The sequence below is a fragment of the Azospira sp. MPR-LB4 genome (assembly GCF_058809525.1).
Genome location: NZ_CM179521.1, coordinates 1,181,346 through 1,236,687, shown reverse-complemented (window position 1 = coordinate 1,236,687; position 55,342 = coordinate 1,181,346). Strand labels below are relative to the sequence as shown.

Annotated in this window: 53 protein-coding genes, 1 tRNA gene and 1 pseudogene (1 of these 55 running past the window's edge); 42 read left to right on the top strand and 13 right to left on the bottom strand. The window is 65.5% G+C overall.

Annotation, left to right across the window (positions count from 1 at the left end; all coding sequences use genetic code 11):
• Positions 1-5 precede the first annotated feature (5 nt).
• Both AC3QLZ_RS05635 and AC3QLZ_RS05630 read left to right on the top strand, forming a co-directional pair.
• Positions 6-323 carry a DUF2322 family protein gene (locus tag AC3QLZ_RS05635; RefSeq protein WP_014238339.1) on the top strand — a complete coding sequence of 106 codons (318 nt, stop codon included), beginning with the start codon at positions 6-8 and terminating at the stop codon, positions 321-323.
• A 242-nt stretch (positions 324-565) separates the two neighbouring features.
• Positions 566-1,035, top strand: a pseudogene (locus tag AC3QLZ_RS05630) (c-type cytochrome).
• Positions 1,036-1,137: 102 nt separating this feature from the next.
• Here AC3QLZ_RS05630 and AC3QLZ_RS05625 read toward each other — a convergent pair.
• The 6 genes from AC3QLZ_RS05625 to queA all read right to left on the bottom strand — a co-directional run bounded on the left by AC3QLZ_RS05625 (position 1,138) and on the right by queA (position 7,594).
• Complete coding sequence (locus AC3QLZ_RS05625; protein ID WP_014238337.1) at positions 1,138-1,854, bottom strand: cytochrome b/b6 domain-containing protein; 717 nt, start codon at positions 1,852-1,854, stop codon at positions 1,138-1,140.
• Positions 1,855-1,977: 123 nt separating this feature from the next.
• Complete coding sequence (gene secF, locus AC3QLZ_RS05620; protein WP_014238336.1) at positions 1,978-2,925, bottom strand: protein translocase subunit SecF; 948 nt, start codon at positions 2,923-2,925, stop codon at positions 1,978-1,980.
• A gap of 23 nt (positions 2,926-2,948) precedes the next feature.
• A complete protein-coding gene (gene secD / locus AC3QLZ_RS05615; protein WP_014238335.1) occupies positions 2,949-4,817 on the bottom strand; it encodes a protein translocase subunit SecD in 1,869 nt (622 codons plus the stop codon).
• Positions 4,818-4,878: 61 nt separating this feature from the next.
• Complete coding sequence (gene yajC / locus AC3QLZ_RS05610) at positions 4,879-5,208, bottom strand: preprotein translocase subunit YajC (protein ID WP_014238334.1); 330 nt, start codon at positions 5,206-5,208, stop codon at positions 4,879-4,881.
• A gap of 92 nt (positions 5,209-5,300) precedes the next feature.
• Positions 5,301-6,425: a tRNA guanosine(34) transglycosylase Tgt gene (tgt, locus tag AC3QLZ_RS05605; protein WP_014238333.1), complete on the bottom strand. Its 1,125-nt coding sequence runs from the start codon at positions 6,423-6,425 to the stop codon at positions 5,301-5,303.
• A gap of 134 nt (positions 6,426-6,559) precedes the next feature.
• Positions 6,560-7,594, bottom strand: coding sequence for a tRNA preQ1(34) S-adenosylmethionine ribosyltransferase-isomerase QueA (gene queA / locus AC3QLZ_RS05600; protein ID WP_152089588.1), 1,035 nt, complete (start codon positions 7,592-7,594; stop codon positions 6,560-6,562).
• A 132-nt stretch (positions 7,595-7,726) separates the two neighbouring features.
• Between queA and AC3QLZ_RS05595 the strand changes: the two genes are divergently transcribed.
• Positions 7,727-7,813, top strand: a tRNA-Leu gene (locus AC3QLZ_RS05595).
• A gap of 153 nt (positions 7,814-7,966) precedes the next feature.
• The gene (locus tag AC3QLZ_RS05590) at positions 7,967-8,887 is read left to right on the top strand and encodes a 1,4-dihydroxy-2-naphthoate polyprenyltransferase (RefSeq protein WP_014238331.1); all 921 of its coding nucleotides are present in this window, start codon (positions 7,967-7,969) and stop codon (positions 8,885-8,887) included.
• A 6-nt stretch (positions 8,888-8,893) separates the two neighbouring features.
• Here the strand turns inward: AC3QLZ_RS05590 and cobA are convergent, their stop codons facing one another.
• Positions 8,894-9,691 (bottom strand): uroporphyrinogen-III C-methyltransferase, encoded by a 798-nt coding sequence (gene cobA, locus AC3QLZ_RS05585; protein WP_152089587.1) that lies wholly within the window; start codon positions 9,689-9,691, stop codon positions 8,894-8,896.
• A gap of 274 nt (positions 9,692-9,965) precedes the next feature.
• On the opposite strand from cobA, the gene AC3QLZ_RS05580 reads away from it, so the two are divergent.
• From AC3QLZ_RS05580 to AC3QLZ_RS05555, 6 genes are all read left to right on the top strand, one after another.
• Positions 9,966-11,558, top strand: coding sequence for a nitrite reductase (locus AC3QLZ_RS05580; protein WP_235832414.1), 1,593 nt, complete (start codon positions 9,966-9,968; stop codon positions 11,556-11,558).
• A gap of 88 nt (positions 11,559-11,646) precedes the next feature.
• Positions 11,647-11,985 (top strand): c-type cytochrome, encoded by a 339-nt coding sequence (locus tag AC3QLZ_RS05575; protein ID WP_014238328.1) that lies wholly within the window; start codon positions 11,647-11,649, stop codon positions 11,983-11,985.
• Positions 11,986-12,195: 210 nt separating this feature from the next.
• Positions 12,196-12,864 (top strand): energy transducer TonB, encoded by a 669-nt coding sequence (locus tag AC3QLZ_RS05570; RefSeq protein ID WP_152089586.1) that lies wholly within the window; start codon positions 12,196-12,198, stop codon positions 12,862-12,864.
• 18 nt (positions 12,865-12,882) lie between these two features.
• Positions 12,883-13,602, top strand: coding sequence for a MotA/TolQ/ExbB proton channel family protein (locus AC3QLZ_RS05565; protein WP_130458928.1), 720 nt, complete (start codon positions 12,883-12,885; stop codon positions 13,600-13,602).
• Between the two features lie 10 nt (positions 13,603-13,612).
• Positions 13,613-14,029, top strand: a complete 417-nt coding sequence (locus AC3QLZ_RS05560; RefSeq protein ID WP_014238325.1) for an ExbD/TolR family protein — start codon at positions 13,613-13,615, stop codon at positions 14,027-14,029.
• A gap of 107 nt (positions 14,030-14,136) precedes the next feature.
• Positions 14,137-14,532, top strand: a complete 396-nt coding sequence (locus AC3QLZ_RS05555) for a hypothetical protein (protein ID WP_014238324.1) — start codon at positions 14,137-14,139, stop codon at positions 14,530-14,532.
• 63 nt (positions 14,533-14,595) lie between these two features.
• On the opposite strand, the gene AC3QLZ_RS05550 is transcribed toward AC3QLZ_RS05555, so the two are convergent.
• The 3 genes from AC3QLZ_RS05550 to AC3QLZ_RS05540 are packed head-to-tail and all read right to left on the bottom strand — an operon-like array spanning position 14,596 to position 16,200.
• Positions 14,596-15,093 (bottom strand): copper chaperone PCu(A)C, encoded by a 498-nt coding sequence (locus AC3QLZ_RS05550; RefSeq protein WP_130458926.1) that lies wholly within the window; start codon positions 15,091-15,093, stop codon positions 14,596-14,598.
• Positions 15,094-15,118: 25 nt separating this feature from the next.
• Positions 15,119-15,715, bottom strand: coding sequence for an SCO family protein (locus AC3QLZ_RS05545; RefSeq protein ID WP_152089585.1), 597 nt, complete (start codon positions 15,713-15,715; stop codon positions 15,119-15,121).
• An 8-nt stretch (positions 15,716-15,723) separates the two neighbouring features.
• Entirely contained in the window at positions 15,724-16,200 is a 477-nt protein-coding gene (locus tag AC3QLZ_RS05540) for a hypothetical protein (protein ID WP_014238321.1), read from the bottom strand.
• Between the two features lie 327 nt (positions 16,201-16,527).
• Between AC3QLZ_RS05540 and nosZ the strand changes: the two genes are divergently transcribed.
• From nosZ to nfsB, 13 genes are all read left to right on the top strand, one after another.
• A complete protein-coding gene (nosZ, locus tag AC3QLZ_RS05535; RefSeq protein ID WP_014238320.1) occupies positions 16,528-18,825 on the top strand; it encodes a Sec-dependent nitrous-oxide reductase in 2,298 nt (765 codons plus the stop codon).
• Positions 18,826-18,908: 83 nt separating this feature from the next.
• Entirely contained in the window at positions 18,909-19,220 is a 312-nt protein-coding gene (locus AC3QLZ_RS05530; protein ID WP_014238319.1) for a c-type cytochrome, read from the top strand.
• 139 nt (positions 19,221-19,359) lie between these two features.
• On the top strand, positions 19,360-20,091 hold the full coding sequence (locus AC3QLZ_RS05525) for a c-type cytochrome (RefSeq protein ID WP_152089584.1): 732 nt from the start codon (positions 19,360-19,362) through the stop codon (positions 20,089-20,091).
• Positions 20,092-20,280: 189 nt separating this feature from the next.
• Positions 20,281-21,264 (top strand): hypothetical protein, encoded by a 984-nt coding sequence (locus tag AC3QLZ_RS05520; protein ID WP_014238317.1) that lies wholly within the window; start codon positions 20,281-20,283, stop codon positions 21,262-21,264.
• Positions 21,261-22,652: a nitrous oxide reductase family maturation protein NosD gene (nosD, locus tag AC3QLZ_RS05515; protein WP_492783462.1), complete on the top strand. Its 1,392-nt coding sequence runs from the start codon at positions 21,261-21,263 to the stop codon at positions 22,650-22,652. The genes AC3QLZ_RS05520 and nosD overlap by 4 nt, the downstream gene beginning before the upstream one ends.
• A complete protein-coding gene (locus AC3QLZ_RS05510; RefSeq protein WP_205231381.1) occupies positions 22,649-23,521 on the top strand; it encodes a 4Fe-4S dicluster domain-containing protein in 873 nt (290 codons plus the stop codon). The genes nosD and AC3QLZ_RS05510 overlap by 4 nt, the downstream gene beginning before the upstream one ends.
• Before the next feature lies 1 nt (position 23,522).
• Entirely contained in the window at positions 23,523-24,488 is a 966-nt protein-coding gene (locus AC3QLZ_RS05505; RefSeq protein ID WP_014238314.1) for a NapH/MauN family ferredoxin-type protein, read from the top strand.
• 102 nt (positions 24,489-24,590) lie between these two features.
• Positions 24,591-25,460 (top strand): ABC transporter ATP-binding protein, encoded by an 870-nt coding sequence (locus AC3QLZ_RS05500; RefSeq protein WP_014238313.1) that lies wholly within the window; start codon positions 24,591-24,593, stop codon positions 25,458-25,460.
• A complete protein-coding gene (locus tag AC3QLZ_RS05495) occupies positions 25,457-25,891 on the top strand; it encodes a protein NosL (RefSeq protein WP_130458920.1) in 435 nt (144 codons plus the stop codon). Before AC3QLZ_RS05500 ends, AC3QLZ_RS05495 begins: the two co-directional genes overlap by 4 nt.
• Before the next feature lie 24 nt (positions 25,892-25,915).
• Positions 25,916-26,743 carry an ABC transporter permease gene (locus AC3QLZ_RS05490; protein WP_014238311.1) on the top strand — a complete coding sequence of 276 codons (828 nt, stop codon included), beginning with the start codon at positions 25,916-25,918 and terminating at the stop codon, positions 26,741-26,743.
• Positions 26,743-27,261 (top strand): TlpA family protein disulfide reductase, encoded by a 519-nt coding sequence (locus tag AC3QLZ_RS05485; RefSeq protein ID WP_014238310.1) that lies wholly within the window; start codon positions 26,743-26,745, stop codon positions 27,259-27,261. Before AC3QLZ_RS05490 ends, AC3QLZ_RS05485 begins: the two co-directional genes overlap by 1 nt.
• A gap of 248 nt (positions 27,262-27,509) precedes the next feature.
• The gene (locus AC3QLZ_RS05480) at positions 27,510-29,210 is read left to right on the top strand and encodes a cation:proton antiporter domain-containing protein (RefSeq protein WP_130458919.1); all 1,701 of its coding nucleotides are present in this window, start codon (positions 27,510-27,512) and stop codon (positions 29,208-29,210) included.
• A gap of 122 nt (positions 29,211-29,332) precedes the next feature.
• The gene (gene nfsB, locus AC3QLZ_RS05475; RefSeq protein ID WP_014238308.1) at positions 29,333-29,986 is read left to right on the top strand and encodes an oxygen-insensitive NAD(P)H nitroreductase; all 654 of its coding nucleotides are present in this window, start codon (positions 29,333-29,335) and stop codon (positions 29,984-29,986) included.
• An 84-nt stretch (positions 29,987-30,070) separates the two neighbouring features.
• Here the strand turns inward: nfsB and icd are convergent, their stop codons facing one another.
• Positions 30,071-31,297, bottom strand: coding sequence for an NADP-dependent isocitrate dehydrogenase (icd, locus tag AC3QLZ_RS05470; protein WP_152089579.1), 1,227 nt, complete (start codon positions 31,295-31,297; stop codon positions 30,071-30,073).
• Positions 31,298-31,668: 371 nt separating this feature from the next.
• The gene (locus AC3QLZ_RS05465; protein ID WP_014238306.1) at positions 31,669-33,909 is read right to left on the bottom strand and encodes an NADP-dependent isocitrate dehydrogenase; all 2,241 of its coding nucleotides are present in this window, start codon (positions 33,907-33,909) and stop codon (positions 31,669-31,671) included.
• Between the two features lie 225 nt (positions 33,910-34,134).
• Between AC3QLZ_RS05465 and aceK the strand changes: the two genes are divergently transcribed.
• The 11 genes from aceK (at position 34,135) to AC3QLZ_RS05410 (ending at position 45,148) form a co-directional block, all read left to right on the top strand.
• A complete protein-coding gene (gene aceK / locus AC3QLZ_RS05460; RefSeq protein WP_492783461.1) occupies positions 34,135-35,895 on the top strand; it encodes a bifunctional isocitrate dehydrogenase kinase/phosphatase in 1,761 nt (586 codons plus the stop codon).
• A gap of 1 nt (position 35,896) precedes the next feature.
• Positions 35,897-36,562, top strand: coding sequence for a pseudouridine synthase (locus tag AC3QLZ_RS05455; protein WP_130458914.1), 666 nt, complete (start codon positions 35,897-35,899; stop codon positions 36,560-36,562).
• Positions 36,501-36,659 carry a hypothetical protein gene (locus AC3QLZ_RS05450; RefSeq protein WP_416244040.1) on the top strand — a complete coding sequence of 53 codons (159 nt, stop codon included), beginning with the start codon at positions 36,501-36,503 and terminating at the stop codon, positions 36,657-36,659. The genes AC3QLZ_RS05455 and AC3QLZ_RS05450 overlap by 62 nt, the downstream gene beginning before the upstream one ends.
• A 93-nt stretch (positions 36,660-36,752) precedes the next feature.
• Positions 36,753-37,211 carry a DUF192 domain-containing protein gene (locus AC3QLZ_RS05445; protein ID WP_152089576.1) on the top strand — a complete coding sequence of 153 codons (459 nt, stop codon included), beginning with the start codon at positions 36,753-36,755 and terminating at the stop codon, positions 37,209-37,211.
• The gene (locus AC3QLZ_RS05440) at positions 37,208-37,753 is read left to right on the top strand and encodes a chorismate--pyruvate lyase family protein (RefSeq protein WP_130458912.1); all 546 of its coding nucleotides are present in this window, start codon (positions 37,208-37,210) and stop codon (positions 37,751-37,753) included. The genes AC3QLZ_RS05445 and AC3QLZ_RS05440 overlap by 4 nt, the downstream gene beginning before the upstream one ends.
• A gap of 57 nt (positions 37,754-37,810) precedes the next feature.
• Positions 37,811-38,389 (top strand): SRPBCC family protein, encoded by a 579-nt coding sequence (locus AC3QLZ_RS05435; protein ID WP_492783460.1) that lies wholly within the window; start codon positions 37,811-37,813, stop codon positions 38,387-38,389.
• Between the two features lie 165 nt (positions 38,390-38,554).
• Positions 38,555-38,866, top strand: coding sequence for an STAS domain-containing protein (locus AC3QLZ_RS05430; RefSeq protein ID WP_492783459.1), 312 nt, complete (start codon positions 38,555-38,557; stop codon positions 38,864-38,866).
• A gap of 64 nt (positions 38,867-38,930) precedes the next feature.
• Positions 38,931-40,115, top strand: coding sequence for a SpoIIE family protein phosphatase (locus tag AC3QLZ_RS05425; protein ID WP_492783458.1), 1,185 nt, complete (start codon positions 38,931-38,933; stop codon positions 40,113-40,115).
• Between the two features lie 64 nt (positions 40,116-40,179).
• Positions 40,180-41,565 (top strand): sigma-54-dependent transcriptional regulator, encoded by a 1,386-nt coding sequence (locus AC3QLZ_RS05420; RefSeq protein ID WP_416244287.1) that lies wholly within the window; start codon positions 40,180-40,182, stop codon positions 41,563-41,565.
• A complete protein-coding gene (locus AC3QLZ_RS05415) occupies positions 41,562-43,691 on the top strand; it encodes a cache domain-containing protein (protein ID WP_492783457.1) in 2,130 nt (709 codons plus the stop codon). Before AC3QLZ_RS05420 ends, AC3QLZ_RS05415 begins: the two co-directional genes overlap by 4 nt.
• 392 nt (positions 43,692-44,083) lie before the next feature.
• Entirely contained in the window at positions 44,084-45,148 is a 1,065-nt protein-coding gene (locus tag AC3QLZ_RS05410; RefSeq protein ID WP_287873822.1) for a hypothetical protein, read from the top strand.
• Between the two features lie 491 nt (positions 45,149-45,639).
• On the opposite strand, the gene fdhE is transcribed toward AC3QLZ_RS05410, so the two are convergent.
• Positions 45,640-46,512, bottom strand: coding sequence for a formate dehydrogenase accessory protein FdhE (gene fdhE, locus AC3QLZ_RS05405; protein ID WP_492783456.1), 873 nt, complete (start codon positions 46,510-46,512; stop codon positions 45,640-45,642).
• A gap of 446 nt (positions 46,513-46,958) precedes the next feature.
• Here fdhE and fdnG point away from each other — a divergent pair, with 446 nt between their 5' ends.
• The 8 genes from fdnG to AC3QLZ_RS05365 all read left to right on the top strand — a co-directional run.
• Complete coding sequence (gene fdnG / locus AC3QLZ_RS05400; RefSeq protein WP_492783455.1) at positions 46,959-50,012, top strand: formate dehydrogenase-N subunit alpha; 3,054 nt, start codon at positions 46,959-46,961, stop codon at positions 50,010-50,012.
• A 13-nt stretch (positions 50,013-50,025) separates the two neighbouring features.
• Positions 50,026-50,919, top strand: a complete 894-nt coding sequence (gene fdxH / locus AC3QLZ_RS05395; RefSeq protein WP_130458898.1) for a formate dehydrogenase subunit beta — start codon at positions 50,026-50,028, stop codon at positions 50,917-50,919.
• Complete coding sequence (locus AC3QLZ_RS05390) at positions 50,916-51,536, top strand: formate dehydrogenase subunit gamma (protein ID WP_130458897.1); 621 nt, start codon at positions 50,916-50,918, stop codon at positions 51,534-51,536. Before fdxH ends, AC3QLZ_RS05390 begins: the two co-directional genes overlap by 4 nt.
• 89 nt (positions 51,537-51,625) lie before the next feature.
• A complete protein-coding gene (gene fdhD, locus AC3QLZ_RS05385) occupies positions 51,626-52,579 on the top strand; it encodes a formate dehydrogenase accessory sulfurtransferase FdhD (protein WP_130458896.1) in 954 nt (317 codons plus the stop codon).
• Between the two features lie 13 nt (positions 52,580-52,592).
• Positions 52,593-53,627, top strand: a complete 1,035-nt coding sequence (gene moaA / locus AC3QLZ_RS05380) for a GTP 3',8-cyclase MoaA (protein WP_287873819.1) — start codon at positions 52,593-52,595, stop codon at positions 53,625-53,627.
• 305 nt (positions 53,628-53,932) lie between these two features.
• Positions 53,933-54,307: a hypothetical protein gene (locus AC3QLZ_RS05375; protein WP_492783454.1), complete on the top strand. Its 375-nt coding sequence runs from the start codon at positions 53,933-53,935 to the stop codon at positions 54,305-54,307.
• A gap of 60 nt (positions 54,308-54,367) precedes the next feature.
• Positions 54,368-54,856 carry a hypothetical protein gene (locus AC3QLZ_RS05370; RefSeq protein WP_287873818.1) on the top strand — a complete coding sequence of 163 codons (489 nt, stop codon included), beginning with the start codon at positions 54,368-54,370 and terminating at the stop codon, positions 54,854-54,856.
• A 202-nt stretch (positions 54,857-55,058) separates the two neighbouring features.
• Positions 55,059-55,342, top strand: the 5' end (the start) of a protein-coding gene (locus AC3QLZ_RS05365) for a dihydrodipicolinate reductase C-terminal domain-containing protein (protein WP_287873817.1). It continues 388 nt past the right edge of the window; 284 of the gene's 672 nt are visible here — the first part of the coding sequence; it begins with the start codon at positions 55,059-55,061; the stop codon falls past the right edge of the window.

Sequence of the window (55,342 nt, the reverse complement as noted above, 5' to 3'; positions counted from 1 at the left end):
TCCCCATGAGCTTTGCTGAAAATCTGAAGAAGCTGCCGGGCATTTCCCACCTGGCCGCCATCAACCTGCTCGATGCCGAAGGCAATACCGTCGCCACCATCGAGAACAAGCCGGGCAGCGCCGGTTCCGTCGCCGTCTACAACCACCTGGCCCAGACCTACGGCGCCATCACGCCCCAGGCCGCGCTGAAGGGCATCGAGATCTATGCCGAGCACAGCGAGGATGCCAAGCTGCATCCGGGCAAGCATCCCAATATCGACCGCCTGATCCAGCTGGCGGCCGAGGGCAAGACCCTGCGCGCCAAGCACGTCTTTGCCGTGTAAAAGTTGTAAAAATCCGGTGGAAAAGGGCGGCTGCGGCCGCCTTTTTTCTTGCTCCCAGCCCGGCTGGCAGCCGCATCTGCGGCCGTTTCCAGGCTGTTGCTCCGGTCTTGTCCGGTGGGTGCCGTACATTGACGCCGGCTGATATGCCATTGCCTTGAGTCGTATAATTGCCCGTCGTTGCGCCGCGCCTTGCGGTGCCACCGTCAGCCTTTCCATTCAAACCACAACACGAGAGAAATGCCATGAAGAAACTGCCCAAGCTCCTGCTCGCCCTTTCCGCCCTGGCCGTGGCCGCCGGCGCTTCCGCCCAGGTCAAGCCTGAAGACGCCATCAAGTACCGCAAGGCCGGCTACTCCTACATGTCCTGGAACATGGGCAAGATCAAGGAGCAGACCATCGACAACCCGGCTGCCTACAACAAGGACCAGGTCCTGGCCGCTGCCCGCACCATCGCCGCCATCGCCACTCCGGCATGGGCGCCCTCTACGTGCCCGGCTCCGACAAGGACGCCGGCGGCCAGAAGACCCGGGTCAAGCCCGAGTTCTTCCAGCAGCAGGAGGAAGTGGGCAAGATCGCCCGCGCCTTCAATGCCGAAGCCAACAAGCTGGCCGAAGTGGCTGCCGGCGGCGACGTGAACGCCATCAAGGCCCAGTTCGGCAAGACCGGCGAGACCTGCAAGTCCTGCCACGACAAGTTCCGCATGAAGGACTGAGGTCCTTGCGCCCGGCAGGCGACCCTGGCGTCGTCCTGTCCGGAGCGTGCAGGCAAAGAAAAGGCCGCCCGTGGGCGGCCTTTTCTTTGGGGGACTCGACGCTTACCAGCTGGGCGTGGCCGGTGCCGATGCCGGCGGCGGGGGCGGCGGTGCGATCCAGACGCCGGAAGCGCCCCAGACGGCCAGGGCCGCCAGGGCCAGGGCGACGATGAAGGCCACCAGGCCGCCGCCCTGGGCATGGGCGGTGGCGGGCACGGCGGGCTGTGCTGCCGGCAGCTCCTTCCAGCCGGTGAGCATGGGCTTGACCAGGTTGTCCTTCTTCACCCGGGCGTAGAAGACGATGGCGCCCACGTGCACCAGCACCAGGGCCAGGATCAGGGGAAAGGCGCCCTTGTGCAGGCCGGAGAGGGTGTCGGAGAGATCCTTGCCCACCAGGTCCATGAGGGGGCCGCGGAAGGCGATGTCGTCGTTGGCGAAGAGGCCGGATACCACCTGGAACAGCAGCAGGGCCAGCAGGGCCAGGACGGAGAGGGCGCCCAGGGGATTGTGGCCCAGGCCCTGCCAGCGGCCCTGCAGATAGGCCTTGATGGCGCCGGGGCCGGGCACGAACTGGCTGAAGCGGGCGTAGGTGGAACCGGCTACGCCCCACACCAGACGGAACACCAGCAGGCCGACGATGGCCAGGCCCAGCTTGCCGTGAACGAAGATGGCGTTGCCGCCGACCTGGCCGGTGACCACGGCGCCCAGCACCAGGGCGGCCAGCAGCCAGTGGAAGAGGCGGGTGGGCAGGTCCCACACCTTGATTTTCTGCGTGCTCACGAGTGTTTCTCCCTCATGCAAGTAAAACGGGCCGCCCGCGGTGGCAGGCGACCCGTCGAATTGTAGCCCCTGCCGCAGGGGCGGGGCTGTGGCCGAATGTAACCGGCCGTTGCTGATCCAGACTCAGACGCAGGCGCCGTCGTCGCTGACGTTGGGGTCCTTGGCCTTGGGGGCCTTGATGAACTGCTCCCGGGACACCCCCAGCCACATCACCAGGGGGCTGGCCACCAGCACCGAGGAGTAGATGCCGAAGAGGATGCCGATGGTCAGGGCCATGGCGAAGTAGTGCAGGGTCTCGCCGCCGAACACCAGCATGGACAGCACCATCATCTGGGTGGAGCCGTGGGTGATGATGGTGCGGGAGATGGTGCTGGTGATGGCGTGGTCCAGCACCTGGGGCGTGGTCATGCCGCGGGCCTTGCGGAAGGTTTCCCGCACCCGGTCGAAGACCACCACGGATTCGTTCACCGAGTAGCCCAGCACCGCCAGCACCGCCGCCAGCACCGAGAGGGAGAATTCCCACTGGAAGAAGGCGAAGAAGCCCAGGATGATGATGACGTCGTGCAGGTTGGCGATGATGGCCGACACCGAGAAGCGCCATTCGAAGCGGAAGGCCAGGTAGATGACGATGCCGATGATCACCACCAGCAGGGCCATGGCGCCGTTCTCGGCCAGTTCCTTGCCCACCTGGGGGCCGACGAACTCGACCCGGCGCAGGGAGGCGGAAGCGTCCTCGGCGGAGAGGGCGGCCATGACGGACTCGCCCAGCTTGGCCGTGTTCTGCTCGGACTTCAGGGGCAGGCGGATCAGCACGTCCTGGGAGGAGCCGAAGTTCTGCACCGAGTAGTCGGAGAAGCCGGACTTGCCCAGGGCGCCGCGGATTTTCTCCAGGTCGGCGGCCTGGCTGTAGCTGACCTCGATCAGGGTGCCGCCGGTGAATTCCACCGACAGGTGCAGGCCCCGGGTGGCGAGGAAGAACACGGCCAGGAGGAAGGTGACCAACGAAATGACGTTGAACACCAGCGCATGGCGCATGAAGGGGATGTCCTTGCGGATCTTGAAAAATTCCATGTTGAGTATCCCTTGCTAGGCGCTTACTTGGCGCTGTCCAGGCCGGGCTTCCAGACCTGGCCGATGGAGACCTTGTCCAGCTTCTTGCGGCGACCGTAGATGAGGTTGACCAGGGCCCGGGAGACCACCACGGAACTGAACATGGAGGTCAGGATGCCCAGGCAGTGCACCACGGCGAAGCCCCGGATGGGGCCGGAGCCGAAGGCCAGCAGGGCAACGCCGGCGATCAGGGTGGTGACGTTGGAGTCCAGGATGGTGCCGAAGGCCCGCTCGTAACCGGCAGAGATGGCCGCCTGGGGACTGGCGCCGTTGCGCAGTTCTTCCCGCACCCGTTCGTTGATCAGCACGTTGGAGTCGATGGCCATACCCAGGGTCAGGGCGATGGCGGCGATGCCCGGCAGGGTCAGGGTGGCCTGCATGAGGGACAGCAGGGCCACCAGGAACATCAGGTTGGCTGCCAGGGCCAGGGTGGAGATGAGGCCGAACATGAGGTAGTAGCACATCATGAAGGCGGCAATGGCGAGGAAGCCCCACAGGGTGGAGTGGAAGCCCTTGCTGATGTTGTCGGCGCCGAGGGAGGGGCCGATGGTGCGCTCTTCGACGATGTCCATGGGCGCCGCCAGGGAACCGGCCCGCAGCAGCAGGGCGGTGTCGTTGGCTTCCATGGTGCTCATCTTGCCGCTGATCTGGACCCGGCCGCCGCCGATTTCGGTGCGGATCACCGGGGCGGTGACCACTTCGCCCTTGCCCTTTTCAATGAGCAGGATGGCCATGCGCTTGCCCACGTTCTCCCGGGTGATGTCCTTGAAGATGCGGGCGCCGGCGGAATCCAGGGTCAGGTGCACCGCCGGTTCGTGGGTCTGGCCGTCGAAGCCGGGCTGGGCGTCGGTGAGGCGGTCGCCGGTCAGCACCACCTGCTTCTTCACCAGCAGGGGCGAGCCGCCCCGTTCGCTGTAAAGCTCGGTGCCGAAGGGTGCCTGGCCGGCCATGGCCGCTTCCAGGGCGCCCGGGGTGTCGTCCACCATGCGGATTTCCAGGGTGGCGGTGCGGCCCAGGATGTCCTTGGCCTTGGCCGTGTCCTGCACGCCGGGCAGCTGCACCACGATGCGGTCGGCGCCCTGCTGCTGGATCACCGGCTCGGCCACGCCCAGCTCGTTGATCCGGTTGTGCAGGGTGGTGATGTTCTGCTTCAGGGCGAAGTCCTGGATGCGCTTGACCGCCGTGGGCTTCAAGCTGGCGGTGAGTTTCAGGTCGGAGCCGTCCTGGCCGTCCACGAAGGTCAGGTCGGGCTGGTTGTCTTCCAGCACGATGCGGGCCTTGGTGCGGGTGTCGGCGTCGCGGAACTTGACCACCACCGCATTGCCTTCCCGGTTGATGCCGGCGTGGCGCAGGTTCTTGTCCCGCAGCAGGGTGCGCAGGTCGGCCGACATGGAGTCCAGGCGCTTGGTCAGCGCGCCGGCCATGTCCACCTGCAGCAGGAAGTGCACGCCGCCCCGCAGGTCCAGGCCCAGGTACATGGGCAGGGCGCCCAGGTTGGAGAGCCACTTGGGGGAGGAGGAGAGCAGGTTCAGGGCGACCACGTACTGGGCGTCCTGGGGATTCGGGTTGAAGGTCTTTTCCAGCAGGTCCTTGACCTTGAGCTGGGTGTCGGTGTCCTTGAAGCGGGTCTTGACGCCGTTGCTGTCGAGGAAGATGCCGTCGTGGCTGATGCCGGCGCCCTGCAGGGCGGCTTCGACGCGGGACAGCAGCTGGGCATCGGTCTTCAGGGTGGCGCGGGCCGGGGAAAGCTGGACGGCCGGGGCTTCACCGAAGAAATTGGGCAGGGTGTAGAGGAAACCGATCACCAGTGCGACGACGACGGTGATGTATTTCCAGAGCGGATAGCGGTTCATGGGCGGTTCCTGGGGGACCGAAAAAGGCAAGGGGCCGGACGAATCCGGCCCCGGGGATGACTTACAGGGACTTCAGGGTTCCCTTGGGCAGCAGCACCCCGATGGCGGGTTTCTGCACCACGACTTCGGTGTTGGGGGCGATTTCCAGATGGACGTAAGCGTCGCCGATCTTGGAGACGCGGCCCACCATGCCGCCCTGGGTGACCACTTCGTCACCCTTCTGCAGGGCGTCCACCATGGCCTTGTGTTCCTTGGCCTTCTTCATCTGGGGGCGGATCATGAGGAACCACAACACCACGAACATCAGGATGATGGGCAGGAATTGCATCAGGCCCCCGGTGGGGTCGGCAGCCTGGCCTGCGGCCTGGGCGTGAGCGGCGCTAATCAGCACGGTTTTACTCCTTGATTGCTTCGAAATTTGAACGGGGCATTGTACCACCGAGCCATGACGCGGATGCCCGGTGGCGGACCTACGGTGCGGCTTTAGCCGGCCGCCGGGCTGGCACCCCGGGAACGGTCCCGATGGAAGTTCTCCATATGGGGCTGCAGGCGCCCTTCTTCAATAGCGGCGCGCAATTCGGCCATCAGCACCTGGTAGTAGTGCAGGTTGTGGATGGTGTTGAGCATGGAGCCAAGGATTTCCCCGGCGCGGAACAGGTGGTGCAGGTAGGCCCGGCTGAAGTTGCGGCAGGTGTAGCAGTCGCAGGACGGGTCCAGGGGGCCGGTGTCCTGGCGGTGGATGGCGTTCTTGATCTTGAGGTCGCCGTAGCGGGTGAACAGGTGGCCGTTGCGGGCGTTGCGGGTGGGCATGACGCAGTCGAACATGTCGATGCCCTGGCTCACCGCATGCACCAGGTCTTCCGGCGTGCCCACGCCCATCAGGTAGCGGGGCTTGTGGGCGGGCAGTTTCGGTGCGGTGTGGGCCAGGATGCGGGCCATGTCTTCCTTGGGCTCGCCCACGGAAAGGCCGCCGATGGCCATGCCGTCGAAGCCCATTTCATCCAGGCCGGCCAGGGATTCGTCGCGCAGGGTCTCGTACATGCCGCCCTGGACGATGCCGAAAAGGGCGTTGCCGTTGCCCAGGCGACGGTGCTCGTCGATGGAGCGCTGGGCCCAGCGCAGGGAGAGGCGCATGGACTTGGCCGCCTCGTCCACGGTGGCCGGGTAGGGCGTGCATTCGTCGAAGATCATGACGATGTCCGAGTTCAGCGTGTGCTGGATGCGCATGGATTCTTCCGGCGTCAGGAACAGCTTGGCGCCGTCGATGGGGGAGGAGAACTTCACCCCTTCCTCGGTGATCTTGCGCAGGGCCCCCAGGGAGAAGACCTGGAAGCCGCCCGAATCGGTGAGGATGGGCTTGTTCCAGCCCATGAAGTCGTGCAGGCCGCCGTGGGCCTTGATTACTTCCAGGCCCGGGCGCAGCCACAGGTGGAAGGTGTTGCCGAGGCAGATCTGGGCGCCGATGTCGTGCAGGGACTGGGGCGTCATGGCCTTGACCGTGCCGTAGGTGCCCACCGGCATGAACACCGGGGTCTGCACCGTGCCGTGGGCCAGGGTCAGGGTGCCGCGACGGGCCTGGCCGTCGGTCTTGAGAAGTTCGAACTGCATGGACGTATTCCTAAAAGCGTTTTTGCCACAGAGGACACAGAGATCACAGAGTAAAACCGGCTGCCGCCAGTTGCGGCAGGGGATGGGTCTGGTCTTTCTCTCTGTGCTCTCTGTGTCCTCTGTGGCTTATTGAATCAATGTTCTTCCCGCTCCAGCAGCATGGCGTCGCCGTAGCTGAAAAAGCGGTATTTTTCTGCCACTGCGTGGGCGTAGGCGGCGCGGATGGGGTCCAGGCCGGCGAAGGCGGAGACCAGCATGAGCAGGGTGGAGCGGGGCAGGTGGAAATTGGTGATGAGCCGGTCCACCACCTGGAAGCGGTAGCCCGGAGTGATGAAAATGTCCGTCTCGCCGCTGCCGGCACGTACCAGGCCGTTGCCGCAGGCGGCCGATTCCAGGGTGCGCAGGGAGGTGGTGCCCACCGCCACCACCCTGCCGCCCCGTTCCCGGGTGGCAGCGATGGCCGCGGCGGTTTCTTCCGGCACGTGGAAGCGCTCGCTGTGCATCTTGTGCTCGTCGATCTTTTCCACGCGCACCGGCTGGAAGGTGCCTGCCCCCACATGCAGCGTCAGCGCGGCTCGGCGGACACCCTGCCCGGAGAGCCGCTCCAGCATTGCCTCATCGAAGTGCAGTCCGGCGGTGGGCGCTGCCACGGCGCCCGGGTGGCGGGCATAGACGGTCTGGTAGCGGGCCTCATCCTCCGCCTCCACCCCGTGCTCGATATAGGGCGGCAGGGGCAGGCGGCCGTACTGTTCGGCCAGGTCCCACAGATTGCCTTCGCCCTCCAGTTCGAGGGCGAAGAACTCGCCCTGGCGGCCGCTGCACACCAGGCTGAAGGCGTTTTCCAGGGTGATGCGGGTGCCGGCCTTGGGCGACTTGCTGGCCCGCACCTGGGCCAGGGCGTGGTGCTCGTCCACGATGCGCTCCAGCAGCACTTCCACCTGGCCGCCGGAGTCCTTCTGGCCGAAGAAGCGGGCCTTGATCACTCGGGTATCGTTGAACACCAGCAGGTCGCCGGGGGCCAGCAGGCCGGGCAGGTCAGTGAAGCGCAGGTCGGCCAGGTGGGGGCCGTCCACGTGCAGCAGGCGGCTGGCGCTGCGTTCCCTGGCCGGATGCTGGGCGATCAGTTCGGGCGGCAGGGGAAAGTCGAAAAGGTCGACGGAAAGGCTCATGGTCTTGCGGCTTTGGCGGTGGTGCCCGGAGCAGGCGGCGGGTGTCCTCGTCCGGCTTGTGGGGGCGTCGTGAATCGGTGATAATGCGCCCCTCGCGCAGTAGTGCCCGCCAGCTCTGGCCGGGCGTCCCGGGCCGGGATGGCGGAATCGGTAGACGCAGCGGATTCAAAATCCGCCGCTGGTAACAGTGTGAGGGTTCGAGTCCCTCTCCCGGCACCAAATACACCCACCCCGTGGGGCGGTTTTTGCAAAGGCCGCATTCTCTCACAGTCTTCGTTCCGGGATAAATTCGGCACCTTTTGATCTGGCCATGCGCCGTTTTGCCGCGCTGTGGTTAGACTGTGGCCTGTTTTTCCCTTACGCCCGTTACCCATGAACGCTTCCACACTCGCCAGCCTCTCCCGTCCCACACCCGGGCAGGCCTGGTGGCTCGCCCTGCGGCCCCGCACCCTGCCGGTGGCGGCGGCCCCGGTGCTGTCCACCTGCGCCCTGGCCTGGTCGGAAACGGGCCAGCTGCGCTGGCTGGTGGCCCTGGTGACCCTGGCGGCGGCCCTGCTGATCCAGATCGGCACCAACCTGCTCAACGACGTGGGCGACTTCGAGCGCGGCACGGACACGCCGGACCGCCTGGGCCCGCCCCGGGCCACGGCCATGGGCTGGCTCAGCGCCGCCCAGGTCAAGCGGGGCGGCTTCCTGGCCCTGGGCGGCGCCTTCCTGCTGGGCATCTATCTGGTGGGGCAGGGCGGCTGGCCCATCGTCTTGCTCGGCCTGGCTTCCCTGTTCTGCGGCTGGGCCTACACCGGCGGCCCCAAACCCATTGCCTACGGGCCTTTCGGCGAGGTCTTCGTGTGGCTGTTCTTCGGTCTGGGGGCGGTGCTCGGCACCTACTACCTGCAGACCGGCGGCCTCAGCCGGGCCGCCCTGGCCCTGGCCAACATGTCCGGCCTGTTCGCGGCGGCGGTGATCGTGGTGAACAACACCCGGGACCGGGCCGGGGATGCCCGGGCCGGCAAGCGGACCCTGGCGGTGCGCCTGGGCCTGACGGGATGCCGGGTGGAATACGGGCTGTTGATGCTGGCGCCCTTCGTTTTGCTGGGCTGGCTGGCCGCCTCCGGCCACCATCTGGCCGCCGGCCTGCCCCTGCTGGCGCTGCCGCCGGCCCTGCTGCTGGTGGTGCGCTTCGCCCGGGCGACGCCGGGTACCGGCCATAACCTGCTGCTCGGCCGCACCGCCCAGTTGCAGCTGCTGTTCTCCTTCCTGCTGCTCCTGGGCTGTCTCTTTCGACCCGGCTGATCCGGCTTAGACCGTCTCGGCTGCGGCCTGGGGTTCGAACCAGCTGAGCTGGGGCTGCAGCTGCAGCACGCCGCCGACGAAAATCAGGGCCGGCGTGGTGATGCCCGCTTCCTGCACCTTCGCTTCCAGAGTGGCCAGATCGGCCACCACCACCCGCTGCTGGCGGGTGGTGCCCTGTTGCACCACGCCAGCCGGGGTCTGCGGGGAGAGGCCGTGGGCGATCATCTGCCGGCTGATTTCTCCCAGGCCGGCAATTCCCATGTAGAAAACCACGGTCTGCTTGGGCCGGGCCAGGGCCTGCCAGTCCAGATTGACCGTGCCGTCCTTCAGGTGGCCGGTGGCGAACACCAGCACCTGGGCGTGGTCCCGGTGGGTCAGGGGGAAGCCGGCGTAAGCGGCGCAGCCGGCCGCCGCGGTGACGCCGGGCACCACCTGGAAGGGCACGCCGTGGCGGGCCAAGATCTCCAGCTCCTCGCCGCCGCGGCCGAAAATGAAGGGGTCGCCGCCCTTGAGGCGGACCACACAGCGGTATTTCTGGGCCAGCTGTACCAGCAGGTGGTTGATGTCGTCCTGGGGCAGGGTGTGTTTCGAGGCTTCCTTGCCGGCGTAGATGATCTCGGCGTCGGGCCGGGCCAGGTCCAGGATGCCGTCGCCAATGAGGTGGTCGTAGACCAGCACGTCGGCCTGGGCAATCAGGCGGGCGGCGCGTACCGTCAGCAGGTCGGGGTCGCCAGGGCCGCCGCCGACGAGATAGACGGTGCCGGGCAGGGCAGGGTGGGTGCGGTTCGGATCGGGCATGAGCATTATTTTTTCTCGTTTGGCAAAAGGCAGCATAGCCGGGCTGGCCGTCGGCCTTCAATCCCTTTTGGGGGTGTTTCGGCCTAGGCACCACTCTAGTGAATATCCCTACTTTTTGAAGTTGATTCGCATCAAGGATTTGGACAAGTCACCGGGCGCAATCTTTCGCCATCCCCGGATGCTGTGTCGGGGGTAACGGTTTGCTGATAATTCCTATTGAGGAGAGGAAAGCATGAAAAAGGGAGTTAGTGCCTTTATCTTTACGGCCCTCGCGGCCGCCATGGGCTCCGCTTTCGCTGCACCCGCAGCCAATGCGCCGAGCCTGACCAAGGAAGCCAAAGAGGCTTCCGCCAAGATCTACTTCGAGCGTTGCGCCGGCTGCCACGGCATGCTGCGCAAGGGCGCCACCGGCAAGAACCTGGAGCCGGCGAACACCCAGAAGCTCGGCCAGGGCCGTCTGGAAAAGATCCTGACCTACGGTACCGAAGGCGGCATGCCCAACTTCGACGACATCCTGTCCAAGGATGAAATCAAGAACATGGCCACCTACATCCAGCAGCAGCCGGATGTGCCGCCCGAGTGGGGCATGAAGGAAATGAAGGCCAACTGGAAGGTGCACGTGCCCGTGGCCGAGCGCCCCACCAAGCAGATGAACAACATCAATCTGCAGAACGTCTTCTCCACCACCCTGCGTGACTCCGGCGAAGTGGCCCTGATCGACGGCGACACCAAGAAGATCTGGGGCATCGTCAAGACCGGCTACGCCGTGCACATTTCCCGTACTTCCGCTTCCGGTCGCTACGTCTATGTGATCGGCCGCGACGGCCGTCTGGACCTGATCGACATGTGGTTCGAGAAGCCCACCATCGTCGCCACCCTGAAGGCCGGCCTGGAAGCCCGTTCCGTCGATACCTCCAAGTTCAAGGGCTGGGAAGACAAGTACGCCATCGTCGGTTCCTACTGGCCGCCCCAGTACACCATCCTGGACGGCATGACCCTGGAGCCCCTGAAGAACGTCTCCACCCGCGGCATCACCGTGGATGGCGAGTATCACCAGGAGCCCCGCGTTGCCTCCATCGTTTCCTCCCTGATCAAGCCCGAGTGGGTGGTGACGGTGAAGGAATCCGGCCTGGTCAAGCTGGTGGATTACTCCGACGTGAAGAACCTGAAGGAAACCACCATCGAAACCGCCAAGTTCCTGCATGACGGCGGTTGGGATGCCACCAAGCGTTACTTCCTCGTCGCTGCCAACGCCTCCAACAAGGTGGTGGTCGTCGATACCAAGGAAGGCAAGCTGGCCGCCCTGGTCGATACCAAGCCCAAGCCCCACCCCGGCCGCGGCGCCAACTTCGTGCATCCGAAGTTCGGTCCCGTGTGGTCCACTTCCCACCTGGGTTCCGACGTTATCAGCCTGATCGGTACCGATCCGGAGAAGCATCCCCAGTACGCCTGGAAGGTCGTGGCCGAGCTGAAGAACCACGGTTCCGGTTCCCTGTTCGTCAAGACCCATCCCAAGTCCAACAACCTGTGGGCCGATGCCCCGCTGATGCCGGAGAAGGATGCTGCCGAATCCGTCACCGTGTACAGCATCGACCAGCTGGGCAACCCGGATGCCAAGCCTGAGGTGATCAACGTCGCCAAGATGGCCGGCCTGCCGGAAACCAAGGGCGTGAAGCGGGTGGTGCATGCCGAGTACAACGAGAAGGGTGACGAAGTCTGGTTCTCCGTTTGGACGGGCAACAAGACCGAGCCTTCCGCCATCGTGGTGCTGGACGACAAGACCCGCAAGTTCAAGACCGTGATCAAGGATCCGAAGCTGGTCACGCCCACCGGCAAGTTCAACATCCACAACACCCAGCACGACGTGTACTAAGCGTTATTGTCGGAATCGTTGTCTAATGACCGGGGGCTGCGGCCCCCGGTTTTTTCATGGTGCACGCCTTTTGTCGAAGGAGATGAGGATGTCACTGACGACCCGAACCCTGCTCTGCGCCGCCCTGCTCGGCGTGGTTGCCGTACCGGCCCAGGCCGCGGACAAGAAGCGGGATGCCGCCATGCTCGAACTGGCCGAGCGGCACCGCTGCCTCAATTGCCACGAGGTGGACGTCAAGGTGCGGGGTCCGGCCTGGCGCGAGGTGGGGCGCCGCTACCGGGACGACCCGGAAGCCGAGGCCCGCCTGCTGGTGAAGGTGAGGGAAGGCGGCAGCGGCGTCTGGGGCGACGATTTCATGTCGCCCAACAAGCGGGTCAGCGATGCCGACCTGCAGGCCCTGGTGCGCTGGATACTCTCCCTGCGCTAAGACTGGCGCCCTTTTCCGGCCGCCCCTGCGACCTTTGGTCGCATCCCCTTGGCGGCCGTTGAACCCTAGAATTACGGGGTTCGCCACCCTCTCGCCAAAGCCGGCATGGCCGCCCTGGCGACGGCGTTTCCGGCAGTCCCGCGAGCCCTCGTCGGGATGCCGCTGCGGGGCCCCTCGCGGCCCGAAAAGGATCGTTTTCTGTCTGCTTCATTGCCCAGTCCATGGCCCTCCCTCTCCCGGGGGCGCCGGGGCTCGATCTTCCTGCTGGTGCTGGCCCTCCATGGGGGCGGTCTGGCCTACGCCCTGCATTCCGGTAGTGCCGTGGTCAGCGCCATGGTGCCCCAGCCGATGAGCGTGCGCCTCATCGACGCCGCGCCTGCGGCCAGGCCCCAGCCCGAGGTGGCGCCGCCCCAGCCGATGCCGCCCAAGGTCGAGCGGCCGCGGCAGCCCAAGGCGCCGGCCCCCGTGCCGCTGGCGAAGACGCCGGCACCGATACTGGCCGCAACGCCGGCGGCGGCCGTCAGCAGCGACTTCGTCGCTCCCGAAGCACCGCCCAGCCGTCCCGCCAGCAGCACCATTGCGGCCGCACCTACCCTGGTGCCGGCCCGTTTCGATGCGGACTACCTGCACAACCCGAAACCTGTTTACCCCCCCATGTCCCGCCGTTTCGGCGAGGAAGGCAAGGTTCTGCTCAAGGTGCGGGTGACGCCCCAGGGCACGGCGGAGCAGGTGGATATCCAGACCGGTAGCGGCTATTCCCGCCTCGACAGCGCCGCCCGGGAGGCCGTCCAGCGCTGGCGTTTCGTCCCCGCCCGGCGCGGCGACGAGGCCGTGGCAGCCTCGGTCATCGTTCCCATCACTTTCGCTCTCGACAGCTAACCCATTGCAGGAGTCCCCATGAACACCCAACTCGGTCTTTCCCATTTCTGGGCCCAGGGAGATGGGGTTTCCCATTCCGTCGCCCTGATCCTGCTGCTGCTGTCGGTGGCCAGCTGGTGCGTCATCGTCGGCAAGTTCATCGCCCACTGGCGCGCCTCCCGCACCCAGAGCCGGGCCCTGGCCGCCTTCTGGCAGGCCGATTCCCTGCCCGAAGCCTTGGAAGCCATCCGCCGCGAGGACGCCAGCGGCATCCTGGCCGGCCTGGCCCTCTCCGGCGCCCACGCCGCCCAGGCCCATGAGCAGCATGCGGCCCGGGGCATCGGCGCCGGCGTCAATGCCAGTGAATTCGTCACCCGCTGCCTGCGCCAGAGCATCGTCACCGCCCAGGCCCGCATCGAGCAGGGCCTCACCTTCCTCGCTTCGGTGGGCTCGACGGCGCCCTTCATTGGCCTGTTCGGCACGGTGTGGGGCATCTACCACGCTTTGGTGGGCCTCTCCGGCTCTTCCCAGGTGGTGCTGGACAAGGTGGCCGGTCCCGTCGGCGAGGCCCTGATCATGACCGCCGCCGGCCTCTTCGTCGCCATTCCCGCCGTGCTGGCCTACAACGCCTTTACCCGGGCCAACCGCCTGGTGCTGGCCCAGATGGACGGCTTTGCCCACGACCTCCACGCCTATCTCACCACCGGCGTGCGTCTCTCCAGCACCGTGCCCCAGGGCGGCCTGGTGCGGGTTGCCTGAGGCCGCCGGCATGGCTTTCGGATCCTTCAACGAGGGCGGCAGCGCCCAGCCCATGGCGGAAATCAACACCACGCCCCTGGTGGACGTGATGCTGGTGCTTTTGGTGATCTTCATCATCACCGCGCCCCTGCTCAATCAGGCCGTGCCGGTGGATCTGCCCAAGGTCAGCGCCACCCAGGTGGAGCAGAAACCCCAGGTGGTGCAGCTGGCCCTGGACGGCAACAGCCAGGTCTTCATCAACGGCGAGGTCGTGGCCGGCGAAGCCCTGGCCACCCGCCTGCAGGGCCTGGCCGGGCCGGAAACGGAACTGCACCTGCGGGCCGACCGCGGCACCCGCTACGAGAAGGTGGCGGAAGTGATGGCCACCGCCCAGCGGGTGGGCATCGCCAAGATCGCCTTCGTCACCGAGGAACCCGCCCGTCCTTGAGGTCGGGATTGTTCCGCCGGGGCGGGAAAATCCCTCCTTGCGCTTGCCCCGCTTTTTTCCCACTATGAAACAGGTGGGCATCTGGGCATGGGCGAAAGGAGGCGGGCATGGATATGGATGGCCTGGTCAAGGCGCTGGAACTGCGTTTTGCCTGCACCTGCTGCGCCGACGGTTGCCGCCTGCGTTCCTACCGGGGGCACAGCCTGCTCTGCCTGACCTACGATACGCCCTGGGTGCCCCACACCTGGGAGGATTTCGTCCGCTTTGACGACGGCACCCGCCGCAACATGCTGGAATTCCTGCGCCTGGAACTGGGCATTTCGGAAAGCGTGGAGATTTCCATCGAACATGCGGCCCGGGCCCTGCGCCTGCGCTGGATGCCCGTCGGCACCTGCGGCGTCATGCAGGTGCCAGACCCGCCCCTGTATTTCGAGCGCACCCAGCAACTGGACAAATACCGCACCGACGAACACGTCATGGGGCGCAACTTCAGCCAGTTCTGAAGCGCCGGCCAGCAAAAAGGGACTCCCGCGGGAGTCCCTTTGCTTTGCTGCGTCCGGACAGGCTCAGTGCTTCATGGCGCCGTGGTTGTGCTGGCCCATGTCTTCCGGCTTGGCGGCGGGCACCTGGATCTTGCGTACCGGGGCTTCGATCTTGGTGGAGGAGCCGTCGTCCAGCTTCAGGGTGATGGGCACCACGTCGCCTTCCTTCAGGTCCTGCTTGAGGCCGATCAGCATGACGTGCAGGCTGCCGGGCTGCAGTACGGCCTCGCCCTTGGCCTTGACCTCGATGTCGGCCACCGGGCGCATGCGCATGACGCCGTTGTCGTTGATGTGGTTGTGCAGTTCCACCACCTTGGAGACGGGGCTCTCGGCCTTCAGCACCTTGCGGTCGGCGTTGCCGCTGTTCTTGATGACCATGAAGGCGCCGGTGTTGGGGGTGCCGGTGGGAACCAGGCGCACATAGGGGTCTTCCACCTTGATCGGGCTGTCGGCCAGGGCCGGCAGGGCGAACAGGGCGGAACAGGCCAGGGCGGCGGAAATGAGGCGGCGGTGCAGTTGCATGGGGAACTCCTGTGGGTGAAGTCGGTTACTTGGGTTGGGGCAGCAGGCGCCGCATGGCGGCGGCCATGTCTTCCGGCGTCGTGCCGTGGGGCAGGGAGGCGGCCAGGCGGCCGTCGGGAGCCAGCAGGTAGACGAAAGAGGAGTGGTCCACCACATAGCCGCCTTCCGATTTGACCTCCTGCCGGCTGTAGCTGGCGCCGTAGGCGTGGGCAATGGCGGCGATTTCCGACGGGGTGCCGGTCAGGCCCTTGAGCTTGGGGTGGAAAAAGACGGCGTAGTCCTTGAGGCGGGCCACGCTGTCCCGCTCCGGGTCCACGGAGATGAACAGGGGCTGGACCTGGGCCAGTTCCGCCGGCGTCAGCTTTTCCAGGGCGCTGCCGAGGGCCGCCAGGGAGGTGGGGCAGACGTCCGGGCAGTAGGTGTAGCCGAAATAGAGGGCGACCACCTGGCCGCGGAAGTTCTGGGTGGCGATACGGCCGTCGGCGCTGTCCAGGCTGAAATCGCCGCCGCTGGGCGGGGCGGCCAGGGTCAGGCCGCCGGGGGCTGGCGGGGTGTCGCGGGAACAGCCGGGCAGGCCCGGGATGGCCAGGGCCAGGATGGTGAGCAGGGCAATGAGGCGCATGGTGTCTTTCAGTGGCCTTCCGGGGCGGCCGACTCGAAGCGGAAGGGGACGGCGATATTCTTGCCGCCGCTGCCGACCAGCACGGTGGCCTGCCAGATCATGGTGCCGGTGATGCAGACGGGCAGGTTGCCCTGCCCGACAAAGGTGCCGGCTTCCTTGGCGGCGGCCAGCAGGGGGCGGTTATAGCCCATCTTCATGTCCACCCCGGCAAAATCCACCTCCACCTGGCTGGCTGGGATGCCGCTGACCCGGGCGCTCAGGGTCAGGGGCTTGAGGGCCGGCACCGGGCGGGGACTGATGCTGAATTCCACTTCGCCGCCTCCGGGCAGGGCCGCCCGGCAGGGGCCCCGGTTCAGGTCGCAGTCCGAGAGGGGGGCTGCCAGGTCGGTCTTGGGGGTGAGCAGGGGGGCCAGGGTGTAACCGAGGCCGCCGAGGGCGATGACGGCGCCGAGGATGGCCAGGTCATAAATAATTTTTTTGGACATTCGTTGCTTCGGGGCTGGGGCAGGTAATGGGTACCGGTGTTGCGGAGGGCCGGCGGACCGCGTTAGGGCTTGATGGGCCGGGTGGCGGTGCCGCGAAGGCGCGTAATTCCTTGGCTATCCTGACACGATGACGCCAAAGCCGCTACTGGCTTGGCGATGGGCTCGATTCTCAACCCCGAGCCATTTCCCCAATTTAACCTGCATCAAAGTTTAGAAGTGTGGCGGCGCCGATGATGTGCGACATATTGCCGCATAGTAGGTGCGCACCCTATGGTGCCTAGGGCAATAGCAGAGAAATTTCCTTTATTTATCAACGGGAGAGTCAAAATGAAGACTCGTATGAAGCAGACCGTCGCCGCGCTGGTTGCAGCCGGTATCGGTTTCGCGGCAGCGGGGGCTGCCACGGCAGCAGAGTCCCTGCAGGACGTGATGAAACGTCGCAGCCTGTCCCAGCAGGACCTGCTGGCAGCGGCCAAGACCTACGTTCCCACCGGTAAGCGTGATGAATTCGTCGCCTTCTCCTCCGGCGGTCAGTCCGGTCAGGTGATCGTGTATGGCATTCCGTCCATGCGCATCCTCAAGTACATCGGCGTGTTCACCCCCGAACCCTGGCAGGGCTACGGCTACGACGAGAACTCCAAGGCCGTGCTGAACCAGGGCATGATCGACGGCAAGCAGATCACCTGGGGTGATACTCACCACCCGGCCATCTCCGAAACCGACGGCAAGTACGACGGCCAGTTCCTCTTCATCAACGACAAGGCCAATCCCCGTCTGGCAGTGATCGACCTGCGCGATTTCGAGACCAAGCAGATCGTGGTGAACCCGATCTTCAAGTCCGAACACGGCGGCGCCTTCGTCACCCCGAACACCGACTACGTCATCGAGGCTGCCCAGTACGCTTCCCCGCTGGAAAACAAGAAGTTCTACCCCCTCGAAGAGTTCAACGAGAAGTACCGCGGCGGCGTCACCTACTGGAAGTTTGACCGCAAGGAAGGCCGCATCGATCCGAAGCAGTCCTTCTCCCTCGAACTGCCCCCCTACAGCCAGGATTTGTCCGACGCTGGCAAGGGTCCGTCCGACGGCTGGTCCTTCACCAACTCCTTCTGCTCCGAGCGCTATGTGGGCGGTATCGAGAAGGGTCGTCCTCCCTATGAAGCCGGCTGTTCCGCCAAGGACACCGACTATCTGCACGTGATCAACTGGAAGAAGGCTGCTGAACTGGTCGCCAAGGGCATGGCCAAGAAGATCAACGGCCATAACGTCCTGGCAATCGAAACTGCCGTCAAGGAAGGCGTGCTGTTCCTGATTCCGGAACCCAAGTCTCCCCACGGCGTCGACGTGACCCCGGACGGCAAGTTCATCACCGTTGCCGGCAAGCTCGACACCCACGTGTCCGTGTATTCCTTCGACAAGATCCAGGCCGCCATCAAGGCCGGCAAGTTCGAGTCCAAGGACGCCTACGGCATCCCCGTGATCGCCATGAAGGACGCGCTGCACACCCAGGTGCAACTGGGCCTCGGCCCCCTGCACACCCAGTACGACTCCAAGCAGTGTCTGGCCTACACCTCCCTGTACGTGGATTCCCAGGTGGTGAAGTGGAACTTCTGTGAAGGCAAGGTTCTCGACAAAATCAGCGTGCACTACAACATCGGTCACCTGATGACCATGGAAGGTGACTCCGCCGATCCCAAGGGCCGTTACCTGGTGGCGCTGAACAAGCTGTCCATCGACCGCTTCGTGCCCGTCGGTCCCCTGCACCCGCAGAACCACCAGCTGATCGACATCAGCAACGACAAGATGCAGCTCCTGTACGACATGCCCCTGCCGCTGGGCGAGCCGCACTACGTTGTCGCCATCGATGCCGCCAAGCTGAAGCCCGGCGTCCGCTACAAGGTGGGTACCGACTCCCGCACCGACAAGCCGCACCCCGGCGCCGTCCGTGCCGGTGAGGAAGTCACCACCAAGAAGGGCAACAAGATCGAGGTCAAGGGTACCCTGATCCGTTCCCACATCACCCCGGAAACCATCGAGGCCGAGGTGGGCGACGAAATCACCATCCACCTGACCAACCTCGAACGGGCCCAGGACGAGACCCACGGCTTCACCGTCTCCACCTACAACGTCCATGCTTCCGTCGAGCCGGGCAAGACCGTCACGGTCAAGTTCAAGGCCGACAAGGAAGGCGTCTATCCCTACTACTGCACCGAGTTCTGCTCCGCGCTGCACCTGGAAATGCAGGGCTACCTCCTGGTCAAGCCGAAGGGCTGGAAGGCGACCAAGACGGCCGGTGCCGAGAAGGCGATCTACAGCGAAGACGACTACAAGAAGCAGCTGAAGAAGGTGGCCGATACCCAGGCCGTCATCGATCAGGTGGTCGGCTACATCACCTCCGTGAATTACAAGGATTTCCCGGACGTGGTGAACATGATGGACGACGCCGTCGATCAGCTGAACAAGATCAAGGACGCCAAGGCCAAGCATGAAGACGCTGCCAAGAAGAAGGACTGGAACCAGGCCACCCTGTGGGCCGAGCAAGTCTGGCAGTACCAGGTGAAGGCAGCCGACCTCGGCCTGCGCGCCAAGACCTATCTGGAACAGAACGGCGCCAAGAAGGTGAAGTAATCCGCCGGATTTGATTCAGGTAATAGTTGTTGAACGCGGGGAGCATCACCATGCTCCCCGTTTTCTTATGAAAGGGAATACCCATGAAAAAACTGGTGCTTTTCACCGCCCTGGCCGCCGCTGTGGCCGCCCCCGCCTTTGCTGCCGACGGCGCCAAGCTGTTTGCCGAGAAGACCTGCAATGCCTGTCACGGTGCCGAGGGCAAGAAGCCCCTGATGCCCAACTACCCGAAGCTGGCCGGCCAGAATGCCGCCTACGCCGAGCAGCAGATGAAGGACATCAAGAGCGGCGCCCGCAACAACGGCCAGACTGCCGCCATGAAGGGTGTCATGCATCTGGTCAATGACGAAGAAATCAAGGCGCTGGCCGACTACCTGTCCAAGGTCAAGCCCTGATCCGAATCCCCGGAGGACGGCGGTGCGGCTAGCTTGCCGACCGGCGTCTTTTTTTCGGATTGACCCGCATCAAATACAGGCCCCGCCGGGCCCGACTAACATTAGTACATAGCAATTTTCTCTCTGTAAGGGGATTCAAATGAAAAAGCTGATCATCGCCGCCTCCCTTTCCCTCATCGCCCTGGGGGTGGCCCATGCCGGTCCGCCGGCTCCCCACCAAGGCGGTATCGAGTCGAAGGACTACAAGTGGAATGCCCAGGAGGGCGAGAAGATCGAAGCCCTGAAGCTCAAGGGCGACAAGAAGCGCGGCCAGGAAGCCTACGAGGTCTGCGGCGCCTGTCACCTGCCTTCCGGTGCCGGCCGTCCCGATGGCACCTTCCCCCAGCTCGCCGGCCAGCACACCACCGTGCTGATCAAGCAGATGGCCGACATCCGTGCCGGTCTGCGCGACAACCCCACCATGTATCCCTTCGCCGCCACCCTGACCGATCCCCAGGAACTGGCTGATGTGGCTGCCTACATTGAAGGCCTGTGCATCCCCACCGACCACGGCAAGTATGAGGGCGTCGACGCCTCCATGCAGATCGCCAAGGGCAAGGAGCTGTACGAGAAGGAATGTCTGGAGTGCCACGGCAAGAACGGCGAAGGCGTCAAGGACAAGTTCTACCCCGTGATCGCCGGCCAGCACTACAAGTACCTGCTGCGCCAGATGACCGAGATCCGCGACGGCCACCGCCGTAACGCCAACCCGGACATGGTGAAGATCATCAAGAAGTACAACAACGAACAGCTGGTGGCCATCTCCGCCTACCAGTCCAGCATGACCATGCCTGGCTCCATGTGTGCAGCCAAGCCGGGCAAGAAGAAGTAAGCTTGCAACACTCTGGGCCTCCCCGCAGGGAGGCCCCGGATGAGGGGGAGGCCCGATCCTTCCTCCATCCACCCCTCTCCCGGGGAGAGGGCCTCCGGCGGTTCAGGGAAGGCCGGTCAAAAATAACTAGCACTACCATCCTGCGGCCGTCGCCGGTAAGCGGGGCTGCTTTTCGAGAGACAGCAGAACATGGATACCCAAACCAAACAGACTCGCCTGGTCCAGGGACTGACCCTGATCGCCCTGGTGGCCATGGTGGCCGCCTATTTCGCCCCCATCTGGTGGGTCTCCCTGACGGCACCGAACTACCCCAAGGACGCCTTTCCTGACGGCATCCGCATCCACTTCCATTTCGATGGCGTCTACAACGGCTGCAAGGCGGCCGGGGTCGGCACCCGCATGGCCAACGAAATCATCCAGCAGGACCTGGACGAAAACACCGAGCGCTACAACCCCATCCTGGATGCCAAGAAGGACGTGAACAAGGGGGCCCAGGGCCTGGACTGCGTCCACGAGATGAACACCATCAACCACTACGTGGGCATGTTCCCCATCGCCACCGGTGCCCCGGTGGAGAAGCCCCTGGCCAAGTTCTTCTTCGGCTTCTTCGCCGTCATGCTGGCCGGCTTCATGGTGACCAAGCGCAAGACCCGCATCCTGGTCCTGTCCGCCGGCTTTGCCGCCGTTGCCGCCTGGATGCTGGTGGACCAGTACGTGCTCGGCCATCTGGCCAGCCACGTCGAAGCCTACGTCCAGGAGGCCGGCACCTTCTTCAAGGAACCGGAGAAGATCAAGGCCTGGGGCGATAACGTCACCCTCATCAGCCACATCGTCATCGTCGGCCTGATCCTGGTCATGGGCATCGTCGTCGCCGGCGTTGCCAAGGTGCGCAATTTCAGCCTGCTGCTGGCCCTGGTGCCGGCCCTGCTGCCCCTCTTCTTCGTCGTCACCTACGCCGCCTGGCTGTGGTTCTTCGGCCACAACCTGCACCCCTGGGGCGCCTTCACGGTGAAGCCCTTCATGCCCACCGTCTTCGGCGAAGGCAAGGTGGCCCAGTTCTCCACCTACTCCTATCCCTACTGGGGTTACGGCCTGCTGGTGCTGATGTTCCTCAGCCTCATGCCGGCCCTGCTGATCCGGCGCAAGCAGGTGCGCGAGGGGGCTGCCGAGTGAGACGCCTGCTTGCAGTCGCCGCCTCGCCGTTGCTGGTGTGGGCGGCGGTAAGCGTTGCCGTGGGAGACCCGGATTACGCCCTGCGGGCCCTCGGCGCCGCCACCGATACGCCGGCAGTCGCATCCAGTGCGGATGACGGCATGGGCAAGCCTGCCGGCAGCGCCTGGGGCGCCTCCGGCGAGAAGGTGCCCCTGCCCACGGCGCCGGCGGTGGCCGGCATTCCCTGGTTCCAGGACCTGGTCAATCAGGCTCCCGAAGGTTCGGTGCTGAAGGTGCCGGCCGGCAGCTATTCCGGTCCGGTGGTGGTGAACAAGCCCCTGACCATCGAGGCCCAGGGCCAGGTCATCATCGACGGCGGCGGCAAGGGCACGGTCTTCGTCCTGGACACCAGCGGCGCCGTGCTGCGCGGCGTGCATCTGACCAATTCCGGCGGTTCCCACGACAGCGACGATGCCTGTCTCAATGTGCGCGGCGACCGCAACGTGGTCGACCAGGTACGCATCACCAACTGTCTTTTCGGCATCGACCTGAAGCAGTCCAACGACAACAAGCTGACCCGCAACTACATCCGCTCCAAGCCCTTCGACCTGGGCCTGCGGGGCGACGGCGTGCGCCTCTGGTACAGCAAGAACAACCTGCTGGAAGGCAATGAAATCGAGGATTCCCGGGACATGGTGGCCTGGTATTCCGACCATAACGTCTTCCGCAACAACGTCAGCCGGCGCAGCCGCTATTCCATCCACTTCATGTTCGCCCACGAGAACACGGTGGAGGGCAACCGCTTCTACGACAACGCCGTCGGCGTGTATCTCATGTACACCAACGGCGCCTACATCCGCAACAACACCATCTCCCATGCCACCGGCGCCACCGGCATGGCCGTGGGCCTGAAGGAGGCCAGCAACACGGTCATCGAGGGCAACGAAATCCTCTACTGCTCCACCGGCATCGGCACCGACCTGTCGCCCTTCGAGCCCGGCTCCAAGACCGAGGTGCGCAAGAACCGCTTCGCCTTCAACGGCATTGCCGTCAGCTTCGTCTCCGACCGGGAGGGCAGCGTCTTCGAGAGCAATGTCTTCGAGGGCAACCTGGCCGACGTGGCCGTGGCCGGGGGCGGCGGTGCCGCCCATAACCGCTGGCACGGCAACTACTGGGACGGCTACCAGGGCTTCGACCGCAACAATGATGGTGTCGGCGACACGCCCTACGAGGATTACGCCTACGCCGACCGCCTGTGGATGGAAGTGCCCTTTGCCCTCTTTTTCAAGAGCGCCCCCATGATGGAATCACTGGATTTCCTCGAGCGCCTGGCTCCCTTTTCCGACCCCGTGCTGATGGTGCGGGACGAAGCCCCGGTGTTCAAGAATCCCCGGAGGAAAGCACCATGAGTGACAACAACCCGGAATCCGATACGCCTGCCGGCAATGCTGCCAAGCCCGCCGGCTCTGCCAAGCAGCGCACTGCCCGCCGCCGCTTCATCCGCAGTTCCCTCCTGACCGGCGGCATAGTCGGCCTGGCCCTGCTGGGCTATCTGCCCGTGGCCCGGGCCAGCCGCACCCGCCTGCGTCCTCCCGGCGCCCTGGATGAAAAGGACTTCCTCGCCTCCTGCATCAAGTGCGGCCAGTGCGTCCAGGTCTGCCCGGTGCAGGCCATCAAGCTGGGCGATCTCACGGACGGCTACGGCATCGGCGTGCCCCACATCGACGCCCGGGAGCAGGCCTGCGACTTTTCCTGCGATGCCGGCCAGTGCATCCTGGCCTGTCCCACCGGCGCCCTCACCTACATCAAGCCCGACTTTCTGCCGGTGCGGCCCGGCGCCCACCTGGCCCGCCTGCCCATCCTCAAGGCCAAGGAAAAGGACCCGGAGCCCACCCTCAACTTGAAGGAACGCATGGGCCTGGCCCGCCTGGCCCAGCCCCAGATCTGTCTGGCGGCCCAGGGCAAGGGCTTCAAGGGGCAGGCCCGGGGCGCCGGCTTCAAGGGCACCATGCGCTACATGGATGTGGACCGCTGGAAACCCATTCCGGTGGCGGACCATCCCTACGAGCGGGAACTGTGCGACCTGTGCGTCACCGAATGCCCGATCAAGGACGCCATCCGCCTCAAGTTCGTGGACAACGGCGACGGCGTCAAACGGGCGGTGCCGGAGGTCCTGGAACAATGCGTCGGCTGCGGCGTCTGCGAAATGATCTGCCCCGTGGAAGCGGGCGGCATGGCCGCCATCGTGGTGGACGAACGCAAGACCTGGGAGGCCTGAAATGAAAAGCTTCAAGGAAAAGCTCCTGGTCATGCTCGGCCGGGAGCCGCAAAAGCCCGCCGCCTACAGTCCGGAGGCGGAACAGATCCACAAGCTGAAGCGCCTCAACAAGGCCGACTTCGAGGCCATGAAGCAGCACACCCGGGAGCACCAGCTGCTGCAGCACAAGTGGCGCAACCGCCGCTGGGCCGTGCTCATCGCCGTGAACCTGCTCTTCGTCGTCTCCTTCTGGCTGGACATCCAGATGCTGGAGGGGGCCCTCACCGCCTCCCGCTTCGTCGGCTTCCACCTGATCGATCTCAACTCCGCCCTGCAGGTGATGCTGGCCCACAAGCACATCATAGTGAACCTGCTGATCGGCACCGCCACCGTGTTCTTCCTCTGGGTCTTGCTGGGGGGGCGCACCTTCTGCTCCTGGGTCTGTCCCTACCACCTGGTGGCGGAATGGTTCGAGGCCCTGCACCTGAAGCTGGTGGAGAAGAAGTGGGTCACCGACCACGAGTTCCACCGGGGCACCCGCACCGTGTTCTGGGTGTTGTTCTCCCTGCTGGCCATCGTCACCGGCTACACCGTGTTCGAGACCCTGTCCCCCACCGGTATCCTGTCCCGGGCCCTGATCTACGGCCCCAGCCTGGCCCTGGCCTGGGTCTTCCTGCTGCTCCTGTTCGAAGTTTTCTACTCGCGCCGGGCCTGGTGCCGATATGTTTGTCCCATCGGCCTGACCTACGGTATGGTGGGCACCGTGTCGCCCCTGCGCATCGTCTACCGCCTGGACAAGTGCTTCCATGAAGGCGATTGCCGCAAGGTCTGCCTGGTGCCCCACGTTCTCGACGTGGTCATCAAGGGCCGGGCCGAGGAGGCGGTGATGTCCATCGGCCCCGACTGCACCCGTTGCGGCCTGTGCGTGGACACCTGCCCCAGCGGCGCCCTGACCTACGGGGTCAAGGGTCTGGACAAACTGCTTTAGGAAAAATGGAGCCGAAGGAGATAAATATCAAAGCGCCGCAGCCCGGGCTTTGGCATCCTGCGGCCTTGGCCCTGTAACGCTTTGCGAGAAATCTCCTTTCCCATGATCCGTTTCGACAACGTCAGCAAGATTTTCAAGAAGGCCCAGGTGCTGGCCGGAGTCAGCCTGGACATCCAGCTGGGCGAGCGCATTGCCCTGATCGGCTCCAACGGTGCCGGCAAGACCACCCTGATCCGCTGCCTGCTGGGGGAATACACCTACGGCGGCGAGGTCAGCATCGACGGCAAGGCGCCCCGGACCCATCGGGCCGACGTGCTGGGCAAGGTAGGCTTCGTGCCCCAGCTGCCGCCGCCCCTGAAAATGCCCGTGGGCCAGCTGGTGACTTTCGCCGCTGCCGTGTGCAAGTCCGATCCCCGGCGCATCCACGCCATCGCCGACCGCCTCGGCCTGGACGTGGACGCCATCGCCGCCCGTCCCTTCAACCGCCTTTCCGGCGGCATGAAGCAGAAGCTGCTGATCGCCATCGCCCTGGGGCGCGACACCCAGGTGCTGGTGATGGACGAACCGGCCGCCAACCTGGACCCGGAAGCCCGTCACATCTTCTTCCAGCTCTTGGCCGAGCGCCAGGACAACTGCACCATGATCATTTCCAGCCACCGTCTCGACGAGGTGGCGGCCCTGGTGAACCGGGTGATCGAGATGGACATGGGCAAGGTGGTGCTGGACGACCGGGTGGCCGACGATTCCGGCATGGATACCCTGCTCGACTGCCATGTGGACCTGCGCCGGGCCGACCCGGCCATCGCCAAGGCCCTGGAAGGCTGGGGCTTCGCCGCCCGCAACGAGGGCCTCTCCTGGCACGGCCAGGTGGCCGGCCCGGACCGCCTGCGCTTCCTCGGCATGGTGTCGCGCTACGTCGGCCTGCTGACCCGCATCGACATGCAGGAGGTCACGGGAGTGACCCTGCAATGAAGCGCCGCACCTTCCTCTTCTCGGTGCCGGCCGGCGTTTTCGTCTCCCTCGCCGGCTGCGGCGGCCAGCCCAGCAGCGGCCCGGTGGAAATCAAGTGGGACCGGGACGGCTGCACCCGCTGCGGCATGGCCATCAGCGACAAGGCCTACGCGGCCCAGATCCGCGATCCCCACAGCAAGAAGGTCTACAAGTTCGACGATTTCGGCTGCGCCATTTTCTGGAGCGAGCACCAGCCCTGGTCGTCGGACCCGCGCATGGAATTCTGGATCGCCGATTCCCGCGACGGCCGCTGGCTCGACGCACGCAAGGCCTATTACGTGAGCGGCAAGCGCACTCCCATGGCCTACGGCTTCGGGGCCGTGGCCGACAAGGTGGAGGGCAGCATCGGCTTCGACGAAGCGAAGAAGCAGGTCCTCGCCAAAGGCAAATAAAAACACTCAGGGAATAGGACAGCAATGAAAACCCTCTGGCTCACCGCCAAACTCGACATCGTGGAATCCCTGCGGGCCCGCTGGTTCCTCATCTACAGCCTGGTCTTCGGCGGCATCGTGGCCCTGCTGTTCGCCTTCGGCCTGACCGAATCCCGGGTCCTGGGCTTCATTGGCCTGTCCCGCCTGCTGGTGACCTACATCCAGCTGGCCATGGCCATCCTGCCCATCTTCGTCCTCGTCACCACCGTGCGCTCCGTCGCCGGCGACCGGGAGGCGGGGGTCTTCGAATATCTGCTGTCCCTGCCCGTGGGCCTGGCGGCCTGGTTCTGGGGCAAGTTCCTGGGCCGCTACGTCACCATCTTCCTGCCGGTCTTCGTCGCCATGCTGGGCGCCGTGCTGTGGGCCCTGATCAAGGGCATCGAAGTGCCCTGGGGCATGTTCGTCTATTACACCGCCCTGCTGGCCGCCATGGCCTGGTGCTTCCTCGGTATCGGCATGCTCATCTCCACCCTGGCCCGCAGCACCGACGTGGCTCAGGGCACGGCCTTCATGGTCTGGCTGCTGATGCTGGTGTTCCTCGACCTGATCCTCCTCGGCGTCCTGATCCAGGGCCAGGTCAGCCCGGAAACGGTGATCGGCATCGCCCTGGCCAACCCCCTGCAGGTGTTCCGCACCGCGGCCCTGGCCCTCTTCGACCCCCAGTTGATCGTCCTCGGGCCCTCCGCGTACGTGATCCTGGATACCTTTGGCGTTCTCGGTTACAAGGTTTATGCTTTGGCCTATCCGGTCCTCCTGGGCAGCGCTGCCGCCCTGGCCGGCTTCCTGACTTTCCGCAAAACCGACCTGCCCTGATGCCCATGCTGCCCTTGCGTTCCTCCCTCGCCGCCCTGGCCTCCGCCCTGCTGTTTGCCGCTCCCCTGGCGGCTGTTGCCGAAGAGCAGGCCTCCGCGGCGCCGCTCTTCGCCGCCAGTTTTCCCGATACCGCCGGCGAGAAGGTGAATCTGGAACGCTATCGGGGCAAGCCCCTGGTGGTGAATTTCTGGGCCCGCTGGTGTGGCCCCTGCCGCAAGGAAATTCCCGATCTGGTGAGCATCCAGAACAAGTACAAGGCCAAGGGCCTGACCATCGTCGGCGTGGCGGTGGAAGAGGGCAAGGAGGCGGTGAAGGAATTCGCCTCTGCCTACGAGGTGAATTACCCGGTGCTGGTTTCCGGCCTGCAGCCCGGGCTGGACCTGATGCGCCAGCTGGGCAACGAGAAGGCCGGCCTGCCCTACACGGTGATCCTGGACCGCCAGGGCCACATCGTCGCCCGCAAGCTGGGCGGCATGAAGCTGGAAGACCTGGACAAGGCCCTGGCGCCCCTGTTCTGAGCGGCGGGCCTCGCCCCGCTGTTTTTCCCCCGACTTTTCCTGGCCGCACCGGGTCCCCGGCGCGGTGTCTGTCGTCCGTTTGTCCGGCGTTTCCCTGATCCAGCCGCGGCGCCCTTCGTGGGACAATGGGCTTCGCCGGGCGAAAGGTCAGCGCGTGTCGGCCCGATCCCGGCGGATGTCGAGGGGAGGGGAGTGCGTGGCCGCCTGTTTGGCGCTAGTCTGCTAACACTCCCCGCAAGGACCGCAACATGCCCCACGACATCAGCCTCATCACCACCGTGGCCGCCGGCTTCGGCCTGGCCATGATCCTGGGCTTCATTGCTGCCCGCCTGAAGATTCCCCCCCTGGTCGGCTACCTCATTGCCGGCATCATCATGGGCCCGGCCACCCCGGGCTTCGTCGCCGACGTGGAGCTGGCCGGCCAGTTGGCCGAGATCGGCGTCATGCTGCTGATGTTCGGCGTCGGCCTGCACTTCTCCCTGGAAGACCTGATGAATGTGCGCCGCATCGCCGTTCCCGGCGCCGTGGTGCAGATCACCGTGGCCACCGCCCTGGGCACCGTGCTGGCCATGTACTGGGGCTGGTCTTTCGGCGGCGGCCTGGTCTTCGGCCTGGCCCTCTCCTGCGCCTCCACCGTGGTGCTGCTGCGGGCTCTGGAGACCCGGGGCATCCTGGATTCGGTGAATGGCCGCATCGCCGTCGGCTGGCTGGTGGTGGAGGACCTGGTGTGCGTCCTGGTGCTGGTGCTGATGCCGCCCCTGGCCGAGCTGCTGGGCGGCAGCGCTGCCGATGCCCACGGCGCCGGCGGCAGCCTGTGGGGCACCCTGGCGGTGACCCTGGCCAAGGTGGGAGCCTTCATCGCCCTCATGCTGGTGGTGGGGCGGCGGGTCTTCCCGCGCATCCTGTGGGCCGTGGCCCGCACCGGCTCCCGGGAGCTGTTCACCCTCTGCGTCATTGCCGCCGCCGTCGGCGTGGCCTACGGCTCGGCCAAACTCTTCGGCGTTTCCTTCGCCCTGGGCGCCTTCTTCGCCGGCATGATGATGCGCGAATCCGATTTCGCCCACCGGGCGGCGGAGGAATCCCTGCCCCTGCGGGACGCCTTCTCGGTGCTGTTCTTCGTCTCCGTCGGCATGCTCTTCGATCCCCAGGTGCTGCTGCAGGAACCGGGCAAGGTGCTGGCGGTGGCCGCCGTCGTCATCGTCGGCAAGACGGTGGCCGCCATCCTGCTGGTGCTGGCCTTCCGCTATCCCCTCAACACCGCCCTCACAGTCGGCGCCAGCCTGGCCCAGATCGGCGAGTTCTCCTTCATCCTGGCCGGCCTGGGCGTTGCCCTGGACCTGCTGCCCAAGGCCGGGCAGAGCCTGATCCTGGCCGGGGCCCTGATTTCCATCGCCTTCAACTCCGTCGTCTTTGCCGCCATCGGTCCGGCCCGCAAATGGGCCCTGGCCCATTCCGCCCTGGCGCGGCGCCTGGAGATGCGGGAAGACCCGACGGCCGCCCTGCCGACCACGGTGGAAGAGCATTTCCTCTCCGGCCAGGTGGTGCTGGTGGGCTACGGCCGGGTCGGCCGGCGCATCGCCGAGGCCCTGGATGCCCAGAAGATTCCCTATGTGGTGGCCGAGCAGCACCGCCAGGTGGTGGAGAAGCTGCGGGAGCGGGGGGTGCCTGCCGTCTCCGGCGATGCCTCGGACCCGGCGGTGCTGATCCAGGCCCATATCGCCCGGGCCGGCATGCTGGTCATCGCCACGCCCGACACCCTGGACGTGCGCAAGATCGTGGACATGGCCCGCACCCTAAATCCGGCCATCGAAGTGGTGCTGCGCACCCACTCCGAGGAGGAGGCCGGCCTGCTGCGCCAGGAGAGCCTGGGCACGGTCTTCATGGGCGAGGACGAACTGGCCAAGGGCATGGCCCGCCACGTGCTGGCGCGGATGGGCAAGGGCGCCTGAGGGGCGGCCGGCGCCGGCCCCGAGTCGGGAGGTTGGCCGGCCGGGAATTCCCGGCCTTTGCTTCGGCCCCGGGCGGCGGTATGCTCCCGGGCAAATTTCTTCCCCTATTCCCAGGAGCTTCCATGAACATCGCCCAGGTAGCCGCACAACGCTACACCACCAAGGCCTTCGATCCCAGCCGCAAGATTGCCGCCGACGATCTGGCGGCCTTGCGCACCCTGCTGCGCAATGCCCCGTCCTCCGTCAATTCCCAGCCCTGGCATTTCGTCATCGCCGGCAGCGACGCTGCCAAGGGCCGCATCGCCGCCACCCTCACCGCCGATTTCCCCTACAACGAGCCCAAGGTGCGCAATGCTTCCCAGGTGGTGGTGCTGTGCGCCCGGGAAAGCCTGGATGAAGGCCATCTGGCGGCCATCCTGGCGCAGGAGGAGGCAGACGGCCGCTTTGCCAACGCCGAGGCCAAGGCAGCCCAGGCCAAGGGCCGGGCCTTCTACGTGGGCCTGCACCAGCAGCAGCTGCAGGACGAGGCCGCCTGGATGGACCGCCAGGTCTATCTGGCCCTGGGTACCCTGCTGCTGGGGGCCGGCGCCCTGGGCATCGATGCCTGCCCCATCGAGGGTTTCAGCCCCGAGGCCGTGGACGAGGCCCTGGGCCTCAAGGCCAAGGGGCTGCGCAGCCGGGTCATGGTGGCCCTGGGCTACCGCAGCGAGGACGACTTCAATGCCCGCCTGCCCAAGTCCCGCCTGCCCGAGAGCGCCGTCATCAGCGAGATCTGACGCGCTTCTCCAGCCGGTCCCGGCTGGCAGGCAGAAAGAAAAAGCCCCGCATGGCGGGGCTTTTTTTGTGGCCGCAGCGGCGGCTTACATGCGGGCGATCATGGCCTCGCCGAACTCGGAGCAGGACACTTCCGTCGCCCCTTCCATGAGCCGGGCGAAGTCGTAGGTCACCACCTTGTCGCCGATGGCCGCTTCCATGGACTTGATGATGAGGTCCGCCGCCTCCTTCCAGCCCAGGTGGCGCAGCATCATCTCGGCGGAGAGGATCAGGGAACCGGGGTTCACCTTGTCCTTGCCGGCATACTTGGGCGCCGTGCCGTGGGTGGCCTCGAAACAGGCGTACTGGTCGGAGATGTTGGCGCCGGGAGCGATGCCGATGCCGCCCACCTGGGCCGCCAGGGCATCGGAGATGTAGTCGCCGTTGAGGTTGGTGGTGGCGATCACGTCGTACTCGGCCGGGCGCAGCAGGATCTGTTGCAGGAAGGCGTCGGCGATGGCGTCCTTGATGACGATGCCGTTGGGCAGTTTCTGCCACGGACCGCCGTCGATGTCGACGCCGCCGAACTCGCGCTTGGCCAGGGCATAGGCCGTGTCGCGGAAGTTGCCTTCCGTGAACTTCATGATGTTGCCCTTGTGCACGATGGTCACCGACTTGCGGCCGTTGTCGATGGCGTACTTGATGGCGGCGCGCACCAGGCGCTCGGTGCCTTCGACGGAGATGGGCTTGATGCCGATGCCGGAGGATTCTGGGAAGCGGATCTTCTTCACCCCCATCTCCTCCTGCAGGAACTTGATCACCTTCTTGCAGGCCTCGGAGCCGTGGGCCCACTCGATGCCGGCGTAGATGTCCTCCGTGTTCTCGCGGAAGATCACCATGTTGCACAGCTCGGGCTGCTTCAGGGGGGAAGGCACGCCCTTGAAGTACTGCACCGGGCGCACGCACTGGTAGAGGTCCAGCTCCTGGCGCAGGGCCACGTTGAGGGAGCGGATGCCGCCGCCCACCGGGGTGGTCATGGGCCCCTTGATGGAGACCGAGTATTCCTTGAGAGCGTCGAAGGTTTCCTTGGGCAGCCACTCGTCGGCACCGTAGATCTGGGTGGATTTCTCGCCGGCGTAAACCTCCATCCAGTGGATTTTCTTCTGGCCGCCATAGGCTTTTTGCACGGCCGCATCCACCACCTTGATCATCACCGGGGTGATGTCCACGCCGATGCCGTCACCTTCGATGAAGGGAATGATGGGGTTATTGGGAATGGGCTGGCCCGGGATGATCTTCTGCCCGCCCTGAGGGACTTTGATGTGTGAACTCATTTCCTTAGCTCCATGAGAGATGAGAGTTGTTATGTGAGCGCAGGGTTTTGCGTTGAAACCCCGTCGTGATCATGCCGGGCGAGGGCCGTGGGCCAGGAGAAACTCAGGCCGGCACCGGGGCATTATGTATGAAAAACGGGGAGGGGGGACAGACGCCCATCCAGGGCCGGGACATGGGGCTGGCGCCGGCGGAAATCGGGTGTTGTCCACCGGGAAGCTGGCGGGGAGAGGAGCAGAGAAGGGGGGCGGAAGAGAGGCGGAACGGGAGGGTGCGTCCGGCAGGTGGCAAGGCCGGTGCCGACACAAGAAAAACGGCCCGGCCAAACCCCGGGACGGGGGCTGGACCGGGCCGTGGGCCGGGCAGGTGCCGATCAGGCGGCGCTGGCGGCCTGCAGCAGGCTGTTGAGGGTGGCGCTGGGGCGCATCACGGCGGTCACCTTGGCCTGGTCGGCCAGGTAGTAGCCGCCGATATCCACGGGCTTGCCCTGGACCGCCTTCAGCTCGTCCACGATCTTCTGCTCGTTTTCGGCTAGGGACTTGGCCAGGGGGCCGAACTTGGTGGCCAGGTCCTTGTCCTCGGACTGGGCGGCCAGGGCCTGGGCCCAGTACAGAGCCAGGTAGAACTGGCTGCCCCGGTTGTCCAGCTCGCCGGTACGGCGGGAGGGGGACTTGTTCTCGTCCAGCAGCTTGCCGGTGGCCTCATCCAGGGTCTTGGCCAGCAGCTTGGCCTTGGCGTTGCCGGTCTTGATGCCCAGCTCTTCCAGGGACACGGCCAGGGCCAGGAACTCGCCCAGGGAATCCCAGCGCAGGTGGTTTTCTTCCACCAGCTGCTGCACGTGCTTGGGCGCGGAGCCGCCGGCACCGGTTTCGTACATGCCGCCGCCAGCCATCAGGGGCACGATGGAGAGCATCTTGGCGGAGGTGCCCAGTTCCATGATGGGGAACAGGTCGGTCAGGTAGTCGCGCAGGATGTTGCCGGTGACGGAGATGGTATCCAGGCCGCGGGCGACCCGTTCCAGGGTGAAGCGCATGGCGCGCACCTGGGACATGATGTGGATTTCCAGGCCGCTGGTGTCGTGATCCTTGAGGTACTTCTCCACCTTCTTAATCAGCTCGGCCTCGTGGGGACGGTAGGGGTCCAGCCAGAAGACGGCAGGCATGCCGGAGTTGCGGGCACGGGTGACGGCCAGCTTGACCCAGTCGCGGATCGGCTCGTCCTTCACCTGGCACATGCGCCAGATGTCGCCTTCTTCCACGTTCTGGGACAGCAGCACTTCGCCGGTGGCCAGGTCCACAATGTTGGCGATGCCGGCTTCGGCGATTTCGAAGGTCTTGTCGTGGGAGCCGTATTCCTCGGCCTTCTGGGCCATCAGGCCGACGTTGGGCACGGTGCCCATGGTCTTGGGATCGAAGTTGCCGTGCCACTTACAGAAGTTGATCATCTCCTGGTAGATGCGGGCGAAGGTGGATTCAGGCATCACGGCCTTGCAGTCGTAAGGCTTGCCGTCGGCACCCCACATCTTGCCGCCGCCGCGGATCATGGCGGGCATGGAAGCGTCCACGATGATGTCGTTGGGGGAGTGGAAGTTGGTGATGCCCTTGGCGGAGTCCACCATGGCCAGACGGGGACGGTGCTCCTGGCAGGCGTGCAGGTCGCGGATGATCTCGTCGCGCTTGGATTCGGGCAGGGTGTCGATCTTCTCGTAGAGGGTGGCCATGCCGTTGTTGACGTTGATGCCCAGCTCGTCGAACAGCTTGCCGTGCTTCTCGAAGGCTTCCTTGTAGTAGATCTTGACGCAGTGGCCGAAGACGATGGGGTGGGACACCTTCATCATGGTGGCCTTCACGTGCAGGGAGAAGAGGATGCCGGCCTGCCGGCAGTCTTCCAGTTCCTTCTCGTAGAAGTCGCACAGGGCCTTCTTGCTCATGAACATGGAGTCGATGATCTCGCCGTCCTTGAGGGCCACCTTGGGCTTCAGCACGATGGTCTTGCCGCTCTTGGTGACCAGTTCCATCTTCACGTCCCGGGCCTTGTCCAGGGTCAGGGACTTTTCGCCGTGGTAGAAGTCACCGTGGTCCATATGGGCCACGTGGGTCTGGGACCAGGGCTTCCATTCACCCATGGAGTGGGGGTGCTTCTTGGCGTAGTTCTTGACGGCGGCCGGGGCGCGGCGGTCGGAGTTGCCTTCGCGCAGCACCGGATTCACGGCGGAGCCCAGGCACTTGCCGTAGCGGGTCTTGAGGGCCTTTTCCTCGTCCGTGGTGGGGTTTTCCGGGTAGTCGGGGATGGCGTAGCCCTTGGCCTGCAGTTCCTTGACGCAAGCCACCAGCTGGGCCACGGAGGCGCTGATGTTGGGCAGCTTGATGATGTTGGTGTCGGGGTCCTGGGTCAGGCGGCCCAGTTCGGCCAGGTTGTCCGGAACCTTCTGGTCGTCGCGCAGGTAGTCGGAGAATTCGGCCAGGACACGGGCGGCCACGGAAATGTCGCTTTCGGCGATTTCAACGCCGGCCGGACCGGTGAAGGTGCGGATGATCGGCAGAAAAGCACAGGTCGCCAGCAGGGGCGCCTCATCAGTGAGCGTGTAAATGATCTTCGACTTACCAGCAGACATGCTAATCCCTCACATAGTTCGTAGTTAAAGGTGCGGACAACTCTTATATATATTATATCACCCGGTGCAATCTTATTGCGTACCGTGCAATGAATGCCGTGGGGATGGATGCCCGCCTTTCCCTCCCCAGGGCCCCTCACGGGGCCTGTCCGGGGCCCATTTCCGCGGGGGGCGGGGCCGGCCGGTGCTAAGATTTCCGCTTTCTTCCGCGTCCCGCCCGTGCCGATGGACATTTCGACCGCCGCCACCGCCAATCGCATCGCCATTGCCCTCATCGACGGCTTCAACAAGCATTACCGGCTGTTCCGCCAGACCAGCCGGGAGGCCAAGTTCCGTTTCGAGTCCGGTGACTGGCTGGCGGTGCACAAGGCGGTGAAGGACCGCATCCGATTCTACGATGACCGGGTGGAGGAGTGCGTCGAGCGCCTGCGCGACGAATTCCGGGCCGAGGCCCTGGACGACGCCACCTGGCAGCAGGTGAAGCTGCTCTACATCGGCCTGCTGCTCAATCACAAGCAGCCGGAGCTGGCGGAGACCTTCTTCAACTCCGTGTGCTGCAAGATCCTGCACCGAACCTATTTCCACAACGACTTCATCTTCGTGCGGCCGGCCATCTCCACGGAGAACATCGAATCCAATCCGCCCACCTACTCCAGCTACTACCCGGGGGAGGGCGGTCTCGCGGAAACGATGCGCCAGATCATCCTGGACTTCGACTGGCAGCGGGATTTCGAGGACCTGGAGCGGGACGTGGATTACCTCTACCGCACCATCCGGACCCATCTCGGGGGCGAACTGCCGGCCCGGGAGGCCAACTGCCAGATCCAGGTGCTGTACTCCGCCTTCTACCGCAACAAGGGCGCCTACATCATCGGCAAGGCCATCAACGGCAACCAGGAATACCCCTTCGCCATCCCGGTGCTGCACACCCCGGGCGGCAAGCTCTATCTGGATGCCATCCTGCTCGACGCCTGGCGCATCTCCATCCTCTTTTCCCTGTCCCGGGCCTATTTCATGGTGGATATGGAAGTGCCCTCCGGCTACGTCCAGTTCCTGCGCTCCATCATGCCCGGCAAGCCCCGCTCCGAGCTGTACACCATGCTGGGGCTGGGCAAGCAGGGCAAGACCATGTTCTTCCGCGATCTCATCTACCACCTGCGCCATTCGGAGGACAAATTCATCGTCGCCCCCGGCATCCGGGGCCTGGTGATGCTGGTGTTCACCCTGCCCTCCTTCCCCTACGTCTTCAAGATCATCAGGGACGTCTTTGGCAGTTCCAAGGAAGTGGACCACGCCACGGTCAAGTACAAGTACCAGCTGGTGAAGCAGGTGGACCGGGTGGGGCGCATGGCCGACACCCTGGAGTTCTCCTACGCGGCCCTGCCCCGTTCCCGCTTCGATCCGGCCCTGCTGGAGGAACTGCGGCAGCAGGTGCCCTCCCTCCTGGAGGAGGACGGGGAAGACCTGATCATCAAGCACCTCTACATCGAGCGGCGCATGACGCCCCTCAACATCTATCTGGACAACGCCCCGGAAGAGAAGGTGGAAGCGGCGGTGAAGGACTACGGCAACGCCATCCGGGAACTGGCCATCGCCAACATCTTCCCCGGCGACATGCTGTGGAAGAACTTCGGCGTCACCCGCTACAACCGCATCGTCTTCTACGACTACGACGAAATCGAACACATGACCGACATGAATTTCCGGGCCATCCCGGAAGCCCCCTATCCGGAACTGGAAATGTCCGGCGAGCCCTGGTATTCCGTGGCCCGCAACGACGTTTTCCCGGAAGAGTTCGCCACCTTCCTGCTCGGCTCCCGGCCGGTGCGCCAGGCCTTCCTCAAGCACCACCGGGACCTGCTGCAGCCCGAATTCTGGCAGGCGGCCCAGGAGCAGATCCGCCAGGGGCGGGTGGAGGACTTCTTCCCCTATCCGGAAGAACTGCGCTTTAGCCGCCTCTACGCCGCCGGCGGGGAAAACGCCTGAGATGGCCCGCATCCTCCTTTTCAACAAGCCCTACGGCGTCCTCTCCCAATTCACCCCCGAAGGCCGCTGGCAGGGCCTCAAGGACTACCTGGAGATACCCGGCGTCTATCCCGCCGGCCGCCTCGATGCGGACAGCGAAGGCCTGCTCCTGCTCACCGACGACGGCGTCCTGCAGGCCCGCATCGCCGATCCCCGCTACAAGCTGGAAAAGACCTACTGGGTGCAGGTGGAGGGCGTGCCGACGGAAGCCGCGCTGCAAGCCCTTCGCCAGGGGGTTGCCCTGAAGGATGGCGTCACCCGGCCGGCCCAGGCCAGGCTCATGGAAGAACCGCATGGATTGTGGCTGCGGGAGCCGCCCATCCGCTACCGGGCTGCCATCCCCACCAGCTGGATCGAACTGAAAATCCGTGAGGGCAAGAACCGCCAGGTCAGGCGGATGACAGCCAGCGTGGGCTACCCTACGCTCCGGCTCATCCGGGCCGCCATCGGCCGGGCTTCCGTGGAAGGCCTGGCCCCGGGAGAGTGGCGTCTGCTGCAGGGCGGTTTTGCCGACCTGGCGCCGGACGGCGCTCCCGGCCGAACCCCATCCCCTGACGGAGTTGCAAATGAAAAAAGCCCTACTGCTCGCCCTGACCCTGGCCTTCGCCCTCGGCACCGGCGTCGCTGAAGCCGCCACCCACGGCCACCATGCCAAGAAGGCGAGCCATGCCAAGCACGTCAAGCCTGCCAAGGCCGCCAAGCACCACGCCAAGCTCCACCACTAAGCCGCCGGGCCGGTCCGGCAGGCTTGCGGCCTGCCCGGCCCGGCGCTGTGCAAAGTAGGGCAGCCGCTGCCGGCTGGCCTATAATTCCGCCCCATGCATACCACCACCCTTTCCCGCTCCCTGGGCGCCGCCCTGGCCCTGGCAGCCGCTGCCTGGTGCGGCAGCGCCCTGGCCGAGATGGGCCGCCTGGAACTGACTGCCGGCTTCCACCGCATCGAGGCCGAAGTGGCCTACACCGATCCGGACCGTCAGCAGGGCCTGATGAACCGCCGCAGCATGGCGGCCAACCAGGGCATGCTGTTCGTCTTCCCCTTCCCGGCCCGCCACTGCATGTGGATGAAGAACACCCTGCTGCCCCTTTCCGTCGCCTTCCTCGATGAACAGGGCCGCATCATCAACATCCGCGACATGCAGCCCCAGACCGAGAACAGCCACTGCGCCGACAAGGACGCCCGCTTCGCCCTGGAGATGAACCAGGGCTGGTTCGCCCAGCGGGGCCTCAAGGCCGGCCTGACCCTGGGCGGCATCGAGCGCGCTCCCGCGCCGCGATGATCCCGGCCCGCGCCGCCTGGCGCCCGGCCCTGCTGCAACGCGGCCGGGCCCCGGCCCCGGCCCTGCGTCCCTGGCTGGAGGAACGGGGTTCCCTCACCGCCCGCATCCGCGCCCGCTGCGACCGTTTCCGCGTGCAATGCCTGCGCCAGTGCCTGGCCCCCATCGGCAGCGAAGAGGCGGCCTGCCTCGGCCTGCCCGCCGGCACCCGGGTCTGGATGCGGGAAGTGCTGCTGCTGGCGGACGAGGTGCCGGTGGTCTTCGCCCACACCGTCATGCCCCTGGCGCCGCGCCATCCCTTCGATCAGCGCTTTTTCGCCCTGGGCCAGCGTTCCCTGGGCAGCCTGCTCTTCTCCGACCCGCGCATCGCCCGGGGCCGCCTCGAATTCCGCGCCCTGGACCGGCGCCACCGCCTCTACCGCAGCGCCGAGGCCGCCCTTGGCCCCCAGCCCGGCTGGCTGTGGGCCCGCCGCTCCCGCTTCGGCCGCGGCGCCAAGGGGCTCCTGGTGAACGAGGTCTTCCTCCCCGCCGTGCTTTCCCTCTGAACATTCTTTTACACGGCCCGGTCAGACCCGGGTCAGGGCCCGGCGCAAGAATGGGCCATGGATTCCTGCCGCCGCCTCCTTCTGCGGACCCTCTCCCTGCTGCCGCTGGCCCCCGGCCTGGTCCTCGCCGGCGCCAATGCCCCCGTCCGCATCGACGAAGATGAGATCCAGGTGCGCCGCCAGGGCGAGACGTGGACGGTGGAGGCGCAGTTCGTCGTGCCGGTGCCGCCGTCCGTCGCCTGGGAAGTGCTGACGGACTTCGACAACATGACCGCCATCCTCACCAATCTCAGCAGCAGCCGGGTGCTTTCCCGCCAGGGCCAGGTGCTGCAGGTGGAGCAGAAGGGGAGGGCCCGCTTCGGCATTTTCTCCTTCGCCTTCGAGTCCCTGCGGGAGATCACCCTGACGCCCCGGCGGCGCATCCAGGCCCGCGGCCTGGCCGGTAATACCAGGCAATTCGAGAGCGACATGGTGCTGGCGCCCCTGGACGGCGGCACCCGTTTTTCCTACCGGGTGGCGATGGTTCCCGACTTCTGGCTGCCCTCCCTGTTGGGACCGTCCCTGCTGCAGCACGAGCTGGCCGAGCAGTTCAACGCCATGGCGGTGGAGATGGAAAAGCGGTTTGCCGTACGTTGATGGCAGGGGCTTGACGGGCGCCTGCCGGCGGTAGCCTAATGATCCTCCGGCCCGCCCCCAAGAAGCGCACAGATGTTTCATCAGGGAAGCGCCGGGACAGAGACCGCTCAATCTAGCCCGGAGGCTGTGCCCGCCAGCCTCCCGGGAGTTTCAGGGGGATAAGAAATGGACAGCCAAGCTGAAATCCGCCAGCAGGATGGCGAGTGTTCCCTGGCCCTGGAGGGCCGCCTGGATTACTCCAACACCGTCAATTTCCACAGCCGCTGCAACAGCCTGATCGCCATGCCGGAAGCCAGCCGGGTCATCCTCGACTGCGGCAAGCTGACCTACATCGACAGTTCGGGCATCGGCGCCCTCATGGTCATCAACGACCGCGTCACCCGGGAAGGCAAGTCCCTGGAGCTGCATAACTGCAGCAGCGACGTCAAGAAAGTCCTCAAGCTGGTCAATCTGCACAAGGTGCTCAAGCTGGTCTGACGCCGCCATGGCGGGCTCCGGCCCGCCAGCGACCGTTCCGATCCGGAGTGGCTGGAGGGCTTCCGTGTCCTATGCGTCCGACCAGGGCAGCCCCGGGCTGCCCGCCGGCAGGGGGTGTCCGTGGCGGACGCCCCGGCGCCCCATCGTCCTCATCGTGGACGACGCCCGGGAAAACGTCGAAGTGCTGGCCGACTGCCTGCAGTTCGAATACGACCTGCGCTTCGCCTACAACGGTCCGGAAGCCCTGGCCTGCGCCGTGGACGAGCCGCCGCCGGACCTGATCCTGCTCGACGTCATGATGCCGGGCATGGACGGCTACGAGGTGCTGGACCGGCTCAAGTCCGATCCGGCCACCGCCGCCATTCCCGTGGTCTTCGTCACCGCCATGACCGCCATCCGCGACGAGGTCCGGGGCCTGGCCCTGGGGGCCGTGGATTTCATCGGCCGCCCGGTCAGCCCCTCCATCGTGCGCGCCCGCATCCGCAGCCATGTGGCCCTGGCCGAGGCACGGCGCCAGCTGGCGGAGCAGAACCAGTGGCTGATGCACGAGCGCTGCCTGGCCGAGGACATCCTCACCCGGTTGCGGGAGACCGAGACCTTCGATCCCCACAAGCTGCGCTACGTCCTTTCCTCGGTGGACCGCAGTAACGGCGACATGCTGCTCTCCGCCATGACCCCGGACCGGCGCCAGTGGGTGCTGGTGGGCGACATCTCCGGCCACGGCCCCGCCTCCGCCGTGGTGGCGCCCCTGCTGGGCCACGTCTTCTATTCCCAGGCGGCGGAGAACGGCGATGCCGAGGCCCTGCTGATCGAACTCAACCGGGTCATGTTCCAGCGCCTGCCGCTGCAGATGTTCATGGCCTTCGCCCTGGTGGAGGTGAATGCCGCCCGGGACCGGCTGCGGGTGTGGAACGGCGGCATGCCCGGCTGCTTCAACCGCAGCGGCCGGGGCAAGCTGACCCTGGTGGGCTCGGCCTACTATCCCCTCGGCCTGCAGCCCAACCTGGGGGAGACGGAAGCGCCGACGGAACTGGTGTTCCATCCCCGGGACCGCTTCTACCTGTTCACCGACGGCTTTTGCGAGTGCGAGGACGAGAACGGCAAGGCCTTTGGCGAAGAGGCCATCTTCGCACTCCTGGCGGAGCCGGGGCCGCGCCGCTCGGTGCAGGGCATCTGGCTGGCGGCGGCCCGCTACCACGGCAGCGACCAGTTCCGCGACGACCTGACCCTGGTGGAACTGCGTCCCTGAGGGCCGGGCCGGGCGCCGGCGGGGCTTATAATCGGCCCTTTCCGCGCCCATTCCCTTCTTCGCCATGGCCTTCATTCCCGAAACCCCCGGGTCCGAATCCCCCGATCCCGCCGACCGCCCCGCCGAACCGACGGTGCTGGTGGTGGACGACGAGGAGGGCATGCGCAGCTTCCTCTCCCGCACCCTGGCCCTGCGCGGCTGGCAGGTGGAGGCGGCGGCCAGCGCCGAGGAGGGGGCGGCCCAGCTGGCCGGGCGCCACTTCGACCTGATCATCCTGGACATCGCCCTGCCCGGAAAATCCGGCCTGGAATGGCTGAAGGACCTGAAGGCCGCCGGTTTCGCCGGCGACGTCATCCTCATCACCGCCTTCGCCGACATGGAAACGGCCATCGACGCCCTGCGCGCCGGCGCCTCCGACTTCGTCCTCAAGCCCTTCCGCGTGGACCAGATCGTCAATTCCATCAACCGCTGCTTCGAGCGGGCCCGCCTGGCCCGGGAGAACTTCGTCCTGCGCCGCCAGCTGGAAGAGCGGGGCGGCGCCCGGGACGAGATCGTCGGCCACTCCGACAGCATCGCCCGCCTGCGGGCCCTGGTGCGGCGGGTGGCGCCGACGCCCTCGACGGTGCTGATCCAGGGCGAATCCGGCGTCGGCAAGGAACTGGTGGCCCGGGCCCTGCACCAGCTCTCGCCCCGGGCCTCCCGGCCCTTCGTCGCGGTGAACTGCGCCGCCATTTCCGCCGACCTCATCGAATCCGAACTCTTCGGCCACGTGAAGGGCGCCTTCACCGGCGCCAAGGAGGCCCGCAACGGCCTCTTCTACTATGCCCACGGCGGCACCCTGTTCCTCGACGAAATCGGCGAGTTCCCCCTGGCCCTGCAGTCCAAGCTGCTGCGGGTGCTGGAGGAACGCAAGATCCGCCCCGTCGGCACCGAGCACGAGGTGCCGGTGGATGTGCGGGTGGTGGCCGCCACCAACCGGGACCTGAAGCAGGAGGTGGCCCAGTGCCGCTTCCGCCAGGACCTCTTCTACCGCCTGGAAGTGATGACCCTCACCGTGCCGCCCCTGCGCCAGCGCGCCGAGGACGTGCCCGAGCTGGCGGCCCTGTTCATGGACAACCTGTGCGTCCAGCTCGGCGTGGCGCCCCTGCTCATCACCCCCGAGGTGGCCCACGCCCTCTCGGCCTACGCCTGGCCCGGCAACGTGCGGGAGCTGCGCAACTTCGTCGAGCGCTCCCTGCTCTTCGGCGAATTCCCCCTGGACTCCTTGGGCAGCGACGGCGCCGCCATGGAGCCGGCGGCAGCGCCCCCCTCCCTGCTCCTGGCCGAGGTGGAAAAGCGCCACATCCTGGCGGTGCTGGCCCAGAGCAACGGCAGCAAGGCCCGGGCGGCGGACCTCCTGGGCGTCTCCCGCAAGACCCTGGACCGCAAGTGCGCCGAGTGGGGGGTATGAGCGGCCGCCTGGGCGCCTGGCTGCGCCATCCCGGCCGGCGCCTGGAGGAACTGCAGGCCTCCTTCGCCGGCTCGGTGCGGCTCAAGCTGCTGGCCCTGGTGCTGGCGCCCCTGCTGCTGGGGGTGCCGGTGCTGCTGCTCATCGTCTGGATATGGGGCACCCAGGGCTACAACCAGCTGCTGGTGAACAAGGTCAGCTCCGACCTGGTCACCGCCCGCCAGTTCTTCGACCGGGTGCAGAGCGGCGTCAGCCTCAACCTGGAAGGTTTCTCCTCCTCCCACCGCCTGCTGCAGGCCCTGCAGCGGGGCGCTCCCGACGACATGGACCTGCTGCTGCAGGAGGCGGCCCTGGCCCAGGGCCTGGACTATCTGGTGCTGCTCGATTCCCGGGGCCGGGTGCGGGCCGGTGGCCGCGGCCCGGTGGACCGCAGCGCCTGGGACGTGGTCCAGTCCGCCCTGCAGGGGCGGGGCCAGCACGGCCTGGAAGTGTTCGCCCCGGAGCAGCTCGACGAACTGGCGCCCGCCCTGCGCCAGCGGGCCCACCTGGACCTGCTGCCCACCCGCAATGCCTCCCCCGACCCGCGCCGGGCCGAAGACCGGGGCCTGGTGATCCAGGCCGCGGTGCCGGTGCTAGGCAGCGAGGGCCAGATGCTGGGAGTGTTGGAAGGAGGCGTCCTGCTCAACGGCAACCTGGGCATCGTGGACCGCATCAACACCATCGTCTATCAGCAGGCCTCCCTGCCCCTGGGCAGCCAGGGCACCGCCACCCTGTTCCTCGGCGACACCCGCATTGCCACCAACGTGCGCCTCTTCGAAGGCCGGCGCGCCCTCGGCACCCGGGTCTCCCAGGCCGTGCGCGACAAGGTGCTGGGCCGGGGCGAAGTGTGGCTCGGCTCCGCCTTCGTGGTGGACGACACCTACGTCTCCGGCTATGAGCCCCTGCTCAACCTGCGCGGCGAGCGGGTCGGCATGCTCTACGTGGGCTTTCTCGAAGCCCCCCTGCAGACCGCCCTGCACGGCGCCCTGGCCGGCCTCTTCCTGCTCTTCCTGCTGGTTTCCGGCCTGGGCACCCTGGCCGCCCTGCGCTGGGCCCAGACCATCTTCCGCCCCATCGAGCGCATGAACCGGGTCATGGTCCGCATCGAAGCCGGCGAAGAGACCGCCCGGGTCGGCCCCAGCGCCAGCAAGGACGAACTGGGCCGCCTCTCCCGGGCCTTCGACCACCTGCTCGATTCCCTCTCTGCCCGCCGCCTGGAACTGCAACGCTCCGCCGACGAGCTGGACCGCAAGGTGGCCGAGCGCACCGCCGCCCTGGAAGAGGCCAACGCCACCCTGCGCCGGGCCCAGCAGCAGCTGGTGATGAACGAAAAGCTCACCGCCATCGGCGAACTCACCGCCGGCGTCGCCCATGAGATCAACAACCCGGTGGCCGTGATCCAGGGCAACCTGGAACTGCTGCGGGACGTGCTGGGGGAGCAGGCCGAGCCGGTGCGGGGCGAGATCCGCCTGATCGACGAACAGACCCAGCGCATCCGCGCCATCGTCACCCGCCTGCTGCAATTCGCCCGCCCCGGCGACTTCGCCGGCTATGCCGAAGCCACGGACGTGAACGGCGTGGTGGCCGACTGCCTGGTGCTGACCCGGCACAACCTGAACAAGGCCGGGGTCAAGGTGGAGACCCGGCTCGAGGCCGGCTGCAATGTGGAAATGAACCGGGGCGAACTGCAGCAGGTGCTGATCAACCTGATGATGAACGCCATGCAGGCCATGCCCCAGGGCGGCACCCTGAGCGTGGAAAGCCGGGACATCGGCCCCGACGACGCCATCCCCGGCGAAGCCTCCTTCCCCGGCGCCCTGCTGCGGGTGCGGGACACGGGCCACGGCATCGCCCCGGCCGACCTGGACCGCATCTTCGATCCCTTCTTCACCACCAAGAAGCAGGAGGGCACGGGGCTGGGGCTGTCCATCTCCTACGCCATCATCCAGCGCTACGGCGGGCGCATCTCGGTGGAGAGCGCGCCGGGGGAGCACACCACCTTCACCCTGTGGCTGCGCCGGGAGGCGCAATACACGGAACAGCCGTCGGCGCCGGTGTTTGCGGCGAGGTTTATGAAGGCGGGGGAGTGAGGTTAAAGGGCGGTTGCAACTGCCCTTTGTTTTTGGTGGGTTTGCTCGGGTGGGTTGCCGCTTCGGGCGTGGTTTGTTGATTTTGCGGCTGTGTTCCGCGCCGCCGCGCGTGTTCCTTTTCTTGCTTCCCCAAGAAAAGGAACCAAAAGAAGGGGAACCCTCACTCCCGGCCCTGCGGGCTTCCCTGCGCTGCTCAGCCGAGCGGGGCGGCTGCGGAACTCGCCCCCTGCGGGGGCTCAGACAGTCCTCGCCGAAAACCCCCGCCCGCCTTCCGCTGCTCGGCGGGGGTGGAAGGGGGCGACCAGAAGCGGTCATAGCTCAACCTAGCGCAAAGAGGATAATCGGTTGTCTGCAAGCGTATGATTTCTCTAACTTATTGATGCCTTCTGCTAATGAATCCAACCTATAGAACTGTCGTTGATCTCGCTGGCGAATATCCGATTTACAAGCGCGAGGGCGGGAAGCTTGTTCGTTTGGAAGCGCGAAACCACACTCGCCGATATAGCCTAACCACCAACGTGCAAACAGGCGAGATCTACTACCTCGAGTTCTCTGATGAAGAGGAAATGCTGGCTGATGCTCAAAAAGCAAAGTGGGATGCCGATGCGCCAGAAAGAGAGGCTGAAGCAAAACGCCAAGCCGACGAGGCCGCGCGATTTGAAGCTAGTCTTCAATACGAAACTCGCATTGTTGCGTTCCTTGACATATTAGGCTGGAGGGCTGGAATCAGTCGTGGCGGAAGTGCCGTCGTAAAGGCGCTGGGAAAAACTTTGGCCCAATTGGGCTGGGTCGCGAATCACTTCAACTCACTAAGTGGGCTGCTACCCCATGGCATGAGATGGCCAGGGAATCCGGTGATGACCCAGTTTTCAGATTCGCTAGTTATTAGCGTTGAAGATAGTAGCCAAGGCAAAGATATCCTTCAAAACGCCCTTCAAATACTGACATCTAATCTAATTACTTCTGGATACCTTCTTCGAGGCGGAGTTTCACGGGGAGAGATATTTCACGATGGAAACCTAGTGTTTGGCCCAGGGCTAATCCAGGCATACGATTTGGAGAGTAAATTTGCCTCTACTCCTCGCGTGATCCTCTCTAGGGAACTTTGCTTAGAGTGGGAAGGCAAAGATTCAAATGGCGCTCTTCCATGGGCACCCAGTCCTGACGGCTACCTATTTTTCAATTTCTTGCCGCCGTTTATGGGTGATCCGTTCTTCACAGATCCGCAACTATGGAAAAGCTGTCTCAACCCTGTCCGTGATTTGATTCTCAGCAAGGCGCGAGAGGCAGATTGTCCTGAAGACGTGTTCGCTAAGTATGTGTGGCTTGCGGGCTATTTCGATAGAGTGTGTGATGAACAGCCCCAATGTGGTGTTGAAAAGGTTTTGCAATTGGCAACACAAACAAGGTGGGAGGCAGCCAGCCTTCGAAACGTGGACGGCTTAGTCGGTTATTGACCGTTTTCAAAGCCGGTGATTGTTTTCTTTAAGTCATAAGAAATATTCGGAGAGAGCCGGTCCCTGCCCTGTGCGGCGCCGAGCAACGGAGCTTGTGGCGGGAAAAGGGCGAGCACTGTTTGAGGGCCTTTAGGCCCGAGTTGCGCAGCCCCCGCCGGAAGCGAGTAGCGCAGGGAACCCCGCGGAACGCGGGGCGCCAAACCGGGCTCGCGTTTTCTTTGGCTCCTTTCTTTTGGCGAGACAAAAGAAAGGACGCCCGCGCGTCAGGCGCGGAACCCAGCCGTAAAACACTCCACCACGCCGGAAGATTCAAACAACTCTCGGACCTGAGGAATCACACCCGGCAGCGCCTCGAGGAACAGTCCGCCATACCCAGGCGAACAATCACAACTACCCACCTCGCCACACCCCAATAAAGACGGCCCTCCCGGCAATGGCATCGCCGGGAGGGCCGTCTTTTGTGCTTCTCCGGCATGCGCCGGAGCGGGAGCTTATTCGCCCAGCAGCAGGAAGGGGTTGATGCCGATGCGCTGGTAGCCTTCCTCGCTCACCAGGATGTCCAGAGCCAGGGTGGCCATGTCGTCGGCGATGGGGTCCAGGCCGGGGGCCTTCTCGGCCAGCAGCAGCTTCAGATAGTTGTGGCAGGTGTCGCAGGCTTCGGCCCGGGCGCCGTCTTCCCGCTCGTCAAGGGCGCGGTAGCTGACTTCCTTGCCTTTGCCGCAGGCGACGCAGGTGGCGCGGACGTGGTGCCAGGCGGTGTGGCAGAGGCCGCAGTGCAGGTAGCGCAGGCCGCCGGATTCGTTGCCGACGTGGATGACGCCGGCCACCGGGGCGCTGCCGCAGACGGGGCAGCTGTGGGCGGTGGCGGGGGCGGCGACGCTGGCGGCGTCCAGGCCGGCGGCGTGGCGGGTCCAGGCCACTTGCAGGGCGGCCATGACGAAGGGGGCGAGGATCATGTCGTCCGCTTCCATGGTGCCGCCGACGATGCGCTCGGCCAGGGCGCTGAGGCTGGCGGCGTCGGCCTGCTGCAGGGCGGCCAGGGTGGGGCGGGCCGGTTCGGGCACCTGGTCCTGGAGCAGGGCCAGCAGGGCCTGCAGGTCGCCCTGCCATTGCTGTTCCGGCGAAGCGCCGGGGGTGAGGCCGGGGGCGGCGTCGATGCGCTGCTGCTGGGCGTCGCTGAGGGTGGCGACGAAGCCGAGCCAGTCGCCCAGGCTGTGGCCTTCGGCCAGCTGGCGCAGGCGGGCAGCCCGGGTCTTGAAGACGCTGGCGGCGGCGGGCAGGCGCACGGGGGAGGGGGACTGGCCGGGCACCAGACCGGCGGCGGCCATGGCAGCGGCGGTGTCGTCGTGGGCGGAGAGGGTCATGTGGGTGGGTCTCTTCAGTGGGCGGTGAGGGCCGGATTGGGCCCGGGCTGGCGGGCCATCGGCGCAGGGTTGCAAGAATCGTGCACGGGATTGTGCCCGGAAGCGGCGTCGGGCGCGAATGGCGGGGCGGCGGAACGGCGCGGCGCCAGGGCCGTGGCGGGGTCCGGCGCCGATGGCGGCGGCCGATTTTCGGCCCTGCTGCGGGGGCGGGGCAGGGCGCTTCTGCTGCGCTGCAGCGGGACATTCTGTCCGGTCGGCGAGGGACAGAATGTCCCGTTTTCGATTGCGGCGAAGCACAAAACCCTTGTGGCGAAGCGGTTTTGGCGGGTGGCACGGAAAGTGCGAAATGTTCCCCGAGCCGTGGGCGGCGATGGTCCGGCGGAAGGTCAGGCGACTTCTGCACGGGCGGCCCGGAGCACGGCAATTCCGCTTTCAAGGGAGGATTCATGCAAGTCACACGACGGCAGTTCTTCAAGGTTTCGGCGGCGGGTCTTTCCGCTTCCAGCCTGGTGGCCCTGGGCTTCTCGCCCGCCACCGCCCTGGCCGAGGTACGTCAGTACAAGCTGACCCGGGCCAAGGAAATCCGCAACACCTGTACCTACTGTTCGGTGGGCTGCGGCCTGCTCATGTACAGCCTGGGCGACGGCGCCAAGAACGCCAAGCAGGAGATCATCCACATCGAGGGCGACCCGGATCACCCCGTCAGCCGCGGCTCCCTGTGCCCCAAGGGCGCGGGCCTGCTGGACTTCATCCACAGCCCCAACCGCCTCAAGTACCCGGAAGTGCGGGAAGCGGGTAGCAAGGAATGGAAGCGCATCTCCTGGCACGAGGCCGTGGAGCGCATCGCCAAGCACATGAAGGCCGATCGGGACGCCAACTTCGTCGCCAAGAACGCCGACGGCGTGACGGTGAACCGCTGGCTGTCCACCGCCATGCTGACCGCCTCCGCCTCCTCCAACGAAACCGGCATCCTGACCCAGAAGTTCATGCGCTCCCTGGGCATCGTCGGTACCGACGCCCAGGCCCGGGTCTGCCACGGCCCCACGGTGGCCGCCCTGGCCGCCACCTTCGGCCGCGGCGCCATGACCAACACCTGGGTGGACATCAAGAACGCCGACTTCATCCTGATCATGGGCGGCAACCCGGCCGAGGCCCACCCGGTGGGCTTCAAGTGGGCCATCGAGGCGAAGAAGAAGGGCGCCAAGCTGATCGTGGTGGACCCGCGCTTCAACCGCTCCGCCGCCGTCGCCGACGAATTCGTGCCGATCCGGGCCGGCTCCGACATCGCCTTCCTGGGCGGCATCATCAACTGGCTGGTGAGCAACGACAAGATCCAGTGGGACTACGTCAAGTCCTTCACCAACGCCAGCTTCATCGTCAATGAAGGCTTCACCTTCGACGAGGGCCTCTTCTCCGGCTACGACGAGGCCAAGGGCAAGTACGACCGGGGCTCCTGGAGCTACGAGCTGGACGCCAAGGGCCAGGCCAAGACCGACCCGACCCTGCAGCACCCGCGCTGCGTGTGGAACCTGATGAAGGCCCACTACGCCCGCTACACGCCGGAAGTGGTCTCCGACCTCACCGGCAGCCCCACGGAAGGCTTCCTCTCCGTCTGCAAGCACCTGGGCGAGACCTGCGTGCCGACCAAGGTCGGCACCATCCTCTACGCCCTGGGCTGGACCCAGCACACCGTGGGCGCCCAGAACATCCGCACCATGGCCATGATCCAGCTGCTGCTGGGCAACATCGGCATGCCCGGCGGCGGCGTGAACGCCCTGCGCGGCCACTCCAACATCCAGGGCCTGTCCGACCTGGGTCTGCTGTCCACCAGCCTGCCCGGCTACCTGACCCTGCCCAGCGAGAAGGCCCATCCGACCTTCGCCGACTACCTGGAGAAGACCACGCCCAAGGCCCTGCAGCCGGGCCAGCTGAACTACTGGGGCAACACCCCCAAGTTCTTCGTCAGCCTGATGAAGTGGTTCTGGGGCGACAAGGCCACCAAGGAGAACAACTGGGGCTACGACTGGCTGCCCAAGTGGGACAAGATGTACGACGTGCTGCAGGTGATGGACCTGATGCACCAGGGCAAGATCAACGGCTTCATCGTGCAGGGCTTCAATCCCCTGACCTCCTTCCCGGACGCGAAAAAGACCGCCGCCGACTTCGCCAAGCTGAAGTACATGGTGATCATCGACCCCATCGCCACCGAGACCTCCACCTTCTGGCAGAACCAGGGCGAGCTGAACGACGTGGACCCGGCCAGCATCCAGACCGAGGTGTTCCGCCTGCCTTCCACCTGCTTCGCGGAAGAGGACGGCGCCATCGTCAATTCCTCCCGCTGGCTGCAGTGGCACTGGAAGGGCGCCGACGCCCCGGGCGAGGCCAAGACCGACCAGGAGATCATCGCCGAGCTGTTCATGGCCCTGAAGAAGCTGTACCAGGAGCAGGGCGGTGCCGTGCCCGAGCCCATCCTCAACCTCTCCTGGCCCTACAAGAACCCCTACGATCCGACCCCGGAAGAGCTGGCCAAGGAACTCAACGGCCGCGCCCTGGCGGACATTCCCGATCCGAAGAACCCGGGCCAGTTCCTGGTGAAGAAGGGCGAGCAGATTCCCGGCTTCGCCGTGCTGCAGGACGACGGCTCCACCATGTCCGCCTGCTGGATCTTCGCCGGCTGCTGGACCCAGGCCGGCAACCAGATGGCCCGCCGCGACAACACCGACACGGGCCTGGGCAACACCCCGGGCTGGGCCTGGGCCTGGCCGGCCAACCGCCGCATCATCTACAACCGGGCCTCCTGCGACGCCGCCGGCAAGCCCTGGGACCCGAAGCGCAAGCTGATCGCCTGGAACGGCGAGAAGTGGGCCGGCGCCGACGTGCCCGACTTCAAGGTGGATGCGGCCCCGGATTCGGGCATGAACCCCTTCATCATGAATCCGGAAGGCGTGGGCCGCCTGTTCGCCACCGACAAGCTGGTGGACGGCCCCTTCCCCGAGCACTACGAACCCATGGAAAGCCCCCTCGGCACCAACCCCCTGCATCCCAAGGTGGTGACCAGCCCGGCGGTGCGCATCTTCAAGGCGGACAAGGAGCGCCTCGGCACCCACAAGGAATTCCCCTATGTGGGCACCACCTACCGCCTCACTGAGCACTTCCAGTTCTGGACCAAGAGCGTGCGCCTCAGCGCCATCGCCCAGCCGGAGCAGTTCGTCGAGGTGGGCGAGGCCCTGGCCGCCGAGAAGGGCATCAAGGCCGGGGACTGGGTCAAGGTCAGTTCCAAGCGCGGCTACATCAAGGCCAAGGCCGTGGTGACCAAGCGCATCAAGGCCCTGACGGTGAACAAGCAGACCGTGCATCAGGTCGGCATTCCCCTGCACTGGGGTTGGGAGACGGTGGCCAAGAAGGGCTTCCTCTCCAACACCCTGCCCCCCGCCGTGGGCGACTGCAACACGCAGACGCCGGAATACAAGGCCTTCCTTGTGAACATTGAAAAGGCTTGAGGAGCAAGAACACATGGCTCTGCAATCTCTCGACATCCTGCGCCGCTCGGCCAGCCCGACGGCGGCCCCCCAGGCCCGCAATCCCCTGGAAGTGGCCAAACTCATCGACGTTTCCGTCTGCATCGGCTGCAAGGCCTGCCAGGTGGCCTGTTCCGAATGGAACGAGCTGCGTGACGACGTGGGCAGCTGCGTCGGCGTCTACGACAACCCCACCGACCTCTCGGCCCAGGCCTGGACGGTGATGCGCTTCAACGAGGTGGAGCAGCCCGACGTCAGCGGCGGCAAGCTGGAATGGCTGATCCGCAAGGACGGCTGCATGCATTGCGCCGACCCGGGCTGCCTCAAGGCCTGCCCCTCCCCCGGCGCCATCATTCAGTACAAGAACGGCATCGTCGATTTCCACCAGGAAAACTGCATCGGCTGCGGCTACTGCGTTTCCGGCTGCCCCTTCAACGTGCCCCGCATCAACCCGAAGGACAACAAGGCCTACAAGTGCAACCTGTGTTCCGACCGGGTGGCCGTGGGCCAGGAGCCGGCCTGCGTCAAGACCTGCCCCACCGGCGCCATCCAGTTCGGCTCCAAGGAGGACATGCAGGAAGTGGCGGCAAAGCGCGTCACCGACCTCAAGTCCCGGGGCTACGACAACGCCGGCCTCTACGATCCCCAAGGGGTGGGCGGCACCCACGTGATGTACGTGCTGCACCACGCCGACAAGCCCGAGCTGTACAACAACCTGCCCAAGGACCCGGCCATCAGCACCACGGTCAGCCTGTGGAAGGGGCTGCTCAAGCCCGTCGCCACCCTGGGCATCGCCGCCGCCGGCCTGTTCGGCTTCTTCCACTACATCACCGTGGGCCCCAACCGGGCCGAGGACGAACACGAGGCTGAAGAAGAGGTGACCAAATGAAAGAACAACTGATCCAGCGTTACAACGCCGCCGAGCGCATCAACCACTGGGTGGTGGCGGTGTGCTTCATCCTGCTGGCCATCTCCGGTCTGGCCTTCTTCTACCCGGCCTTCTTCTGGCTCACCGGCGTCTTTGGCACGCCCCAGTTGGCCCGCATCGTGCACCCCTTCGTCGGGGTGGTGATGTTCATCGCCTTCGCCCGCCAGTTCTTCCGCTACTGGCACCACAACCTCGTCACCAGCGAGGACGTGAAGTGGATGAAGTCGGTGAAGGAGGTGATGAAGGGCAACGAGGTGGGCGACATCGGCCGCTACAACGGCGGCCAGAAAGGCATGTTCTGGGTGATGGTTGGCTGCATGGCCCTGCTGCTCATCTCCGGCGTCATCGCCTGGCGTCCCTACTTCGCCCTCTACTTCCCCATTCCCCTGATCCGGGTGGCCCTGCTGGTGCATGCCGCCAGCGCCCTGGTGCTGATCGCCAGCATCATCGTGCACGTCTATGCCGCCCTCTGGGTGCAGGGCACCATCCGCGCCATGGTGGAAGGGGTGGTCACCCACGCCTGGGCGCGCAAGCACCATCCCAAGTGGTTCCGGGAAATGACCGGCAAGGAATCCTGATCCCCTGATTCCCTGACGTTGCGGCCGGGGGCGGCGCTTGCCGCCTCCGGCCCCTGCAGCCCCATCTTTGCAGTACAGGACACACGACCATGGCCAGCGAATCCCTGCATCTTCTCCACGGCACCCAGTTCGACGACGAGCTGGAAGGCCCCGAACACGCCACCGTCTGCCGCACCACGGTGCTGCGCCTGAGCGGCGGCGAGGCCGAGACCTGCGACGACCACGTGGTGGAAGAGGTGCCCGTGGCCCTGGTCTTCAACGGCATCTCCCACGCGGTGATGCTGGCCACGCCGGATAACCTGGAAGACATGGCCCTGGGCTTCGCCCTCACTGAAGGCATCCTGGAGTCGCCGTCCGAGCTGTACGGCGTCGAGGTGGTTTCCGGCTGCCAGGGCCTGGAAGTGCATCTGGAAATTTCCTCCCGCCGCTTCGTCGCCCTGAAGGAGCGTCGCCGCAACCTGGCCGGCCGCACCGGCTGCGGCCTTTGCGGCGTCGAGAGCCTGGACGCCGTGGCCCGGCCCTACAAGCCCCTGCAGCGGGGCCTGCTGCTGCCCGTGGCCGCCGTGGCCCGGGCCCTGGACCAGCTGCCCGACTGGCAGCAGCTGCACCGCATCACCGGCGCCGTCCATGGCGCCGCCTGGGTGGATAACCTGGGCAACATCCGCACCCTGCGCGAAGACGTGGGCCGCCACAACGCCCTCGACAAACTGGTGGGCTGGCTGGCCAAGAGCCGCATCGACCCGGCCGCCGGCTTCGTCCTCACCTCCAGCCGGGCCAGCTACGAGATGGTGCAGAAATGCGCCGCCGCCGGCATCGGCTGCCTGGTCGCCATCTCCGCCCCCACCGGCCTGGCGGTGCGCCTGGCCGAAGAAAGCGGCATCACCCTGGCCGGTTTCGCCCGGGGTTCCCGCCTGGTCATCTACAGCCATCCGGAATACCTGGCCGCCGAAGGCGTGGCTGCGACCCGCCCCCTGGGCCAATCCCAGGGCAGTGCCAGCCAGGAGCCGCTGCCGCCGCGCTCCGGCGGCCGTACCCTGATGTAAGGCCCGCCCGGCAATGATTTCAGAGCAGGCGCCCCCTGGCGCCCCGCTGCACCTGCCCCCTGGCGGCCTGGTGGACCGCTTCGGCCGCCGCATCACCTACCTGCGCCTCTCCATCACCGACCGCTGCGACTTCCGCTGCACCTACTGCATGGCGGAAGAGATGCAGTTTCTGCCCCACAGCGCCGTCCTCAGCCTGGAGGAAGCCCTGCGCCTGGTGCGCATCTTCGTCTCCCTCGGCGTGACCAAGGTGCGCATCACCGGCGGCGAGCCCCTGGTACGGCGCAACGCCCTCTGGCTGCTGCAGGAGATCGGCAGGCTGCAAGGCCTGAAGGAACTGGTGCTCACCACCAACGGCTCCCAGCTTGCCCGCCACGCCGCAGACCTGCGCCGGGCCGGCGTCAGCCGCCTCAACATCAGCCTGGACACCCTGCGCCCCGAGCGCTTCCGCGCCATCACCCGCATCGGCGACCTGACCAAGGTGCTGGACGGGGTGGAAGCGGCCCTGGCCGCCGGCTTCTCCCGCATCCGGCTGAATGCCGTGATGCAGCAGGGCGTGAACGACGACGAACTGGGCGACCTGCTGGCCTACGCCGTGGCCCGCAACATCGACCTGGCCCTGATCGAGGAAATGCCCCTCGGCGACACCGGCCACGACCGCAGCGCCACCTATCTTTCCAGCGATGCCGCCCGGGCCCGTCTGGCCGAGCGCTTCGAGCTGATCCCCACCCTGGAGAACAGCGGCGGCCCCGCCCGCTACTGGCGGGTCGGCGGCAGCGACAGCCGGGTCGGCTTCATCTCCCCCCATTCCCACAACTTCTGCGACACCTGCAACCGGGTGCGCATCAGCGCCCAGGGCACCCTCTACCCCTGCCTCGGCGACGACGGCGCCATCCCCCTCCTGCCCCTGCTGCGCGCCCATCCCCAGGACGACGCCCCCCTCGGCGCCGCCATCGCCACCGGCATGGGCCTCAAAGCCCAGGGCCACGACTTCACCGCCGCCATGGCCACCCCGAAGATCGTGCGCTTCATGTCCAGCACGGGCGGCTGAAGACTTCCATTAGGTAGTTCTGCGGTTGATGGCTGGAGACGGCCATCAGTGGGCGTAAGGGAAATCGCGCCATTGCAGCCGTTCGCAAACATTCCGCGTGCATGACATTTGGCTGGCCGACTGGCAAAATTAACGCGACATTGAACCGGGCCGCGTATGACTGCCATCTATCCCCGAAGATACTGCCGTCAATTTAGCGGAAGCCGCTATTGGGAAGCCTCCCAGGCCGCCGTCTTTCCCAGCTTATACGGCGGTTGGCCTGCTTATACGGCAGATATGTTCATTTACTTCACGTTAGACCGCTTGTGAGCATTTCCGAATTTTCCGAGGTTTACCTGCAAGACACATTTGTCTTTGCTTGGCACGCGTCCTCAGACGAAGTTGTGTTCCATGTGCTGGCTCACCTAAGCCAGGGCCATCCCTTGGCCACACTGCCCAGCAAAGGGGATTGGGCCTGCTATCGCCCGGGGCTTATTGTGTTCCAGTCGGTCACCTCCGTAGTCGGGCTCCAGCCACAAAGCTCCGTCATCTCTACTCAAGACGCAGACGGCTCGTTGGACTACGGCACGATCGACAGCCTATCGGTTGGGCCGAACGGCGAGTTCCAAATCTGCGGCGAGTTCGGGGACGTTACTATCCATGCAGAGTCGCTGCGCCTACTTCTGGCGCCTGCGGCCTAACCAATCATTTAAGAAGCCGACGCCACTTCGCGGCTCTCCTTAATTCAGGCGTTATGCGCCATGAGAATCCTGATTACAATTCTTTCGTTGCTGTATTCACTGGTCGTTGGAGCACAGGATATGACGAAGTCAAAGTCTGAGTGCGAAAACCTCATGAACGCAGCCCTCCCATTTGCTGAGCAAATGCTTCGGAAGCACGGAGAGTTTTTTCCTTACGGAGCTGCACTCAAAGTTAACGGCGAGATTGCGAGTGTGGCGGGATACGATGGCCGCGAGCAACCGCTATCCAACGATATCGTTCGCCTGCTAAAGGATGGGTTTGTTAAGGCAGCCAAGTCAGGGGAGTACAAAGCGACAGCTTTGGTTTACGGCGTGAAGGTCGTCTTGCCTTCAACCGGCAAGAAGTCTGACGCCATCGCCGTTTCTCTCAATCACCGTGACAAATATTCGGTGACTGTCTTCTTCCCGTATCAGTTGTCTAATGGCCAACTCTCCTTTGGTGATGTTTTTGCACAGAAGGGAGAGGCAGATGTTTTCTCTTCCAAATAGCCGCATAACTAGTCGTTCCAGCGGACCGGCAGAAGCTGCGCTTTTGCCGTCCGCTGAAGTCCAACTTTTGGTGTCGTGAGAAAAGCCTGTCGCCTGATAGTTGTTTTGCTTAACGGCCAGCGATAGCCCCGCATAGCCGTAGGCCGGGGCAGCACGGTGGAGCTTCGCTATACTCCCGGTTCTCTCTTCCCTCCGCCTTCCCATGCAAGTCGTCATCGTCGGTACCGGCAAGCTCGCCAGTGAGCTCCTCACTTCCCACCAGTTGGGCCATCCCTTTCAGGTCGTGCCCTGGGGCCGGCAGGCCGGAGGCGAACCGGCCATCGTTGTCCATGCCGGTTCGGGGCGGGAGCTGGAGGCGGTGGCGGCTTTCTGCCGCGCCACGGCGTCGCCCCTGATCGAGCTTTCCACCGGCTCCGCCCTGGAGCGGGAGGCGCCGGAGTTCCCGGTGCTGCTGTGTCCCAACACCAATATCCTGATGCTCAAGTT

Excerpts from the sequence above, each read along its gene's own strand:
- fdhD (WP_130458896.1), top strand. The coding sequence starts at position 51,626 with ATGGCCAGCGAATCCCTGCATCTTCTCCACGGCACCCAGTTCGACGAC.
- AC3QLZ_RS05505 (WP_014238314.1), top strand. The coding sequence starts at position 23,523 with ATGAAAAGCTTCAAGGAAAAGCTCCTGGTCATGCTCGGCCGGGAGCCG.
- AC3QLZ_RS05550 (WP_130458926.1), bottom strand. The coding sequence starts at position 15,093 with ATGCAACTGCACCGCCGCCTCATTTCCGCCGCCCTGGCCTGTTCCGCC.
- AC3QLZ_RS05440 (WP_130458912.1), top strand. The coding sequence starts at position 37,208 with ATGATCCCGGCCCGCGCCGCCTGGCGCCCGGCCCTGCTGCAACGCGGC.
- AC3QLZ_RS05370 (WP_287873818.1), top strand. The coding sequence starts at position 54,368 with ATGAGAATCCTGATTACAATTCTTTCGTTGCTGTATTCACTGGTCGTT.
- AC3QLZ_RS05635 (WP_014238339.1), top strand. The coding sequence starts at position 6 with ATGAGCTTTGCTGAAAATCTGAAGAAGCTGCCGGGCATTTCCCACCTG.
- fdxH (WP_130458898.1), top strand. The coding sequence starts at position 50,026 with ATGGCTCTGCAATCTCTCGACATCCTGCGCCGCTCGGCCAGCCCGACG.
- AC3QLZ_RS05575 (WP_014238328.1), top strand. The coding sequence starts at position 11,647 with ATGTCACTGACGACCCGAACCCTGCTCTGCGCCGCCCTGCTCGGCGTG.
- queA (WP_152089588.1), bottom strand. The coding sequence starts at position 7,594 with ATGAGCCTTTCCGTCGACCTTTTCGACTTTCCCCTGCCGCCCGAACTG.
- cobA (WP_152089587.1), bottom strand. The coding sequence starts at position 9,691 with ATGCTCATGCCCGATCCGAACCGCACCCACCCTGCCCTGCCCGGCACC.
- AC3QLZ_RS05555 (WP_014238324.1), top strand. The coding sequence starts at position 14,137 with ATGGATATGGATGGCCTGGTCAAGGCGCTGGAACTGCGTTTTGCCTGC.
- AC3QLZ_RS05390 (WP_130458897.1), top strand. The coding sequence starts at position 50,916 with ATGAAAGAACAACTGATCCAGCGTTACAACGCCGCCGAGCGCATCAAC.
- AC3QLZ_RS05565 (WP_130458928.1), top strand. The coding sequence starts at position 12,883 with ATGAACACCCAACTCGGTCTTTCCCATTTCTGGGCCCAGGGAGATGGG.
- fdhE (WP_492783456.1), bottom strand. The coding sequence starts at position 46,512 with ATGACCCTCTCCGCCCACGACGACACCGCCGCTGCCATGGCCGCCGCC.
- AC3QLZ_RS05455 (WP_130458914.1), top strand. The coding sequence starts at position 35,897 with ATGGCCCGCATCCTCCTTTTCAACAAGCCCTACGGCGTCCTCTCCCAA.
- AC3QLZ_RS05480 (WP_130458919.1), top strand. The coding sequence starts at position 27,510 with ATGCCCCACGACATCAGCCTCATCACCACCGTGGCCGCCGGCTTCGGC.
- icd (WP_152089579.1), bottom strand. The coding sequence starts at position 31,297 with ATGAGTTCACACATCAAAGTCCCTCAGGGCGGGCAGAAGATCATCCCG.
- secD (WP_014238335.1), bottom strand. The coding sequence starts at position 4,817 with ATGAACCGCTATCCGCTCTGGAAATACATCACCGTCGTCGTCGCACTG.
- nfsB (WP_014238308.1), top strand. The coding sequence starts at position 29,333 with ATGAACATCGCCCAGGTAGCCGCACAACGCTACACCACCAAGGCCTTC.
- fdnG (WP_492783455.1), top strand. The coding sequence starts at position 46,959 with ATGCAAGTCACACGACGGCAGTTCTTCAAGGTTTCGGCGGCGGGTCTT.
- secF (WP_014238336.1), bottom strand. The coding sequence starts at position 2,925 with ATGGAATTTTTCAAGATCCGCAAGGACATCCCCTTCATGCGCCATGCG.
- AC3QLZ_RS05540 (WP_014238321.1), bottom strand. The coding sequence starts at position 16,200 with ATGTCCAAAAAAATTATTTATGACCTGGCCATCCTCGGCGCCGTCATC.
- AC3QLZ_RS05445 (WP_152089576.1), top strand. The coding sequence starts at position 36,753 with ATGCATACCACCACCCTTTCCCGCTCCCTGGGCGCCGCCCTGGCCCTG.
- AC3QLZ_RS05520 (WP_014238317.1), top strand. The coding sequence starts at position 20,281 with ATGGATACCCAAACCAAACAGACTCGCCTGGTCCAGGGACTGACCCTG.
- AC3QLZ_RS05525 (WP_152089584.1), top strand. The coding sequence starts at position 19,360 with ATGAAAAAGCTGATCATCGCCGCCTCCCTTTCCCTCATCGCCCTGGGG.
- AC3QLZ_RS05560 (WP_014238325.1), top strand. The coding sequence starts at position 13,613 with ATGGCTTTCGGATCCTTCAACGAGGGCGGCAGCGCCCAGCCCATGGCG.
- AC3QLZ_RS05410 (WP_287873822.1), top strand. The coding sequence starts at position 44,084 with ATGAATCCAACCTATAGAACTGTCGTTGATCTCGCTGGCGAATATCCG.
- AC3QLZ_RS05580 (WP_235832414.1), top strand. The coding sequence starts at position 9,966 with ATGGGCTCCGCTTTCGCTGCACCCGCAGCCAATGCGCCGAGCCTGACC.
- AC3QLZ_RS05420 (WP_416244287.1), top strand. The coding sequence starts at position 40,180 with ATGGCCTTCATTCCCGAAACCCCCGGGTCCGAATCCCCCGATCCCGCC.
- moaA (WP_287873819.1), top strand. The coding sequence starts at position 52,593 with ATGATTTCAGAGCAGGCGCCCCCTGGCGCCCCGCTGCACCTGCCCCCT.
- AC3QLZ_RS05430 (WP_492783459.1), top strand. The coding sequence starts at position 38,555 with ATGGACAGCCAAGCTGAAATCCGCCAGCAGGATGGCGAGTGTTCCCTG.
- AC3QLZ_RS05495 (WP_130458920.1), top strand. The coding sequence starts at position 25,457 with ATGAAGCGCCGCACCTTCCTCTTCTCGGTGCCGGCCGGCGTTTTCGTC.
- aceK (WP_492783461.1), top strand. The coding sequence starts at position 34,135 with ATGGACATTTCGACCGCCGCCACCGCCAATCGCATCGCCATTGCCCTC.
- AC3QLZ_RS05485 (WP_014238310.1), top strand. The coding sequence starts at position 26,743 with ATGCCCATGCTGCCCTTGCGTTCCTCCCTCGCCGCCCTGGCCTCCGCC.
- AC3QLZ_RS05590 (WP_014238331.1), top strand. The coding sequence starts at position 7,967 with ATGAACGCTTCCACACTCGCCAGCCTCTCCCGTCCCACACCCGGGCAG.
- AC3QLZ_RS05545 (WP_152089585.1), bottom strand. The coding sequence starts at position 15,715 with ATGCGCCTCATTGCCCTGCTCACCATCCTGGCCCTGGCCATCCCGGGC.
- tgt (WP_014238333.1), bottom strand. The coding sequence starts at position 6,425 with ATGCAGTTCGAACTTCTCAAGACCGACGGCCAGGCCCGTCGCGGCACC.
- AC3QLZ_RS05435 (WP_492783460.1), top strand. The coding sequence starts at position 37,811 with ATGGATTCCTGCCGCCGCCTCCTTCTGCGGACCCTCTCCCTGCTGCCG.
- AC3QLZ_RS05530 (WP_014238319.1), top strand. The coding sequence starts at position 18,909 with ATGAAAAAACTGGTGCTTTTCACCGCCCTGGCCGCCGCTGTGGCCGCC.
- AC3QLZ_RS05490 (WP_014238311.1), top strand. The coding sequence starts at position 25,916 with ATGAAAACCCTCTGGCTCACCGCCAAACTCGACATCGTGGAATCCCTG.
- AC3QLZ_RS05415 (WP_492783457.1), top strand. The coding sequence starts at position 41,562 with ATGAGCGGCCGCCTGGGCGCCTGGCTGCGCCATCCCGGCCGGCGCCTG.
- AC3QLZ_RS05450 (WP_416244040.1), top strand. The coding sequence starts at position 36,501 with ATGAAAAAAGCCCTACTGCTCGCCCTGACCCTGGCCTTCGCCCTCGGC.
- AC3QLZ_RS05500 (WP_014238313.1), top strand. The coding sequence starts at position 24,591 with ATGATCCGTTTCGACAACGTCAGCAAGATTTTCAAGAAGGCCCAGGTG.
- AC3QLZ_RS05465 (WP_014238306.1), bottom strand. The coding sequence starts at position 33,909 with ATGTCTGCTGGTAAGTCGAAGATCATTTACACGCTCACTGATGAGGCG.
- nosZ (WP_014238320.1), top strand. The coding sequence starts at position 16,528 with ATGAAGACTCGTATGAAGCAGACCGTCGCCGCGCTGGTTGCAGCCGGT.
- AC3QLZ_RS05510 (WP_205231381.1), top strand. The coding sequence starts at position 22,649 with ATGAGTGACAACAACCCGGAATCCGATACGCCTGCCGGCAATGCTGCC.